The 56,272-nt window shown below is 69.2% G+C and carries 53 protein-coding genes (1 of these 53 cut by a window edge); 27 read left to right on the plus strand and 26 right to left on the minus strand.

What is annotated here, in order from left to right:
- On the minus strand, positions 1-587 hold a 587-nt coding region (locus AB0J16_RS47170; protein WP_358552447.1), incomplete at its 3' end, for a transposase.
- Positions 588-756: 169 nt separating this feature from the next.
- Here AB0J16_RS47170 and AB0J16_RS47175 point away from each other — a divergent pair.
- Positions 757-1,389, plus strand: coding sequence for a TetR family transcriptional regulator (locus AB0J16_RS47175; protein WP_358552449.1), 633 nt, complete (start codon positions 757-759; stop codon positions 1,387-1,389).
- 12 nt (positions 1,390-1,401) lie between these two features.
- Here AB0J16_RS47175 and AB0J16_RS47180 read toward each other — a convergent pair whose 3' ends face one another.
- Together AB0J16_RS47180 and AB0J16_RS47185 are read right to left on the minus strand one after the other, a co-directional pair.
- Positions 1,402-1,935, minus strand: coding sequence for an SRPBCC family protein (locus AB0J16_RS47180; RefSeq protein WP_358552451.1), 534 nt, complete (start codon positions 1,933-1,935; stop codon positions 1,402-1,404).
- A gap of 21 nt (positions 1,936-1,956) precedes the next feature.
- The gene (locus tag AB0J16_RS47185) at positions 1,957-2,358 is read right to left on the minus strand and encodes a hypothetical protein (protein ID WP_358552453.1); all 402 of its coding nucleotides are present in this window, start codon (positions 2,356-2,358) and stop codon (positions 1,957-1,959) included.
- Between the two features lie 96 nt (positions 2,359-2,454).
- Here AB0J16_RS47185 and AB0J16_RS47190 point away from each other — a divergent pair, with 96 nt between their 5' ends.
- Positions 2,455-3,090, plus strand: coding sequence for a TetR/AcrR family transcriptional regulator (locus AB0J16_RS47190; protein WP_358552455.1), 636 nt, complete (start codon positions 2,455-2,457; stop codon positions 3,088-3,090).
- 666 nt (positions 3,091-3,756) lie between these two features.
- Here the strand turns inward: AB0J16_RS47190 and AB0J16_RS47195 are convergent.
- Entirely contained in the window at positions 3,757-4,320 is a 564-nt protein-coding gene (locus AB0J16_RS47195) for a TetR/AcrR family transcriptional regulator (RefSeq protein WP_358552457.1), read from the minus strand.
- Between the two features lie 98 nt (positions 4,321-4,418).
- On the opposite strand from AB0J16_RS47195, the gene AB0J16_RS47200 reads away from it, so the two are divergent.
- Entirely contained in the window at positions 4,419-5,105 is a 687-nt protein-coding gene (locus tag AB0J16_RS47200) for an SDR family oxidoreductase (RefSeq protein WP_358552459.1), read from the plus strand.
- 1 nt (position 5,106) lies between these two features.
- Here the strand turns inward: AB0J16_RS47200 and AB0J16_RS47205 are convergent, their stop codons facing one another.
- A complete protein-coding gene (locus AB0J16_RS47205; RefSeq protein ID WP_358552461.1) occupies positions 5,107-5,604 on the minus strand; it encodes a hypothetical protein in 498 nt (165 codons plus the stop codon).
- A 316-nt stretch (positions 5,605-5,920) separates the two neighbouring features.
- Between AB0J16_RS47205 and AB0J16_RS47210 the strand changes: the two genes are divergently transcribed.
- Positions 5,921-7,471, plus strand: coding sequence for a carbohydrate-binding protein (locus tag AB0J16_RS47210; protein ID WP_358552463.1), 1,551 nt, complete (start codon positions 5,921-5,923; stop codon positions 7,469-7,471).
- A gap of 87 nt (positions 7,472-7,558) precedes the next feature.
- Here AB0J16_RS47210 and AB0J16_RS47215 read toward each other — a convergent pair whose 3' ends face one another.
- From AB0J16_RS47215 to AB0J16_RS47240, 6 genes are all read right to left on the minus strand, one after another.
- Positions 7,559-9,472 carry a PIG-L family deacetylase gene (locus tag AB0J16_RS47215; protein ID WP_358552465.1) on the minus strand — a complete coding sequence of 638 codons (1,914 nt, stop codon included), beginning with the start codon at positions 9,470-9,472 and terminating at the stop codon, positions 7,559-7,561.
- Between the two features lie 610 nt (positions 9,473-10,082).
- On the minus strand, positions 10,083-11,156 hold the full coding sequence (locus AB0J16_RS47220) for a hypothetical protein (protein WP_358552467.1): 1,074 nt from the start codon (positions 11,154-11,156) through the stop codon (positions 10,083-10,085).
- Positions 11,153-12,202 (minus strand): polyamine ABC transporter substrate-binding protein, encoded by a 1,050-nt coding sequence (locus AB0J16_RS47225; RefSeq protein ID WP_358552469.1) that lies wholly within the window; start codon positions 12,200-12,202, stop codon positions 11,153-11,155. Before AB0J16_RS47225 ends, AB0J16_RS47220 begins: the two co-directional genes overlap by 4 nt.
- A gap of 13 nt (positions 12,203-12,215) precedes the next feature.
- Positions 12,216-13,193 (minus strand): ABC transporter ATP-binding protein, encoded by a 978-nt coding sequence (locus AB0J16_RS47230; RefSeq protein WP_358552471.1) that lies wholly within the window; start codon positions 13,191-13,193, stop codon positions 12,216-12,218.
- Entirely contained in the window at positions 13,190-13,981 is a 792-nt protein-coding gene (locus tag AB0J16_RS47235; protein ID WP_358552473.1) for an ABC transporter permease, read from the minus strand. The genes AB0J16_RS47230 and AB0J16_RS47235 overlap by 4 nt, the downstream gene beginning before the upstream one ends.
- Entirely contained in the window at positions 13,978-14,769 is a 792-nt protein-coding gene (locus AB0J16_RS47240) for an ABC transporter permease (protein ID WP_358552475.1), read from the minus strand. Before AB0J16_RS47240 ends, AB0J16_RS47235 begins: the two co-directional genes overlap by 4 nt.
- A gap of 164 nt (positions 14,770-14,933) precedes the next feature.
- Between AB0J16_RS47240 and AB0J16_RS47245 the strand changes: the two genes are divergently transcribed.
- Positions 14,934-15,875: a LacI family DNA-binding transcriptional regulator gene (locus AB0J16_RS47245; RefSeq protein WP_358552477.1), complete on the plus strand. Its 942-nt coding sequence runs from the start codon at positions 14,934-14,936 to the stop codon at positions 15,873-15,875.
- Between the two features lie 93 nt (positions 15,876-15,968).
- Entirely contained in the window at positions 15,969-16,250 is a 282-nt protein-coding gene (locus AB0J16_RS47250) for a substrate-binding domain-containing protein (RefSeq protein WP_358552479.1), read from the plus strand.
- A gap of 36 nt (positions 16,251-16,286) precedes the next feature.
- Here AB0J16_RS47250 and AB0J16_RS47255 read toward each other — a convergent pair whose 3' ends face one another.
- From AB0J16_RS47255 to AB0J16_RS47270, 4 genes are all read right to left on the minus strand, one after another.
- Complete coding sequence (locus AB0J16_RS47255; RefSeq protein ID WP_358552481.1) at positions 16,287-16,721, minus strand: VOC family protein; 435 nt, start codon at positions 16,719-16,721, stop codon at positions 16,287-16,289.
- Positions 16,722-16,761: 40 nt separating this feature from the next.
- Entirely contained in the window at positions 16,762-17,451 is a 690-nt protein-coding gene (locus tag AB0J16_RS47260; protein ID WP_358552483.1) for a type 1 glutamine amidotransferase domain-containing protein, read from the minus strand.
- A 131-nt stretch (positions 17,452-17,582) separates the two neighbouring features.
- Positions 17,583-20,732 carry a BTAD domain-containing putative transcriptional regulator gene (locus AB0J16_RS47265; RefSeq protein WP_358552485.1) on the minus strand — a complete coding sequence of 1,050 codons (3,150 nt, stop codon included), beginning with the start codon at positions 20,730-20,732 and terminating at the stop codon, positions 17,583-17,585.
- Between the two features lie 243 nt (positions 20,733-20,975).
- Positions 20,976-21,935, minus strand: a complete 960-nt coding sequence (locus AB0J16_RS47270) for an AraC family transcriptional regulator (RefSeq protein ID WP_358552487.1) — start codon at positions 21,933-21,935, stop codon at positions 20,976-20,978.
- Between the two features lie 346 nt (positions 21,936-22,281).
- On the opposite strand from AB0J16_RS47270, the gene AB0J16_RS47275 reads away from it, so the two are divergent.
- Both AB0J16_RS47275 and AB0J16_RS47280 read left to right on the plus strand, forming a co-directional pair.
- On the plus strand, positions 22,282-23,268 hold the full coding sequence (locus AB0J16_RS47275) for an NAD-dependent epimerase/dehydratase family protein (protein WP_358552668.1): 987 nt from the start codon (positions 22,282-22,284) through the stop codon (positions 23,266-23,268).
- Between the two features lie 17 nt (positions 23,269-23,285).
- The gene (locus AB0J16_RS47280) at positions 23,286-23,945 is read left to right on the plus strand and encodes a glycosyltransferase family 2 protein (RefSeq protein ID WP_358552489.1); all 660 of its coding nucleotides are present in this window, start codon (positions 23,286-23,288) and stop codon (positions 23,943-23,945) included.
- Here AB0J16_RS47280 and AB0J16_RS47285 read toward each other — a convergent pair.
- From AB0J16_RS47285 to AB0J16_RS47295, 3 genes are read right to left on the minus strand one after another with little or no spacing between them, the layout of a single operon-like run.
- Positions 23,878-24,285, minus strand: a complete 408-nt coding sequence (locus tag AB0J16_RS47285) for a hypothetical protein (RefSeq protein WP_358552491.1) — start codon at positions 24,283-24,285, stop codon at positions 23,878-23,880. The genes AB0J16_RS47280 and AB0J16_RS47285 overlap by 68 nt on opposite strands.
- Positions 24,282-25,394: a molybdopterin-dependent oxidoreductase gene (locus AB0J16_RS47290; RefSeq protein WP_358552493.1), complete on the minus strand. Its 1,113-nt coding sequence runs from the start codon at positions 25,392-25,394 to the stop codon at positions 24,282-24,284. Before AB0J16_RS47290 ends, AB0J16_RS47285 begins: the two co-directional genes overlap by 4 nt.
- Positions 25,391-26,698 (minus strand): hypothetical protein, encoded by a 1,308-nt coding sequence (locus tag AB0J16_RS47295; protein ID WP_358552495.1) that lies wholly within the window; start codon positions 26,696-26,698, stop codon positions 25,391-25,393. The genes AB0J16_RS47290 and AB0J16_RS47295 overlap by 4 nt, the downstream gene beginning before the upstream one ends.
- A gap of 141 nt (positions 26,699-26,839) precedes the next feature.
- On the opposite strand from AB0J16_RS47295, the gene AB0J16_RS47300 reads away from it, so the two are divergent.
- Both AB0J16_RS47300 and AB0J16_RS47305 read left to right on the plus strand, forming a co-directional pair.
- Positions 26,840-27,583, plus strand: a complete 744-nt coding sequence (locus tag AB0J16_RS47300; RefSeq protein ID WP_358552497.1) for a TIGR04282 family arsenosugar biosynthesis glycosyltransferase — start codon at positions 26,840-26,842, stop codon at positions 27,581-27,583.
- Positions 27,580-28,206 (plus strand): methyltransferase domain-containing protein, encoded by a 627-nt coding sequence (locus AB0J16_RS47305; protein ID WP_358552499.1) that lies wholly within the window; start codon positions 27,580-27,582, stop codon positions 28,204-28,206. Before AB0J16_RS47300 ends, AB0J16_RS47305 begins: the two co-directional genes overlap by 4 nt.
- Positions 28,207-28,229: 23 nt before the next feature.
- Here AB0J16_RS47305 and AB0J16_RS47310 read toward each other — a convergent pair whose 3' ends face one another.
- Complete coding sequence (locus tag AB0J16_RS47310; protein WP_358552501.1) at positions 28,230-29,210, minus strand: YafY family protein; 981 nt, start codon at positions 29,208-29,210, stop codon at positions 28,230-28,232.
- Positions 29,211-29,295: 85 nt separating this feature from the next.
- On the opposite strand from AB0J16_RS47310, the gene AB0J16_RS47315 reads away from it, so the two are divergent.
- A complete protein-coding gene (locus AB0J16_RS47315) occupies positions 29,296-29,703 on the plus strand; it encodes a VOC family protein (RefSeq protein ID WP_358552503.1) in 408 nt (135 codons plus the stop codon).
- Here AB0J16_RS47315 and AB0J16_RS47320 read toward each other — a convergent pair.
- Entirely contained in the window at positions 29,691-31,976 is a 2,286-nt protein-coding gene (locus AB0J16_RS47320) for a M20/M25/M40 family metallo-hydrolase (RefSeq protein WP_358552505.1), read from the minus strand. The two genes, AB0J16_RS47315 and AB0J16_RS47320, sit on opposite strands and share 13 nt — an antisense overlap.
- A 136-nt stretch (positions 31,977-32,112) precedes the next feature.
- On the opposite strand from AB0J16_RS47320, the gene AB0J16_RS47325 reads away from it, so the two are divergent.
- Positions 32,113-32,682 carry a helix-turn-helix domain-containing protein gene (locus AB0J16_RS47325; RefSeq protein ID WP_358552507.1) on the plus strand — a complete coding sequence of 190 codons (570 nt, stop codon included), beginning with the start codon at positions 32,113-32,115 and terminating at the stop codon, positions 32,680-32,682.
- A gap of 17 nt (positions 32,683-32,699) precedes the next feature.
- Here the strand turns inward: AB0J16_RS47325 and AB0J16_RS47330 are convergent, their stop codons facing one another.
- Positions 32,700-33,743: a LacI family DNA-binding transcriptional regulator gene (locus AB0J16_RS47330; protein WP_358552509.1), complete on the minus strand. Its 1,044-nt coding sequence runs from the start codon at positions 33,741-33,743 to the stop codon at positions 32,700-32,702.
- Positions 33,743-34,729 carry a hydroxyacid dehydrogenase gene (locus AB0J16_RS47335; RefSeq protein WP_358552511.1) on the minus strand — a complete coding sequence of 329 codons (987 nt, stop codon included), beginning with the start codon at positions 34,727-34,729 and terminating at the stop codon, positions 33,743-33,745. The genes AB0J16_RS47330 and AB0J16_RS47335 overlap by 1 nt, the downstream gene beginning before the upstream one ends.
- Before the next feature lie 214 nt (positions 34,730-34,943).
- On the opposite strand from AB0J16_RS47335, the gene AB0J16_RS47340 reads away from it, so the two are divergent.
- Genes AB0J16_RS47340 through AB0J16_RS47360 form a run of 5 tightly spaced genes read left to right on the plus strand, consistent with a single transcriptional unit; the run spans position 34,944 to position 40,659 of the window.
- Positions 34,944-35,936 carry an ABC transporter permease subunit gene (locus AB0J16_RS47340; RefSeq protein WP_358552513.1) on the plus strand — a complete coding sequence of 331 codons (993 nt, stop codon included), beginning with the start codon at positions 34,944-34,946 and terminating at the stop codon, positions 35,934-35,936.
- Positions 35,933-36,796: a carbohydrate ABC transporter permease gene (locus AB0J16_RS47345; RefSeq protein ID WP_358552515.1), complete on the plus strand. Its 864-nt coding sequence runs from the start codon at positions 35,933-35,935 to the stop codon at positions 36,794-36,796. Before AB0J16_RS47340 ends, AB0J16_RS47345 begins: the two co-directional genes overlap by 4 nt.
- Before the next feature lie 23 nt (positions 36,797-36,819).
- On the plus strand, positions 36,820-38,379 hold the full coding sequence (locus tag AB0J16_RS47350; RefSeq protein WP_358552517.1) for a DUF3502 domain-containing protein: 1,560 nt from the start codon (positions 36,820-36,822) through the stop codon (positions 38,377-38,379).
- Positions 38,380-38,419: 40 nt separating this feature from the next.
- Complete coding sequence (locus AB0J16_RS47355) at positions 38,420-39,898, plus strand: glycoside hydrolase family 43 protein (RefSeq protein WP_358552519.1); 1,479 nt, start codon at positions 38,420-38,422, stop codon at positions 39,896-39,898.
- A 47-nt stretch (positions 39,899-39,945) separates the two neighbouring features.
- The gene (locus AB0J16_RS47360) at positions 39,946-40,659 is read left to right on the plus strand and encodes an alpha/beta hydrolase (protein WP_358552521.1); all 714 of its coding nucleotides are present in this window, start codon (positions 39,946-39,948) and stop codon (positions 40,657-40,659) included.
- 236 nt (positions 40,660-40,895) lie between these two features.
- On the opposite strand, the gene AB0J16_RS47365 is transcribed toward AB0J16_RS47360, so the two are convergent.
- Positions 40,896-41,915 carry a LacI family DNA-binding transcriptional regulator gene (locus tag AB0J16_RS47365; RefSeq protein ID WP_358552523.1) on the minus strand — a complete coding sequence of 340 codons (1,020 nt, stop codon included), beginning with the start codon at positions 41,913-41,915 and terminating at the stop codon, positions 40,896-40,898.
- A 396-nt stretch (positions 41,916-42,311) separates the two neighbouring features.
- On the opposite strand from AB0J16_RS47365, the gene AB0J16_RS47370 reads away from it, so the two are divergent.
- The 5 genes from AB0J16_RS47370 to AB0J16_RS47390 all read left to right on the plus strand — a co-directional run bounded on the left by AB0J16_RS47370 (position 42,312) and on the right by AB0J16_RS47390 (position 47,966).
- Entirely contained in the window at positions 42,312-43,646 is a 1,335-nt protein-coding gene (locus AB0J16_RS47370; protein WP_358552525.1) for an extracellular solute-binding protein, read from the plus strand.
- 103 nt (positions 43,647-43,749) lie between these two features.
- A complete protein-coding gene (locus AB0J16_RS47375) occupies positions 43,750-44,715 on the plus strand; it encodes a sugar ABC transporter permease (protein ID WP_358552527.1) in 966 nt (321 codons plus the stop codon).
- Positions 44,712-45,617 (plus strand): carbohydrate ABC transporter permease, encoded by a 906-nt coding sequence (locus AB0J16_RS47380; protein ID WP_358552529.1) that lies wholly within the window; start codon positions 44,712-44,714, stop codon positions 45,615-45,617. Before AB0J16_RS47375 ends, AB0J16_RS47380 begins: the two co-directional genes overlap by 4 nt.
- A 53-nt stretch (positions 45,618-45,670) precedes the next feature.
- Positions 45,671-47,179, plus strand: coding sequence for an alpha-N-arabinofuranosidase (locus AB0J16_RS47385; RefSeq protein ID WP_358552531.1), 1,509 nt, complete (start codon positions 45,671-45,673; stop codon positions 47,177-47,179).
- Positions 47,180-47,648: 469 nt separating this feature from the next.
- Positions 47,649-47,966, plus strand: coding sequence for a hemerythrin domain-containing protein (locus tag AB0J16_RS47390; RefSeq protein ID WP_358552533.1), 318 nt, complete (start codon positions 47,649-47,651; stop codon positions 47,964-47,966).
- A gap of 43 nt (positions 47,967-48,009) precedes the next feature.
- Here the strand turns inward: AB0J16_RS47390 and AB0J16_RS47395 are convergent, their stop codons facing one another.
- Both AB0J16_RS47395 and AB0J16_RS47400 read right to left on the minus strand, forming a co-directional pair.
- On the minus strand, positions 48,010-49,545 hold the full coding sequence (locus tag AB0J16_RS47395; RefSeq protein WP_358552535.1) for an AAA family ATPase: 1,536 nt from the start codon (positions 49,543-49,545) through the stop codon (positions 48,010-48,012).
- A gap of 262 nt (positions 49,546-49,807) precedes the next feature.
- On the minus strand, positions 49,808-50,662 hold the full coding sequence (locus AB0J16_RS47400) for an NAD(P)H-binding protein (RefSeq protein WP_358552537.1): 855 nt from the start codon (positions 50,660-50,662) through the stop codon (positions 49,808-49,810).
- Positions 50,663-50,762: 100 nt separating this feature from the next.
- On the opposite strand from AB0J16_RS47400, the gene AB0J16_RS47405 reads away from it, so the two are divergent.
- Both AB0J16_RS47405 and AB0J16_RS47410 read left to right on the plus strand, forming a co-directional pair.
- Positions 50,763-51,218, plus strand: a complete 456-nt coding sequence (locus AB0J16_RS47405) for a MarR family winged helix-turn-helix transcriptional regulator (RefSeq protein ID WP_358552539.1) — start codon at positions 50,763-50,765, stop codon at positions 51,216-51,218.
- Positions 51,219-51,278: 60 nt separating this feature from the next.
- A complete protein-coding gene (locus AB0J16_RS47410) occupies positions 51,279-51,800 on the plus strand; it encodes an NUDIX domain-containing protein (RefSeq protein ID WP_358552541.1) in 522 nt (173 codons plus the stop codon).
- A 30-nt stretch (positions 51,801-51,830) separates the two neighbouring features.
- Here the strand turns inward: AB0J16_RS47410 and AB0J16_RS47415 are convergent, their stop codons facing one another.
- Positions 51,831-53,036 carry an MFS transporter gene (locus AB0J16_RS47415; protein WP_358552543.1) on the minus strand — a complete coding sequence of 402 codons (1,206 nt, stop codon included), beginning with the start codon at positions 53,034-53,036 and terminating at the stop codon, positions 51,831-51,833.
- Between the two features lie 59 nt (positions 53,037-53,095).
- Between AB0J16_RS47415 and AB0J16_RS47420 the strand changes: the two genes are divergently transcribed.
- The 3 genes from AB0J16_RS47420 to AB0J16_RS47430 all read left to right on the plus strand — a co-directional run.
- Entirely contained in the window at positions 53,096-54,115 is a 1,020-nt protein-coding gene (locus tag AB0J16_RS47420) for a winged helix-turn-helix domain-containing protein (RefSeq protein ID WP_358552545.1), read from the plus strand.
- A gap of 56 nt (positions 54,116-54,171) precedes the next feature.
- Positions 54,172-54,954, plus strand: a complete 783-nt coding sequence (locus AB0J16_RS47425; protein WP_358552547.1) for a phosphotransferase — start codon at positions 54,172-54,174, stop codon at positions 54,952-54,954.
- 169 nt (positions 54,955-55,123) lie between these two features.
- Positions 55,124-56,272, plus strand: the 5' portion of a protein-coding gene (locus tag AB0J16_RS47430; protein WP_358552549.1) for an aminoglycoside phosphotransferase family protein. Its footprint extends 51 nt past the window's final position; only the first 1,149 of its 1,200 coding nucleotides appear in the window; its start codon is at positions 55,124-55,126; its stop codon lies off the right edge, out of view.

Genomic DNA, 56,272 nt, shown 5'->3' on the forward strand with positions numbered 1-56,272 from the left:
CCCTGGAGGTCTTCCAGGGCGATGCCTTGGCCGGTGCGTTCTGCCTCGGTCACGATCTGCTTGGCGATGACATGATTGGTGTCGGCGGCGAACCGCGCTTCTTTGCGGCGGCGCAGCTTGAGCAACCGCTTGGCGGACTTGGTGCCCTTGGCCTGCAACCGGCGGCGCAACTCCCGGTGGCGGTGCCTGACCGCGTTCAAGGCCTTGCCCGAGCGGCGGATGCCGTCGCTGGTGGCGGCGATGTTGACGATGCCCAGATCCACACCCACAAATCCGTCCGGGACGCGCACGGGCCGGTCGGGGAGATCGCAGGTGGCGATCAGGAACCACATGCCGTCCCGGTAGAGCAGATCGGACTCGCCCTTGCGGTGTGCCGACAGGGTCTTGAGCTGTTCGGCGGACGCGGTGAACCTCAAATTCTTCAGCCTGCCGGCCACCGACCAGATCGACACCGTCCGTGCGTCGATCTGCCAGGACAGGCAGCGGTCGTCGAACGGCTGGGCGGCATCAGCGCGGAAGGTGAGGACCACCTTGCCGCGTACGTGTCCCGACTCGACCGCCTCGCAGGCCGCCGCCGTCCGCTCCATCGGTGTCCACGAGTTCCTGGATGTCGGTGCCGCCGTAGGTGTTGAAGACGATGGCCTTGCTCATCGGGTGATCCTTTCGTTCGCGCGGGCCCGTTGTGGCATGGGACAAAGACTCACTCATTTAGATGAATTTTGTCAATTGAATGATTGAATCGCTAGGATGGCGGCCATGACAACGCGGCGACGTGCGGTGACCGAGGACGAGCGAGGGACCGCCGCGGAGCGGACCCGGGAGCGGATCCTGCGGGCGGCGCTGGAGGAGTTCGGGGCCAAGGGCTACTCGGGAGCCCGTACGGCGGCCATCGCGGCCAGGGCCGGGGTCAACCAGCAGCTCATCAGCTACCACTTCGGTGGCAAGCAGGGCCTGCTGACGGAGCTGCGCAGACGGTGGACCGAGACCGGGGCCGGGCTGCCGCCGCCGGAGTCCTCCTTCGCCGACTCCTTCGCCGCCGTCCTCGACACCACGCTCGAACGGCCCCAATGGGCGCGCATGGTGCTCTGGCAGGCACTCGGCGACGATCCCGGCGAGGGCGGCGGCATGTCCGATGCCCAGCGCGAGCAGCTGCGCGACGGCATCGAGCGACTGCGCCGGCGGCAGCGCGACGGGGAGATCAGCGACGCGCCGACACCGGAGTTCGTGATGCTGCTCGCGTACGCGCTGACCTTCGCGCCCCTCGCGCTGCCCGACCACGTCGAGGCGATCCTCGGCGTCGACCCGTTGTCGGAGGACTACCGCCGCATCGCGCACGACCAGCTCATGACCCTGCTGCGCGGCCCCGCGCCGGATGATGCCCGCCGGTAGCCGAGCTGGATTTCACTGTGGGTCGACCGGGGCGAGCCGAGGGCCGCGGCTACGCGCCTCGGCGACCCGTTTGATACCGGCGGCCCACTCGTCCAGCGCGGCCTGGAGCTTGCGGCCGTTCATGAACAGCCCCAGCAGCGGCCCGGCCATGGACTCGGCGACCATCAGTTCGGTGGAGCCGTCCTCGAGCGGGGTCAACACGTGCCGGTGCACGGCCTTGGCGCCGAAGGACAGCCCGGTCCAGGTCAGCTGCCGGCCGGGGACGGCCACGGCGAACCTGGAGGCGATCGCCGCCTTGCCGTTGCGCCAGGTGAAGGCCGCGTCCACGGCGACCCCGGCCGTCAGGCGCACGTCGCCGATGGCCGGATCGATCCGCGACCAGCCCTCCGGGTCGGCCAGCACGCTCCACACGACCTCTGGGCCCCTGTCGACGATCACCCGGGTGACCGCCCGGACAGGGGCGGTGGCATCGATGCGGTCATTCTTGGCGTACTGCTCATGCAGGACCTCCAGCGGAGGACCGGAATAGAGCAAAGATCTCAGCACGGGGACTCCCGGACGGAACGGTTATTGGGCAGGTGCTCTGTGCCGCAGGTGCGGCCGTACCTCGGCCCAGATCGCCGCAGGCTCGAAGCCGGCGGCGTTCCAGGTGGTGGACGTCAGCCGTCCCCGGCCGCGGTAGCGCCGCACGATCGCGACGTGCTCCGGCCAGCCCACGAACCGCCGCAGGGCCTGCTCGTCCTGCCAGATCGACACCGAGCCGCACCTGAGCTCCAGCGGTCGCGTCCACAGCCACATCCCGACCGCGCCCTCCAGCTGGGGCCAGGCTCGGCGCAGCGCGATCCCGGACCGGTAGATACCGGGCAGGTCGCGCGCCTTGTCGGCCTGGTACGCGGTAACCGCGACCAGCACGGGCCCGGCGATGTCCACGGCCGGCCCCGAGGTCCAACGGCTTCTCAGCATGCTCATGACACCTCCTTTTTCAGCACGAACGTTCGTGCTTGGATGGGACGGTATCACGGTGCGACATAATTGACCGAACGTTCGTGCGCGAAAGGAGCGGCAATGGCGGGCCGGCCACGAGACGAGGGGACACGGAACGCGATCCTGCGCCGAGCGGCGGACATCGCCTCCAAGGACGGGCTGGAGGGCCTGTCGATCGGGCGACTTGCCGCCGACCTCGGCGTGAGCAAGAGCGGGCTCTTCGGCTACTTCGGCTCCAAGGAAGAGCTCCAGCTCGCCACGATCCGGGCCGCGACGGGTGTCTACCTCGGCGAGGTCGTCCACCCCGCCCTGACGGTGCCGCCGGGCCTGGGGCGGTTGTGGCAGTTGTGCGAGCGCTGGCTGAGCTACTCGGAGCGGCGGGTCTTCCCCGGAGGGTGCTTCTTCTTCACGGTCACCGCCGAGTTCGACGCCCGCCCCGGCCGCGTACGGGACACCGTCGCCGCGGCGGGCCGCGAGTGGAACCTCCTGGTCGCGAGCGCCGTCGGCGACGCGCGCGGGCTCGGAGAGCTCACCGCGGACACCGAACCCGATCAGCTCGCCTTCGAACTGATCGCGTTCATGGAGACCGCCAACGCCGTCTCACTGTTGCACGACGATCCCGTCGCCTACCGGCGGGCCAGGAGCGCCATCCAGAGACGCCTGCGCGCGTCCGCCACCGATGCGGCGTCGCCGCCCTGGCTCTCAGGCCAGGGCTGAAGGCGAGCAGCGGTCAGGCGTCTTCGACCGGTATGGGGATCCGGGCCTCGACCTTGAACGACGCCCGGTCCGCGCGGTACACGTCGCGGGCGAACTCGACGCAGCGCCCATCGGCGGTGTAGGTGCGGCGGGTCAGTTGTTGGATTTCTTCGGCTCGCTCGGGTGCGACGGATGGTAATCGTGCGGTAATTTTCTGTCACAGCCAGGTGCCTGACTGGCGCTCGGTCCCCGCCCCCGTGGGTGTCCGCATCAACGGGACAGCGTCCGGCGGGGCGGTGGCCCAAGAGGCGCACTTCCTCCAGAGGTGCGCAGTCAGGCCCTGACAACGCGGTTCTCAACCACGGTCCGCCCGGCTTGCCGGACGGACGCGGCTTCGGCTTCCACCGGATCGCTTCCCGGCCCCGGTTGGGTGCGACGAGACTACGCCGATGTCCGCTTTACCTAGGTAAACACAGGGAACCGAAGACGCTCCTGCTGTGGTCCGAGGCCTTCCGGACGTTTCCCCGGATCGTCGCGACCCAGGACGGGCACCTCCTCGGCTGTACCCGCCTGCCATGGCCCGCCGCCCCGGGCCGGGTCTTCCGCGCACCCTTCACCCTCGCGGCGCACGCCGATCCGGCAGGCGGCTCCGTACGACTCGCACTGGAATGACTGCCCAGCGCCTGATCACGGTGTGGCTGTCAGGGCGGTGCGCGCGGCGGCGAGGATCTCCTCGGACAGGGGGGAGTCCTTGGTGGCGCGGGCCAGGACGAGTGCGCCGAGCATGGTGCACAGCCGGATGATGCCGTCCTGGTCGGGGGTCGCGAGCGCGTCGGCGAAGTCGCTGACTCCCTGGGTGTAGACGCGGTGGGCCTCGTGGTTGCCGGGTTCGCGCGCCATGTCGCCGGCCAGCGCGGCGACGGGGCAACCGTCCGAGGGATTGTCACGGTGCTCGACGGAGAGATAGGCGTCGATCAGCGCCTGCTGGGCGGCGGTGTCGGATTGTCCGGTGCGCTGTTCGAGCGCGGTGGTGTGGTGTTGGGCGAGTTCGGCGAAAGCATGCCTGGTGGCCTCGTCGATGAGCGCCTCCTTGGAGGCGAACTGCTTGTAGAAGCCGCCATGAGTCAGGCCGGCCGCCTTCATGAGGTCGGCGACGCTGACGTGTGTGCCCTGCTCGCGGAACAGCCGAGAGGCGGTTTCCACGATCCGCCTGCGGTTCTCCTGCGCCTGCGCCTGTGACACGCGGCCCATCGGCCACCTCCTCATTTGGATGTCGGCTGTCATCTATCCTATGCTCCAGCTTAGATTACAAACGTAATCTAAATGGACTCGCAACGCTGGGAGCGGACATGGAACTGAAGAACGCGGTCGCCGTGGTCACGGGCGCCAACCGAGGACTGGGCCGCCATCTGGCCGTCCAGCTTCTGGAGCGCGGCGCGAAGGTGTACGCGGCGGCGCGCCGCCCGGAGAGCGTGGACGTGGCCGGCGCCATCCCGCTGCGCCTGGACGTGACCGACGAGGAGTCCATCCGGGCCGCGGCCCGCCTCGCCTCGGACGCGACCCTGCTGGTGAACAACGCCGGGATCTCCACCGGCACCCCGCTGATCGCCAGCGACCTCGAAGCGGTGCGGCTGGAGATGGAGACGAACTACTTCGGTCCGCTCGCCGTGACGCGGACCTTCGCCCCGGTCATCGAGGGCAACGGCGGCGGCGCCGTGGTCAACGTCCTGTCCGTGCTGTCCTGGTGGCACCCGGCCGGCACCGGTGCCTACGCGGCGGCCAAGGCCGCCGCGTGGGCGCAGACCAACGCGGTCCGCGAGGAACTGGCGCCGCGCGGCATCACCGTCTCGGCGCTGCACGTCGGGTACATGGACACCGACATGGCCGCCGGCGTTCCCGCCGACCAGAAGGCCGACCCCGCCGACGTCGCGGCCCAGGTCCTGTACGGCATCGAGAACGGCCTGCCCGAAATCCTCGCCGACGACGTCACCCGGAACATCAAGCAGAGCCTGTCCACCACGCTGAACCCAGCCTGACTTACGGGATGACGTCCGCCACGATCCTGGCGGCGGCCTTCTGGCACGAGGAGAGCCGCCCGCTCATGTTCGCCTGAGCGGCCGAGTTGCTGGCGCACCGCCACCCACCGACGGTCGCCACCCCGGCGCTGCCCTGCTTGGGGGTGTCCGGCTGGTAGTAGGTCCGGAAGACCTTCAGTGCCGTACGGCAATCGGCCCGCCCCGCGGACACGGCGACCGCGGCCATGGGCCCGCCGCCGGGCGGCTGAAGCTCACCGCACACGGTCCCGGGCCCGGCGAGCTTCCGCGAGGGCGAGGGTGAGGGCGAGGGCGAGGGCGAGGGCCGAGCCGTCGGCGGCGCCGTCTCCGGTGCTTTCGTCTTGGGGGATTCCGGTGCCGGTGTGGTGGGCGTCGCCAGGGCGGAGGACGGTGCCGGGGCAGAGGACGGTGCCAGGGTGGCGGACGGTGCCGTCTCCGGCTCGGCTTTCTCCCCGCAGGCGCTCAGGAAGAGCAACAGCACCGGAACACAGGCAATGACTCGTGACCGCACGAAACAGAACTCCACAACTCGACGTCAAGGTCGGCGTAGTCTCTCACGCCCAGCGCGTCGCTCCGCCGTGCCGACGATCTGTCGTCGTCGCTGAAACTTTCACCGCCGCGCGGTATGAGGATGAGGCTCTCCCCATGCTTTCCACCGCCCGTGACCTCGGTTGACGTGCCGTCTCCGGGTTGAGGCCGCCGGGGCGTCCGCGTACGTGAGACCTTTCCAGGCTCAGCGGTGCGTGCTTTGCTTCGCTCATTCACCGGAAAGCGCTTACCAAGCTTGGAGACGAAGGATGCGCCTAAAAGCCGTCATGGCGTGCGCCGGCCTGCTGGCCGGCGTGCTCGTCGCACTGTCACCAGCCATCGCGAATGCCGCGACCACCCGGTACGAGGCCGAGACCTCGCCGGCGGTCTGCACCGGGACGATCGACTCCAACTGGGCGGGCTACTCCGGCAGCGGCTTCTGCAACGGCACCAACGCCGCGAACGCCTACGCCCAGTTCACGGTGAACGCCTCGGCGGCGGGTACGGCGACGCTCGGGGTGCGGTTCGCCAACGGCACCACCACCAGCCGCCCCACCAGCCTGATCATCAACGGTACGACCGTGCAGTCGGTGTCGTTCGAGGGCACGGGTACATGGGACGCCTGGACCACCAAGACGCTGACCGTCAACCTGGCCTCGGGCAGCAACACCATCCGGCTCAACCCCACGGGCAGCACCGGCCTGGCGAACATCGACTACCTCGAGGTCACGACGGGAAGCACGCCGCCACCCACCGGCACGCTGTACGCCTCGCCGAACGGCAGCGCGAGCGCGCCCGGAACGGAGTCGGCCCCGACGACGCTCGCCTCGGCGATCACCCGCGTCACGGCGGGCGGGGTGATCTACGCGCGCGGCGGGACGTACAGCCTCTCGCAGACGCTGACCATCGCGGCGGGTAACAACGGCACCTCGAGCGCCCGCAAGAAACTGTCCGCCTATCCGGGGGAGACCCCGGTGCTGAACTTCTCGGCCATGAGCGAGGACTCGGCCAACCGCGGGCTTGCCCTGAACGGGTCGTACTGGCACCTCTACGGCCTCGTCGTCGAGCGGGCCGGTGACAACGGGATCTTCGTCGGCGGCAGCGACAACATCATCGAGCGTACGGTGACGCGCTTCAACCGTGACTCGGGGCTGCAGATCTCACGGATCGCCTCTGACACCCCCCAGAGTCAGTGGCCGGCCAACAACCTCGTCCTGAGCTCGGAGTCGCACGACAACGCCGACTCCGACGGCGAGGACGCCGACGGCTTCGCCGCGAAGCTCACCTCCGGCCCCGGCAACGTCTTCCGCTACGCGGTGTCTCACAACAACATCGACGACGGCTGGGACCTCTACACCAAGACGGACACCGGAGCCATCGGCCCGGTCACCATCGAGGACTCCCTCTCCTACAACAACGGCACTCTCAGCGACGGCAGCCAGGCCGGCAACGGTGACCGCAACGGCTACAAGCTCGGTGGCGAGGACATCGCGGTCAATCACGTGATCCGGCGCAGCATCGCCTACCGCAACGGCAAGCACGGGTTCACCTACAACCGCAACCCCGGCACGATGTCGATCTCGGACAACGTCAGCATCGACAACACCGAGCGCAACTACTCCTTCGACGCCGGCACCTCGGTGTTCCGCAACAACGTCTCGTGCCGCAGCGGCAGCGGGACCAACGACAGGATCGTGGGTAACGCCGACAGCTCCAACCAGTTCTGGTCCGGTTCGAACGGGTCCCGATGCTCCTCCTACTCGGGTGCCCTGCACTGGTCCTTCGCCGCGGATGGCCGTCTCGTGGTCACCTTCGGCTAGCCGGCGACGCCATGACCCATCCGGTCGCAGCCCATGATCCATGGGCTGCGACCCCACGCGACGTCAGCAGATCTGCGGTGGGCCCGCTCAGGGCAGAGCTTCCCAGTCCCCGAACGGACTGTCGGCTCCCGGAGCCGATTGCCTGCGGGCATGGACGACGCCGTCGGTCCCCACGGCGAACATCACGGCGGCCCCGTTCGCGTCAAGGGTGGCCGCCGGGTAATCGACGATGGTCCCGCTGAGGTCGGCCCACGTGCCGTAACCGCTGCCGTTCGCGATCAACTGCTTGGTCATGCTGACCCCGGTCGTGGCGTTGCGCTCGAACATCAGGATCCGCGAGTCCAGGCCGGCCGGCGTGGTGACGAGTGCGGGCTCACCGACCCCCGCGTGTCCCCCGATCACGGCAGGCGTGGTGCTCCAGGCGAGGCCGGCCACGAGCTGGTAGCTGACGACCATCGCGGCGGTGCCGGCGCGGCGGTAGGCCACGTGGAGGCGCCCGTCCTGGGACAGAGCGAGCGAGGGTGGGCTGGCCGGGGTCATCGACGGGACGGTGGTGTCGCGGGTGAAAGTGCCGTTGGGGGTGGACTGATACCAGCGCAGCAGCCGGGTCCTGGAACTGGCGAACAGTTCGATGCGGCCCAGTGGCGTGGTGATGGCGCTGAGGCCGTCCTGCACGTCGGTGCCGCCCTGGTTCTGCCACGTGCCCCAGCCGCCGTTGGCCGCGGTCTGGACGCGGCTGCTGACCCCGCCATTGCCGTTCTTGACGAACATCTGCATGCGGCCGTTGGCGTTGGAGGCGACAACGGGCAGGCCGATCTGTTCCTGGACTTCCCAGTTCGTGTGGGGATTGCCAAGGTCGGTCCAGCTCCCTGTCCAGGCGCCATTGGCCGCGGTCTGGGACATGGTGACGATGTGGTGGTCGGTCATGCGCCTGGCGAAAATCGCCAAGCGGCCGTCGGCCTGCTTGCCCACGCTGATCGCGGGCGCCAAAGCGCCGCCCGCGCCGGCCAGCGTGTGCGGGCCTTCCCACGCTCCGGCCGGGGTCTGCCCGTAGGTGGTGACCACACCGTTTCGGACCACGAAGATCTGGGGTCTGCCGTCAGCGTTCCGGCCCGCCCAATGGGTTCCCCTGGCCCAGCGGTAGTACATCCGCGTCGGCCACACGTTCGGGTCGAACGCGTGGTCGTACTGGATGTAGTGATCGATGATCGAGCTCTTGCGGGCGCTGATCGCGGTCGTCAGGTTCATGGGGGCGTCGGCGATGTTGTAGTCGCGGTAGTTCACCAGCAGAATCGGTAAGCCCGACGCCTCGGCGGCGTCCCCGGCCAGCCGTCCCGCGGCCACGTGGTCGCCGTGGCCCGGGTCGTAGCGGCTGTCGACGATGGGGTCCTGGGCGCGGAGCACGTTGGGCTGGTAGTGGTTCATCAACCCCGCGAGTACGGCGATCACGTCAGCGCGCTCGTACGTGTACGACTCGCTCACCAGGCCGTTCTCAGGGATGATCGTGTGATCGACGAAGTCGTCCACGACGTTGAACCAGCCGATCTCGTTGTCCCGCATGTTCATGAACACCAGCTGGATCTGCGGATGGCTCGTGAGCGTGTATCGCTCGACCTGCCGATCCGCGATCGTCCAGGCCACCCCGGTCCACTCCTCCTGGGCGGCCGGATCCACATCCGGCGCTTCCGCCATCCGGGCGTAGGCGTCCAGCATGCCGCGCTGCCGATTGCGGGCCCGCTGCTCGTCGGTATCACCGTCTCCGGTGACCTGCCCCGCGGTGATGAAGACCGTCACGTTCGCCGCCCCCGACTGGATCGAGTCGTCGATGTCGGGGTTCATGAACAGGATGTCGTCGTCCTCATGCGCCACGATCTGCATGAACGCGCCGGGTGCGATGGTGGGCGTGGCGACGGCCACCCCGCCCATCGGCACCAACACGACGAGCGTCGCGAGCACGGCTAACAGCCGCACCCAGAACGAGGTGGTTCTGCCTCCGCGCATGTTGTTCCCCCCACGCAGGCCGTACCGAACAAAAGGTTCTAGGGTCCAGGGTCGAATAGTGAATAGTTATCGAGCCGAGGGCAAGGGGAAGCTTGATAACAACTGCGTAACGCGCTGCGAATTTCTCGGGAAAGTGGCTCTGGCCTGGAAGGACGCGCTGGGGTGGTTGCGGACCTGGCGCTCCGACCGCCTTCGATGTGAACGAATGGGCGCGCCTGGCGCTCACTTTTGCGATCGACCGAGCCGCCGATATAAATTCATTATAAAATCCATGAGGAAAGGAATTTGGCGAAGGATTTCAAGCCTTGTCGCTGTTCATTTAAATTTGACGGCCGGTCAGAATTCGACGAAATGCCCTGCCGGGCTCAATGGAGGAGTCGGATCGGTGCCGCGGTGTCGTGCGAGGTCGTGCCGGTTCTCAGGCCGAGTTCCCGGATTCCGCCTTCGGCGCTGATCTCGGTCAGCTTGGAGTATTACCCGGTGCCGCTACGGTCCGCAGGCAGAGATCATCACGAATGCGGACAAGGGCGACTGCCGACGCCGCCAGAGTGGAGATCGCTCCCACGACCTCCACCAAAGGAAAGGCGTATGTCGCCAATGAACGGTCCGATCACTCCAGGTTCGCGAGCTCGCTCTCGAAGCGCCTGCGCAGCGCGTCCTTCTCCGGCTCCGGCAGCCAGCACGCCTCCACCCCGGCCAGCGCCATCGCCCGCAACCGCTCATCCGGTACGCCAAGCTGATCGGACAGGATCCGATACTCCTGAGCCAGCGACGTCGGGAACATCCCCGGGTCGTCGGAAGCCGGAATGACGTTGAGCCCGGCCTCCAGCATCGCCGCGATCGACGCCCGCCGCCACGGCCGCCACGAGCGCCGCGAGGTGGTCGAGATGACCGTGAACGGGACCTGCTCGTCCCTGACCCTGGCGACGACCTCGTCGTCCTCGAGGACGAAATAGCCGTGGTCGATCCGGTCGCACCCGAGCAGGTCGAGGCAGGTGACCGTGTTGACGGCGACGGGCGCGTGCTCGGAGGAGTGAGCGGTACGGCGGAGCCCGGCCGCACCGGCGAGCCGGAAGGCGGCCTCGAACCGCTCGGGCGGGCCGACGGTCTCCAGGTTGTCCAGCCCGATCCCGGCCACGTAGTCGTGGGGGTTGTCCACCACCGTACGGATCCAGGAGAGCGCCTCCTCGCCCGACGTGCTCCGGTCTACGGCCGCGATGAGCCGGCCCGACATGCCGAAGTCGCGTTCGGCCATCCTGATGCCCTCGGCGTACGCCTCGACGACCGTGGCGTAGCCGAGCTTCTCCTGGTGTTCGGTCAGGGCGTCGAAGGAGACTTCGAGATGCCTGGTCGCGCTGGTCCGGTGGGCGTCCTCGAACGCCTCATAGGTGATCCTGGTGAGATCGTCGGGGTCGCGCAGGAGCTGGAGAACCCACGAGGAGACCTGGAACAGCGAGTAGGAGACCGCGGGCTCGTCCGCGCTCCTGTCCTGCGGAACCGGGATCCGGGTGTTCAGGTAGAGCGCCGGGTCCGGCGGGAGCGAGTTCACGTCCGCGTAGATTCGCTCGGGCGTGTCGGGCAGGTCGAGCCCCTCGCGCCTGGCCAGTTCGGCGAAGGTCGAGGCGCGCACGGTGCCGATGAGGTGGCAGTGCAGATCGACCTTGGGCATCAGGTCGAGGTTCACTTGCCGGCCACCTCGCGGGTGAAGCGGTCGACCCAGGTGGTGCGGGTGTCGACGAGCTGGGCGGGGTCGAGGGTCTTGAACCCGGCGGCCACGGGGTCCTTCGCCGCCTCGCCCGTCACCTTGGCGACGTCGGCCGGGATCTCGGCCTTCGGGTTCGTGGGCAGGTCACCGGCGGCCTTCGCCATGGCGCTCTGCGCCTCGGCCGACAGCATGTAGTCGATGAACTTCGCCGCGCCCTGCTGGTTCTGCGCGCCCTTGGGGATCATCGCCCGGTTGGTGGCCATGTAGCGGCCCTTGGCGGGAGCGGTCCAGGCGATCGGCTCGCCCGAGGTGACCAGCTTGGTGGCGAAGCCGCTCAGCGCGTCGGCGGCGACGATCTCGCCTTGGGTCAGCAGGTTCGTGACCTCGGTCGAGGAGGTGTAGAACTGCAGGACGTTCGGCGCCCAGCCGGCCAGGGTCTTCAACGAGGTGTCGATGTCGTAGGGGCCCTTGCCGTACGACTCACCCACCCCCGAAATCATGAGTTGTCCGGCGGTCACCGAAATATCGGGTAGAGCGACCTTGCCCTTGTTGGCCGCGTCCGCGAACAGCGCCCAGTCGGCGGCCTGCTTCTGGCTCAGCTTTCCGGTGTTGTAGATGATCCCGTTGAGCTGGTGGGTGTAGGCCGGTCCCTCGAAGGTGCCCTCGGTCGCGAACGGCGCGAGCTCCTTGATGTTGGGCACGTCCACCTTCTGGAAGAGGCCGTCCTTCTGCCCGAGCGCGGCGAAGTAGTCGGAGATCAGCACCACGTCCGCCTCCGGCTTGCCCTTGGCCAGCCGCAGCTTCGACAGCCGGTCGGAGTTGGACCCGGTGTCCAGCTCGACCTTGATCCCCGTCTGCTTGGTGAATGGGGCGACGACCGCCTGCTCGAACTCCTTCACCCCGAAGGGGAAGGTGCTGACGACGATGGTGTTCTGCTTTTCGGCGGAGCCGGCGCCGGAGCCGGAGCATCCGGCCGCGGCGAGCAGCGTCAGGGCAGCGGCCAGTACGGCACGGCGCGTTGGCATGGAGTTCCTTCTTTCAGCGGGGGAGGGAGACCAGATGGTCGTCCGGCGCGATGACCGAGACGCTCGATCCGGGAGTCAGGGGCGTGCCGCTGCGTACGTCGGCGAGCAACCTGACGCTCGCGCCCGACGGGTCGACCACGTCGAGCGAGACCAGCAGGTCGACGCCGCGGAAGGCCACGTCGACCACCTTGGCGTCAAGGCCCTGACCTTGCTCGGCGAGGCGCAGATGCTCGGGCCGGATGGTCAGCGGGGTGCCGTCGGCCGAGGTGAGGAAGTTCTCGTAGCCGAGGAACTCGGCGACGAAGCGGTCGGCCGGACGGGGGAAGATCTGTTGCGGAGAGCCCTGCTGCACGATCCGGCCCTCGTTCATGATGACCATCTCGTCGGACATCTCCAGCGCCTCGTCCTGGTCATGGGTGACGAGGATGACGGTCAGCTTGGTCTCCGCCTGGATGCGCCGGATCTCGGCCCGCATCTGGACGCGCAGGCGGGCGTCGAGGTTGGACAGCGGCTCGTCGAGCAGCAGGAGCTTGGGCCTGATCGCGATCGCTCTGGCCAGTGCCACGCGCTGCTGCTGACCGCCGGAGAGCTTCTTCGGCTTGCGGTCGGCCAGGTGCGCGAGCCCGACGAGCTCGAGCGTCTCCATGACCCGTGACCGCCTTTCGGTGGCGGGCACCTTGCGCAGCTTGAGCCCGTAGCCGACGTTGTCGGCCACCGTCATGTGCGGGAACAGCGCGTACGACTGGAAGACCATCCCCAGATTCCGCTTCTCCGGCGGCGTCCGCGTGCTGTCGACCCCGTCGATGCGGATCGTCCCCGACGTCGGCGCCGAGTAGCCCGCGATCATCCTCAGCGTGGTGGTCTTGCCGCAGCCGCTCGGGCCCAGCAGCGTCGTCAGCTGCCCTGACGGCACGGTGAGGTCGATGGCATCGACGGCGGTGAAGGAGCCGAACCTCTGGGTGACTGCGATCAACTCGGCGGCGGCGGTCATTGGTTGATCCCTCCGAAGATCTTGGCGAATCCGACCGTGCGCTCGGCGATCACCGCGATGACGACGGTGGCGGCCAGGACGAGGGTGGAAGCGGCGGCGACCATCGGGTCGTAGGACTGCTGGACGTAGTCGAGCATCGTCACCGGCAACGTACGGAAGTCGCGTCCCTGCAGCAGGAGCGACAGCGGCACGTTGTTGAAGGAGGTGACCACGCTGAGCAACCCGGCGGAGAAGATTCCCGGCCGCAGGATGGGCAGCGTCACGTTGAAGAACGCGCGCAGCGGCGAGGCGCCGAGCCCGCGGGCGGCCTCCTCCAGCCCCGGGTCGGCCAGCGCGAGGGAGGCGCCGGTCACGCGTACGGCATAAGGCAGCATCAGCGCCGTGTGCCCGACCAGCAGGGTGCTGAAGTTGTCCAGGTCCAGGCCGACCATCAGCTGCTGGAACAGCGCGAGCCCGACGACCAGCTCGGGGACGATGAGCGGCGACAGGAACAACCCCTCGACCAGCCCCTTGCCAGGAAGCTTCCCCCGGTGGACGGCGAGCGTGACAGGCACGCCGACCAGCAGCGCGAGCGCGGTGGCGAGTACGGCGAGCTCCAGGCTGGAGATCGCGGCCCCGATGAACGGCTCGTAGCCGAGTGCCTCGTCGAACCAGCGCAGCGAGATCCCGTCGGGCGGGAACCTCAGGGTGCTGCCCGCCGTGAAGGCGGTGGCGACCACGAAGATGATCGGCACGATCATGATGACGTAGCCGATGACCGCGAGCGCCGCGGTGATGGGCCGCTTCATGAGGTGGCCCCCTTCCGCCCGATCAGCGAGGACAGCCCGGAGACCAGGAAGACCAGCACCGTCATGATGAGCGCCGTCGCCGAGGCGGAGGCCCAGTCGACCGTGGTGCTCGCGTAGTTGAACAGCTGCGTCGAGAGCATCCGCTGGCTGGACCCGCCGAGCAGATAGGGCGTGGTGTAGGCCGTGACGGACCCCGCGAACACCAGGGTGGCGGCCACCACGATGCCCGGCATGGTCAGCGGGATGACGACGCTCCACATCGTACGGATCCTGCTCCCGCCGAGCCCGCGCGAGGCGTCGTCCAGGCCGGGATCGACCTGGACGACGGCCGAGTAGCAGGAGATGATCGCCAGCGGCAGGAACAGCTGCGTGAGGCCGAGGATGATCGCCAGCTTGGTGTAGAGCAGCTGCGGCGCCACCTCGACGATGCCGAGCTGGACGAGCAGCTGGCCGAGTGCCCCCTTGGAGCCGAGGATCACCAGCCAGCCGAAGGTCCGCACCACATTGCTCAGCATCAATGGGAAGATCGCCACAGCCAGGAAGACTCCGCTCCAGCGTGACGGCGAGCGGGCGAGCCAGTAAGCGATGGGGAAGCCGAGGACGACGCAGATGATCGTGACAGCCAGCGCCAACCCGACCGTGCGCCCGATCACCTCAAGGTCGTAGGGATCCGTGAGCATCTCGCCCAGGCGCGCGAAGATCTCGCTGGTCGCCACGTCCGGCGGCGCGAAGAGCATCGCGGCGGAGGGGATGAGGAAGCCTGCGACGAGAAGGACGAGACCAGGCACCAGTAGAAAGGCCGATGTGCGGGAGATGTCGGCGTCCTTTCTCAGTGGCGTACGCTTGCTTGGAACCGGTTGCGGAACCGGTTCCAGGAGCCTGACCATAAGTTATGAGCGGCCTCGCGCACAAACCCCTGTGTGAAATTCAGGTAACGAATCTAGGAGGATGAGTGCCGACACTCGCGGACGTCGCCGCGCTGGCCGGGGTTTCGAAGGCGACGGCCTCCCGCGCGCTGGGCCGGCCGGACCAGGCCGCCCCGGAGACGGTGGCCCGCGTCCGCGCGGCCGCCGAGCAGCTCGGCTTCGTCCCCAACCGGGCGGCCACCCAGCTGGCCCGCGGGCGGACCGGGGTGGTCGCCGTAGTGGTGCCCACGCTCGACAATACCTTCTTCACCCCGATCATCGGCGGGGCCCAGGCGCGCGCGGCCGACTCGGGGATGCAGCTGACCATCTCGGTGCACTCTCTGGAGCACAAGGCCCAGATCGCCGCGATCGAGCAGCTCGCGCACCAGGTCGACGGCTTCCTGCTCACCGCGCCCCGAGGTTCGGACGAGATCGTCCGCGCCGCCGCGTCGTTCAAGCCGACCGTGCTCATCGACCGCGAGATCGAGGGCATGACCTCGGCGGTCGCCGACACGGCCAGCGCCTTTGGCGCGCTCGTCTCCTGGTTCGTCGAGAAGGGTCACGAGCGCATCGTCTACATCGGCGGCCCGTCGGGCTCCTGGCAGGATCGCCAGCGCCAGGCCGCCGTCCGCGCCGCGACCGAGTCGAGCGGCGCGACGCTGACCATGCTCGGCCCGTACCCCTCGACGTTCGCCGCCGGAGTGGGGACGGCGGAGGCCGTGGTGGCCGCCCGCGCCACCGCCGTGGTCCCCTACGCCACCTCGATCGGCCTCGGTCTCATGTTCGCCCTGATCAGCCGGGGAATCCGTGATGTCGTGGTCAGCTCGGAGCGCATGATCGTCGAGAGCCTCGGCCTGGACGACGTCCCCGCGATCGACGTGGACGGCGAGAAACTCGGCGAGGTGGCCATGGACCAGCTCATGACCCTTCTCGGCGAGCGCAAGGAGCCACCGCCCACCAGACGCCGCCTCACGGTCCCGATCAGCTAGGGCGTTGCCCGATATCCAGTCCGCTGCAATCCAATTGCATCGCCGGTCCAAAATACTCCCGAACGTCAGCGGCGACAGAGGGGGATACGGCGGATGCGGTTCGCGGTGCTGGCGCTCGGCGTCTACCAGGCCGTGCGGGCGCTGGGGCTGCGGATCCCGGCGGACCTGAGCGTGGTGGGCTTCGATGACCTGCCCGTCGCCGCCCTGGTCGATCCTCCGCTGACCACCGTTCACCAGCCACTGACCGAGATGGCCGCGGCCGCCACCGAACTCGCCCTCGCCTTGGGCCGCGGAGAGGAGACACCGCGGGTCGGCCTCGAACTGGCCACCACCCTCACGATCCGGCAGAGCACCGCTCCACCGGCAGGCGGCTGACCGGGTCTCAGCCGAGCCGCCTGGGGGAGGACCGCGTCAGACGTCGACGGCCATGACCTCGAGCTGAATGTTGTCGATGTCCCGGAAGATGACTACCGAGTAGACGAAGGGCTCCTTCACGCTCTGGATGCCGGAGTGCGCGACGCCGAGCCTGTCGAGCCAGTCCGACCAGGCGAGCAGTCCTTCGCGGCCGTCCACTTTCAGGGAGATGTGGTCGAGGCCGGTGCGGACCTCGTCGAACTCCTCGCCCTGGTTGGCCACGTTGTGGTGCAGGCCGATGGCCAGACCGGTGCGGGGCTCGATGACGAGCTCCGCGTATCCGGTCCACTCGCGGCCGTAGTGGGGAAGCTTGCCGTTCACGAGTTCGGCCTGGAAGACCTTCTGGTACCACGCCACGCTGGCCTCGAGATCCCTGACGGTGAAGGCGAAATGGGCCAGGCCGGCGAAGGGGGGTGCGGTGGCATCGCTCATCTGTGGTTCCTCATCCGTGAGTCATGAGTTGAAAGGAGGGCTAGGCCGCGCTCTTGCCGACCAGTGCGATCAGCTCGAGTGCGGCGGGTCCGGAGGAGGCGGGGTTCTGTCCGGTGATGAGCAGTCCGTCGGTCACCACGTACGACTCGAAGTCGCCGGCCTTGGAGAAGTCGGCGCCCTTGGCGATGAGCTCGTCCTCCACCAGGAAGGGCACGACCTTGGTCAGGCCCATGGCTTCTTCCTCGCTGTCGGTGAAGCCGGTCAGCCTGCGGCCGGCCACCAGCGGGGTGCCGTCCGGCTTCTTGGCGTGACGCAGCGCGCCCGGCGCGTGGCACACCATCGACAGAGGCTTGCCGGTGTCGACGATCCGTTCGATCAGCCTGATCGACGCCTCGTCCTCGGCCAGGTCCCATAGCGGGCCATGCCCGCCCGGGTAGAAGACCGTGTCGAAGTCGTCGGCTGACACCGACTCCAGCCGCACCGTCTGGTCCAGCTGGGCCTCGGCGTCGGCGTCGGCCTCGAACCGGCGGGTCTGGTCGGTCTTGAACTGTTCCTCGTTGCTCTTCGGGTCCAAAGGCGCTCGCCCGCCCTTCGGTGAGGCCAGCGTGATCTCCCATCCGGCGTCCTTGAAGTGGTAGTACGGCGCGGCAAGCTCCTCCAGCCAGAACCCGGTCTTGCGCCCGGTGTCACCCAGCTGGTCATGCGAGGTCAGCACGATCAAAACCTTCACGGTTCCCGCTCCTCGTGTTGTTCGTCGGCTACGCCCGAAACATACGAGGTACGTGCTTGACAGCTACTGGACGGCAAGTGGAACCCGCGCGCGCACCCTTGTTGATGACAAGTGAAGACGCACTGGACTCATCACTGGGCGCGATCAGCGCCGAGGTCCGCCAGGAACTTCTCGGCGCGGCGGGCGAACAGGTGGGCCCCACGTTCGGCGGACAACGCCCGGGCCTTCTCGGCGGCGGCCCGGACGACCGCGACGGGCTCGCCGAGTGCCCGCAGCAGCCGCGCTCGCAGCAGCAGGATCAGCCCTTCCGAGTAGCGCTGGCCGTAGGCGTCGAGGTAGTAGTCGGCCCGGTCCAGCGCCGCGGCGGCCTCGGCCGGCATCCCGGCGGCGAGCCGCATCTCGCCGAGCAGCCCGTACCACGTGGCGACGCACGAGAGCGGCGGGTCGACGAGGTGCGCGTCGATGATCCGCTCGGCCGCCGCCGCGGCGCCGGCCGGGTCCTCGCCGGTCATGGCCTGCGCCCAGCACCGGGCCAGCCGCTGGTAGGTGCCGAGGAAGACGAAGGAGAACTCGGGGTCCACGGCGATCCCCCGCTCCGCCGCGCGCGACGCCTCGGCCGGGTCGCCGATGATCGCGGCCATCCGCACGGCGATGGCGGACCAGATCGTGACCGCGTAAGTGGCCTCGCCCGTCTCGGTCTCCAGCGTGTCGAGCAGCGCCCGCCCTGTTTCGACGTCACCGTGGAGCGCGGTAATCTCCGCGAGCATTCCGGCCATCAACAGCTGCAGGTCGTGCCGGACCGGGTTCTCCTCGCGCCTGGCGAGGCCGTTCAGCATGATCTGGTGGGATTTGTTGAGGAAGTGGAAAGCCTCCCCGATGTTGCCCACGTCCCACTGGTGAAGGCCCCAGGCTTCCAGGCCGTACGCGTACACGATCGGGTCGCTGGACGCCTGGCCGTGATCGAGCAACTGGCGCGCCAGCGTGCCGCTGCGGTCGAGCTGGATGCCCTGAGCGTGCACGACCCAGCGGGAGAAGAGGAAGTCGGTGGCCTCCAGTTCCCGGCCGAGGTCACGGGCCAGGTGCTCGGCGCGTTCCAGCAGTTCGAGTGCCGCGGCTCCGTACATCGAACGCATCCCGACGACCGCGGTGAGCTGCGACAGCGCGGACAACTCCAGTTCGGCCAGGCCCGCCGTCCGCGCGACCTGCGCGGCCATCCGCAGCTGCCGCTCGGCGGCCTCGAACGCGGACTTGGCCGCCGCGCGGCGGCCCGCGCGCACCAGGGCCCCCGCGGTCCGGGCCGGGTCCGCCAGCGGGCCGGCCGCCCACAGGTGGTAGGCCAGGCGCTCGGCGACGGCCTCGCCCTCGGAGCCGATGCCCTCCAGCGCGTCCGCGACGCTCAGGTGCAGCCGGGGCGTGCGCCGCCGCGGCGTGGTCCCGGCGACCGACTCGCGGACCAGGTCGTGCGCGAAACGCAACGAGTACGGGTCATCGAGGGCCGGCCCGAGCAGGCCGAGCGCCTCCAGCGGTTCGAGGCGGTCCAGGCAGGTCGGGATGTCGAGGCCGGCGGTGCGGGTGAGCAGGCGGAGGTCGACGTCCCGGCCGATGAGCGCGGCGACCTGGAGCAGGCCCCGGGCATCGTCGTCGAGATCGGCCATCCGGTCGCGTACGACGTCACGCACGGTGGACGGCACTCCTGCCCGGGCCACAGCGTCCGCGGTCAGCACGCCGCCGTCGGCGAGCAGCCGGGACAGTTCCCGGACGAAGAACGGGTTGCCGGCGGTACGGGCGTGGATGCCGCTGGCGGCGTCCGGGCCGGGAAGGTGGCCGATCTCGCCACGGACGATCTCGGTCACCTCGGCCAGGTTGAGCGGGCCGAGGTGGACGCGGCGCTGGCCGGACACCCGGCTCGCCGCGGCGAGCATCCGCGACAGCTCCGTGCCGGGCACGGGCGCGCGGTCGCGGAGCGCCCCGATGATCACGGCGCCACCCGGCAGCCGGGCCGCCAGATGGCTGAACAGATGCAGCGAGGCGACGTCGGCCCACTGCAGGTCGTCGATGACGAGCAGCACCGGCCGCCGCGCCGAGAGCTCGCCGATGGCGGCCACGACCCGTTCGAACAGGCGGAACTGGGCGCCGCCTTCCGACAACGTCGGCGCGTCGATGCCGTGCTCGCGCGGGTCGACGAGCCGGCCGAGCGCGCCGGAGAGCCACTTCGCCCGCGCCGCCGTGGGCAGCGCCTCCAGGACCGTACCGACCACCTGCACCCACGGCCACATCGACGGCGTTCCCTCGCCCTCCAGGCACCGGCCCCAGACGACGAGCGCGCCACGCCGATCCGCCTCGGCGGCGATCTCCTCCAGCAGGCGGGTCTTGCCCACCCCCGGCTCGCCATCGACGACGACGAGCCCCCTGCCTCCGGCCATCGCCGACTCCGCCGCCTGCCGGAGCACCGCGAGTTCCTCGGCCCGGCCGACCAGGCCACCAGCGGGCTGTGTCTCGGCTGCCGCGGCCGTGTGCCCCGTTGTCAACGGCAGCTGCCCATCGGCCATCGTCGAAGTCTCGCTCAGCACCCGCCGGTGCGCGGCCCGCAACGCCGGGCCGGGATCGATGCCGAGCTCCTCGACCAGACGCGTACGGACCGTCCGGTATACCGCCAGCGCCTGAGCCTGTTGTCCGGCGGCGCCCAGGGTGGAGATGAGGCTCGCCTGCACGGGCTCGTGCAGCGGCGCCATCGAGGCGGCCAGTTGCACGTGGGGCAGCACGCGCTCCGGGCGGCCCAGCGACATCGCGAGCTCGGCGGCCGCCCAGCACGCGGCGAAGAACTCGTCATCCAGCCCCGCGAAGATCGACATGGCGGCCGGTCCGTAGGCCAGCCCCTCGCCCGCGGAGCCCTGCCAGAGCTCCAACGCCGCCACGTATGAGTCCAGCGCCGCCTCGTGCCGCTGCTCCGCGAGTGCCGCGCCGGCGGCCTGGACGCGCTGCCGGAAGACGACCAGGTCCAGCATGCCGGTCCCGGCGACGAACAGATACCCGTTACCCTTCCGCCGCAGGTACGAGCCGGTCCCGCGGATCGGGAGCGCGGGCTCGAGTAATCGCCGCAGCGCGCCGACATACTTGTGGATGACGTTGACGGCACTGGCGGGATCGCCGCCGTCCCAGATCAGCTCGACCAGCTCGCTCGTGCTGATCAGCCGGCCCTCACGGGCCAGGAGCAGCGCGAGCAGGTAGGCCTGCTGCCGGGGGCCGGAATCCAGCTCGACACCATCACGCCAAAGTCGCAACGGACCGAGAATCTGCAGACGCACCCCGGAGGCCGGCCCGGCCTCGCCGCCCCCCGGACGAACTGGCACAGCCACGCCTGCCAACCCCCTGGATTGATATGACGGATCGCCGACTGTGCGGGCCACGGTCGCACGTACCCACCCTGCGCGGGATGAGTTTATGACGCTGAACCCGTATAGGAAATCCGTGACTCTAGGCAGTCAGTGCGGCCGGTCCGCGCCGCCGCGGGCGGGGATCCGGCGCTACTCAACGTCTGAGCGCATCCTGCGCAGCTCTGCCTCCAGGTTGTGCGCGTCGACGTAGGCCGCCGGTGTATCGCCGAAGCGGTTGCGGAATTCCTTGATGAAGTGCGAAACGCTCGCGTAGCCCACGTGGCGGGACACTTCGGAGACCGTCATCCGGCGGTCGACAAGCAGCTCGCGCGCCCGGTCGAGCCGATAGTCCTTGAGAAACCGATACGGCGTGCGGCCGGTGGCCTCGCGGAACAAGGCCGAGAACGCGGACGGGCTCAAGGCCACCTGCTTGGCCAGGTCATTGACCGTCAACGGCTCCGCGTAGTGCGCTCGGGCGAACGTGAGCGCGGCGGAGATCGGGGTGCGCGAGGCTTGCCTGGCCGCGAGGTGCAGCATCCGGGAGAACTGCTCGCGGCGTAACACGCGATAGACCATCTCCTCCACGCACATCGGCGCCAGCACCCGTCGATCGGCGCCGCTGTCGAGCGAGCGCAGAAACCGCAGGACCGCCGCCATGAGCTCCGGATCGAGGGGGGAGACGACGCACCGGTCGGCCTCGCCCTGTTCCGAAGCCGCGCCGAACGCGCTGGAACGTCGGCCGAGCATGCCGGTGGAGACCTTTCGCACCAGCGCCGGGTCGATCTCCAGCACGAAGGACAGGAACGGCTCGCGGGGGCTGGCCTGCAGGATCTCGGCCTGGAAGTGCAGGTTGCCGCCGAGCACAAGGTAATGGAGCGGGTCATAGACGTAGCGACTGCCATCCACGATCACCGCCTTGCTGCCCTGCGAAACGATCCCGAGCGACAGTGACTGGATCTCCTCCCAGGCGGGAGCCACCGGCTCGGTGAAGCGGTAAAGAGTCAGACCGGGCCAGCCGCCGTCGTTGCCGCCGGTCTTGGGCGTGCGCGCGTCCAGCACCGAGATGAGGTCCGCCGAACTCTCGCGGTGCTCGATCTCCGAGGTCGTCATGGTGAACCTTCCTGCGGCACGAATGTGGAAAGCACATCTTGCGTCCCGATCCCGACTCCAGCACGTGTTGTCAGGTCAGCGCAACGCATGGCGAAAGCGGGAGACGCGGATGGCGGTGCCCGCGTGGAGCCCGCGTGGAGCTTGCCGGAGTCCCGGTGGGGATGACCAGGTAATTTTCCACATCCCAAGGAACCTGGGTTTCATCGCCGACGCCCGTCCGTGCGCTCCTTCTCCTCGGTAACGCCACGATCGGCTTTCTCCTCAAGGTTCTTACAGGTTGCGAACGTCAGCCCTCGCCTCCTTCGGCCGGCCGGGTCCGATCATTACTGTCGGTGAGGTGAAGGTGATGGTCACCGGTTCGGCCGGTTTCATTGGAAGTCATGTCGTCGAGTCGTTCGAGGCCGCGGGGCATGAGGTGTCGGGACTCGATCTGCGCGACGGGGCCGATCTTCGCGACCGGGACACCCTGGACCGACTGCTGCCCGAGGTGGATCTGGTGGTGCATCAGGCGGCGAAGGTCGGGCTCGGCGTGAACGTGGCCGACCTGCCGGACTACGCCTCGGTCAACGTGTACGGCACCGCCGTGCTGCTGGCCGCGATGGCCACACATCACGTCGGGCGGCTGGTGATGGCCTCCTCGATGGTGGTCTACGGCGAAGGCGCCTACGACTGCGCCGAACACGGCCGGGTCAGGCCTGGCCCGCGCTCGGCGGCCGACCTGGAGCGGGGGCGGTTCGACCCGTCCTGCCCTGTCTGCGGCGAGGCGGTGCGCTCGGCCGTGATCGGGGAGGACGCGCCGATGGACCCGCGCAACGCCTACGCCACGACCAAGCTGGCCCAGGAACACCTGGCCGCGAACTGGGCGAGGGAGACCGGCGGGAGCGCGGTGGCGCTGAGATACCACAACGTGTACGGGCCGCGGATGCCGCGCGACACGCCCTACGCGGGTGTCGCCGCCATCTTCAGGTCGGCGCTGGAAGCCGGACGGGCGCCCCGGGTGTTCGAGGACGGCTGTCAGATGCGCGACTTCGTGCACGTGCGCGACGTGGCGCGGGCGAACCTGGCGGCCGCCGAGGCCGAGCCGGTCGCGGGTGGCCTGGTCGCGTACAACATCGCCAGCGGCGTCCCGCACTCCGTCGGGCAGATGGCCGCCGCCCTGGCGGCGGAGCGCGGTGGGCCCGAGCCCGTCGTCACCGGCGAGTACCGGCTGGGCGACGTACGGCACATCGTCGCCGCGCCCGGCCGGGCCCGCGCCGAGCTCGGGTTCGAGGCCGAGATCGGCTTCGAGACCGGCATGAAGGAGTTCGCCACCGCCGCTCTGGGGACGCCATGACCCGCTCTGGGGACGCCATGACAACGACCATCGATGTAGTGCTGCCCTGCCTGAACGAGGAAGCCGCCCTCGCCTGGGTGCTCGAACGGATGCCGCCGGGCTACCGCCCGATCGTGGCCGACAACGGCTCCACCGACTCCTCGGCGAAGATCGCCGCGGAGCTGGGCGCGCTGGTGGTGAGCGAGCCGCGGCGCGGGTTCGGGGCGGCCTGCCACGCGGGGCTGCTGGCCGCCACGTCCGAGCTGGTCTGCTTCATGGACGCCGACGCTTCTCTCGATCCGCGGCAGCTGCCCGAGGTCGTCGCCCCGGTCCTGGGCGGGCAGAGCGATCTGGTGCTCGGCAGGAGGGTGCGCCGGCCTGGCGCGTCGTGGCCCTTGCACGCCAGGCTGGGCAACGCGGTGCTGGCCGCGAAGCTGCGCCGCCGTACCGGTGCGGCCCTGCACGACCTGGGGCCGATGCGGGCCTGCCGCCGGGCCGAACTCCTCGCGCTCGGGCTGCGGGACCGGCGGTTCGGCTACCCGCTGGAGATGGTGCTGCGGGCGGCGGGCGCCGGGTGGCGGATCGCCGAGGTCGACATCGGCTACCTGGCCCGTCGCGGGCGGTCGAAGGTCACTGGGACCGTTCGCGGGACCGTTCGGGCGATCTCCGATATGCGAGCCGTCCTGCGAGACGGATGACGGCGGCGACGAGCCCGGTCCCGGCCAGGACGATCAGCAGGTTGAGCGCGTAGTCGTGCGGCAGGATCGACGGGTTGTCCGCCCGCCTGCCCAGCGCCAAGACCGTCGGCAGCGTCGCGAGCGTCGCCATCCCCGCCACGATCAGCCATGCCCTCAGCGCCGCGCCCGCCCTGGCCACGAGTACGCCGGCGAGCAGCACCGCGGGCGCCAGCACGGCGTCGTGCGCGATCAGGACGCCGCCGAACCACAACGCCCAGCCGGGCGGGTCGCTGTCCATGAGCAGCCCGGCGAAGCCGAGCGCCACCAGGGCGCCGCCGAATACGTATCCGAGCCATCTCATGACACCCTCACCCTCGTGACCCATTTGGTCTGCATGACCCCGGGCCGGTTCGGCGCGATCAGCCGGACCGGGTAGCCATGGTCGGCGTCCAGGGACTGGCCGTTGATCTTCAGTGCGAGCAGGGTCAGCGGATCGTTCCAGTGCGGTGGCCGGATCTCGCTGCTGCGGTAGTAGCCGTTCTGTTCGAGCGACTCGACCGTCAGGTACGCCTCGGGGGAGCCGCCTGCCTGGGCGATCAGGTCGCGCAGCCGGATTCCGGTCCATTCGCACTCCACGCTCCAGCCCTCCACGCACGAGATGGGCAGGCTGACCGTGTGCTGCGGCAGTCGTACCAGATCGGCGTAGGTGAGGGAGAGCGGCGTGCGGACGGCGCCCATCACGACCAGCCGGTAGCCCGGGTCGCCGATCGCCCCGGTGATGCCGGCGGCGAGCGCGGACCTGTTCACGGGCACACCCTGGGAGCCGATGCGCGGGTTGCGCGGCGCCAGTACGGCCAGCCGCCCCAGCGGGGCGACGGTCTCGCCCGCGGTGACCAGAGCGGCCACGCCGCAGGCGGCGGCGATCGTGTACAGGAAGCGACGGCGGTCAGGGTCCTGAACCCTGGTCCACAGGTGTCGCCGGAGCTTGGCCCACTCGTTGACGACGTGGACGACGAGCGCGCCGTAGACGATGAAACCCGTCCAGTAGTGCGCCTGGATGAATCCGAACGGCCAGGCGTAGTCGTAGGCGATGTTCATCAGCCCGGTGACGAGCTGGAACAGCGCCCCCGCCACGAGGAGCAGGACGAACAGCCGCTCGGCCGCGTGGCCCACCGAGCGCAGCGGCGGCCACTGCCACAACTTCGGGTAGACGGCCCACAGTTTCGCCAGGAGCAGCGGCACCGTGGCGATGCCGCCGATGACGTGCAGGCCCTGCGTGACGCGGTACAGGTTGACCGGCCGCGACGGCCACAGCAGCCAGGGGGGCGGATGCTGGGTGAAGTGGCTGAACAGCCCCGTCGCGAAGGCGAGCGTGAAGCTGATCCCCAGCCACATGCCCAGCCTGGCCGACACCTGCTCCGACCTCAGGCGGCTGGTGAACCTGGCCGAGAGCGTCTGGATGAACATCATCGTGCTCCTGCCTCCTCGAGGGTGCCGGCCGCACGCCTCTGTCGTACGGCCCAGCCCGCGACGACCCCCACCGTGGCCAGCGCATAGGCCAGGGTGGACGGCCCGAACAGGTAGGCGACCGCGCCGGCCAGCGCCACGCCCAGCCACTCCCATCGCCCGTCCATGGCGGCCAGCGCGACGACCAGGAGCGCGTACCAGGAGTAGGCCGGGGTGAGCAGGAGCAGGAGCGATCCGCTGACCAGCAGCGCCCCCGCCCATGGGCGGTCCGGGTCACCGTGGCGTAGCACGAGCCAGATCACCAGACCCAGGACGGCGATGGCGGCGAACGGCGTCCAGGAATCCGGCATGACCAGCCGCAACACCCCGTATCGCTGTCTCGCCGACGGCGCCTCGTAGCCCTCCTCCTGGAGGTAGCCGAACAGGTAGCCCAGCACGGAAGCCCGCGAGGCGAGCACGTACGGCAGATAGCTCAGCACGACGACGGCCCCGGCGGGCAGCACGACGGCCAGGACACGCCGCCAGGCGACCCCGTCGCGCAACACCCCGGACAGCGCGCCGGGAAGCGTGACGGCCGGCAGCAGCTTGGCCGCGATCCCGGCGCCGAGCAGCGCTCCTCTGCCCCGGACCACGCAGAAGGCGAGCACCACCAGCAGGACGCCCAGCATGTCGACGTGGGCGTTGTTGACCGCCTCAGCGGGCACGGCCGGGCACCACGCCCAGCACGCGGCCTGTCTGACGCCGATCCATCGCAGCAGTGCCAGCAGCACCGCGATCGCCATCAGCGCGCCACCCACCTGGTACGGCTTGTGCCGCGCCCCATCGGGCGACAACCAGTGCACCAGCCGGAAATAGCCCTCGGCCAGCGGCGGATAGATGGTGTGCACGAGCGGCCTGTTGATGCGCGTGCAGACTCCCTCCGCCAGGTGGGCGAGGCCGGGCGCGGCGCAGTCATCGGGGAAGAGCCAGTCATCGCGCAGCGGGCCGAGCGCCGGATCGGCGGGCGCGTAGTCGTACGGCGAGTGCCCGGCCGCCTGCACCCGGCCGTCCCACGCGTACCGGAAGGAGTCGGTGCTCGTGCTCGGCGGCGCGACCAGGCCGGTGGCGGTCACCACCATTCCGCCCGCCACGACCAGCAGGGTCAGCTCCCGCTTCGGCACCTTGCGCGCCCCCCAGAAGGCGGCCGCGAACAGCCCCCATGCCAGCAGGTACCAGTTGAGCAGGCCGGGCCCGCCCAACGCCATCCTGATCAGGACGAGCACCAGGGCGACAAGCGTCGCGCCGGCGAACACCGTGTATCTGCTCACGAACCGAGCGTGTCACCCTCTGGCCGCTTGCGACCGCCGCCACGGCCGCCCGTAACAACCCCGTAAGAGACTGCGTAAGAGACGGCCACCCGTAACAATCCCGTAAGAGTCGCCCCAGGTCACCGGCCCTACTGTCGGACCATGAAGATCACTCCAGGGGCGGCGCAGCTCGTGGTCATCGCCAAGGAACCTGTCGCGGGCCGCGTCAAGACCCGCCTGACGCCACCGTTCACGCCGAGCCAGGCGGCCCGCCTGGCCGAGGCATCACTGGAAGACAGCCTGACCACCGTGGCACGGGCGCCCGCCACCCAACGCGTCCTGGCCCTGGACGGACTGCCCGGCAGCTGGCTGCCCGACGGCTTCGTGGTCATCCCGCAGCGCGGGAACGGCCTGGACGAGCGCCTGGCCGCCGCCTTCGCCGATGCCTACCGGCTGCGTCCCGAGCCGGTCGTGCTCATCGGCATGGACACCCCGCAGGTCAGCCCCGCCCTGCTGGACGCTGCCACCAGCGCCCTGGTCGAGCACGACGCGGTCTACGGCCCGGCGGCCGACGGCGGCTTCTGGCTGCTCGGCCTGCGGCGGCCCGATCCGCGCCTGCTCCTCGGGGTGCCCATGTCCCAGGCGTACACCGGCCGCGCCCAGCTCGAGCGGCTCGCGGAAGCCGGCCTGAGCGTTCGGCACCTGCCCGAGCTGACCGACATCGACACCGCGGCCGACGCTTTCCACGTCGCCGCCGAAGCTCCCGGCTCCCGCTTCGCGGCGACACTGGCCGAGGTGGCGCCGCCTTCGGCGCAGGTGACACCGCTGGCTGGGGTGGCGCCATCGGCCCAGCTGACACCGCCGGCCAGCGTGACGCTGCCGACCGAGGCGGGTGCGCGCCGATGATAGGCGAGATCTACGCGGAGGCATTGTCCGGCGCCACCGTCGAGATCGAGCACGCCGACGGGACCCGTCGGCCGCTGAACGTGGCCAGCTGGTTCGAGCCGATCGACGGTGACGAGGCGATGCTGAGCCGGTGCGCGGGCCCCACGCTCGACATCGGATCGGGTCCCGGCCGGCTGACCGTCGCGTTGAACCATCGGGGCGTGCACGCTCTCGGCATCGACATCGCGCCGCGCGCCGTGCACCTGACCCGGCGAGCGGGCGGGTACGCGCTGCTCCGGAGCGTCTTCGACGTGATCCCCCGGACGGGAAGCTGGCAGACCGCGTTGCTCGCCGACGGCAACATCGGCATCGGCGGACATCCACGTGTCCTGCTGCGCCGGGTCCGCGAGCTGGTACGGCCAGGCGGCGAGGTCGTCGCCGAGGTCGAACCCCCGGGCGTGACCAGCAGGGTCGACCGGGTCCGGCTGCGCCGTGCCGACATCGCGGGCGACTGGTTCGCCTGGGCCGTGGTGTCGGCCGACGACATCGGCCGGCTCGCCGAATCCAGCGGCTTCGACCTCGCCGAGAGCTGGCAGGAGCAGGGCCGCTGGTTCGCGGCCCTGCACCCTGGGGTGACCAGCTGAACCGATCGGCACCTGGAGGGCTGTCAGGTTCGGCGGGCGTGGGAGGCTAGCCGGTCGGCGAGCGCGACGACGAGGTCGCGTAGTTCGTCGGGACGCTCGATGACGAACGGCCGGTCGAGCGTGGCGAGCAGCGCGGGCAGCCAGTCGAGCCGTTCGGCCCGTAGCTCGACGCGTTGCCACTGCTCGGCCGCCGGATCCTGGTCCGCGGTGGGGGAGATCTCCGCCAGGCTCGCGGGAAGGCGGGCGCGGATCTGCTCGACCGTCCCGTGTATCCGCAAGGTCACCTCGTATCGGTACGAGGCCGTGGCGAACCCGGACAGGACACGCTGCGCCGGGTCCGGTCCGGCGGGTACCTCGAAGGAGCCGGGCAGGGTTCTGGCGTCTGTGACGCGGTCGAGGCGGAAGGTCCGGTTCTCGCCGATCGAGGGGTCCGCGCCCGTGACGTACCAGCGGCCCGAGTGGTTGACGATTCCGTACGGGTGCAGCGTGCGGTCGCTGCGCCGGCCGTCCCGATCGGTGTACCTGAGCGAGACAGGACGGTGGTGGCGTACCGCGTCGGCGATGGTGAGCAGGGTCCCGGCGTCCGGCGTGACCGGCTCGCCGGCCGGCTTGGTGAAGGCGAGGGATTCCAGGACCGTGTCGAGCCCGCGGGTGAGACGTTCGGGAAGCACCCGCCGGATCTTGGCCGCCGCCGTCTCGCTCGCGGTGTCGTCGGCCGTCGCCAACCCCGTACGCCGACCGGCGATCAGGCCGAGCAGCACGGCCAGCGCCTCGTCGTCGTCGAGCATGAGCGGCGGCAGACGGTAGCCGCGGCCGAGACGGTACCCGCCGTAACGGCCACGCACCGCCTCGATGGGTATGTCGAGGTCGATGAGCTGGTCGACGTACCGCCGCACGGTGCGGCCGTCGACGCCGAGCCGGTCGGCGAGTTCGGCCATCGTCCGGGTGCCGCCCGACTGCAGCAGTTCCAGGAGGGTGAGTACGCGGCCGGTAGGACGGGACATGTCTGCGAGCTTACGGCCAATAGTGGACCGATTCTGTCCAGTATTGCGGCTAACGTACGAAACACAACCATTCAGGAGGAACGCCATGAACTTCGTTTCAATCCGCATCATCACCGGCGATGTCGCCCGCCTCGTCGAGTTCTACGAGAAGGTCACCGGGGTGGAGGCGGTCTGGTCCACCGAGGACTTCGCCGAGCTGAAGACCTCCAGCGCCACGCTGGCGATCGCCGGCACCCGCACGGTGCCGCTGTTCGCTCCCGGGTCCGCCCGCCCGGCCGACAACCACAGCGTGATCACCGAGTTCCTCGTTGACGACGTGGACCGCGTGTACCAGAACCTGACCGGATTCGTCACCGACGTCGTCGCCGAGCCCACCACGATGCCCTGGGGCAACCGGTCGCTGCTGTTCCGCGACCCCGACGGCAACCTCGTCAACTTCTTCACCCCGGTCACCGACGCCGCCATCGCCAGGTCGGGTCGTCACATGGGGTAGGCCTTGGTGACGGAGATCCTGGTGTCGCCGAGGAACAGCCAGTCCGGTGGGGCGATGAAGCCGGGAAGCGCGGACATCTCACTGGGATTCCGGCTCGTATCGGTGACCCGCAGCCGGACTTTGTCGCCGGGAGCCTTTATGGTGAGCGACGCCTCGACTCCCGCCGGTCCCGGGGCGTGGAAGACGAAGCCCGCCGGATCGGGCGTTATGGAGCGGTCCTCGACGGTCAGCGTCGCGGTGTCCCCGTACACCCGCAGGCCGATCATGTCCGCTCCGCGCTCGGAGCGGATCCGGACGCGCAGGGTTCGCACGCCCTGCCGGGTCGTGTCCGCGAGCACCCGCAGCGAGGGCGCCGGTAGCGCGGCGGTCTTCGCCTGGCTGAGGAGCTTGGACCCGCCGCCCCACAGCTCCGCGAGCGGCCGGCCGGTCGCGTCGGCGCCGCCATAGCGGCGGGCCCATTGGTCGGGCGCCTTCGAGGTCAGCCACACGGCCTTGCCGGTGTCCGCGTCGAGGCCGTACGCCAGGCTGGTTCGCCGCGGGTGCTCCTTGTCGATCGGCTCGACCAGCAGGCCCGCCGCCACCAGGGCGATGGAGACGACCAGCGCGGTCAGCGGGATCAGCGGGGTACGCCTGCGCGGCCAGACCACCTCGATCAGCGGCAGCAGGAGGCCGCCGAACAGGATCATCAGCGGCATGGGGGCGTAGCCCGCGTACTGCAGGCCCGTCGGCAGGCTGTTCCACGCGCTGGGCAGCAGGATCAGGGCGCCCGGTACGAGAGCGGCGGCGAGAACGAGGACGCGCCACCGCGGCGGGCAGCGGAGTGCGGCCAGCCCGCCCAGCGCCGCACCCAAGGCGGGCCAGGCGGCGAGGTGCGACGCTCCGGGCGACACGATGCCGAGCCCGAGACCGATCAGGGCCACGCAGGTCAGCATGCCCAGCGCCACTTCGGCGGGGCCGACGCGACGGCGCAGCAGCGTGTACCAGGCGATGAGGATCGTGCCCGCGAGCGTCAGCACGGCGAGCCAGAGCAGCTCCGGCCGGTACGGCGTCGTGGTGGCGGTTCCGCTGAGTTCGGGCCGGATCGCCTTGAGCAGGTCCCAGAAGTAGATCCCGACAGCCACCCCGAGTCCGATCGGGATCAGGGCGAGCGCGGTGCCGAGGAGCGTACGCCGCAGGGTGACCACGCCCCGGCGGCGGGCCAGGAGGATCAGCGCCAGTGCCGCCAGCGGGGCGACGGCGCCCAGCAGGGTGGCCGCCCAGGTCGGATAGCGAACCAGCAGGCCGGGCGGGAGGTTGAAGTAGACCAGGTCGTTCCCGGTGGTCAGCCGCGCCAGGTCGGTGCCGCCGAACGCGCGCACGAGCGCCAGCGTGTTGTCTCCCATCTGTTGCAGTGCCGCCAGATCGACGTGCGCGGGGTCGTCGAGAACGCTGTGGTACAGGGTGCCGGCGTTGGCGTAGGCGGAGTCCAGCACGGCCATCCCGCCGGGTTTGAAGGCGGTGAAGTCGGTGTCGTTGTTGAGCAGTTTCATGAGCTCGGCGTACACGGAGTCGGCCACGGGCATCGGCGCCGCCGATCCGAACATGGAGATCAGGCCGGAGTTCGACTCCGTGCTCCGGAACATCAGCACCGGCCCCTTGGCCCCGCGCGCCTCGTTGTTGAGCACCACGCTCCGCCCCCGTGCGAGCGGGTGGTCTTTGACGAACGCCTCCGAACCCAGGAGCCCGGCCTCCTCGGCGTCGGTGATGAGGAACACGATGTCGTTGCGCAGCCGTTCACCGTCCGCGACCAGCGCTCTGGCCGTCTCGATCGCGCTCGCCGTACCGGCCCCGTCGTCGTTGGCACCCGGTCCCTCGGGGACCGAGTCGTAGTGAGCGGTGACGAAGACCCGGCCCGTGGGAGCGGTCCCGGGTATCACGGTGACGATGTTGAAGACGCGCCCGGCGGTGATGGGGTCGCCCCGCTCGTCGATGGGTGAGACGCCCACCGCCTCCTGCACCTCGGGCCGCAGGCCCAGCCGCCGCAACTCGCCGACCAGGTATTCGCGGACCCGGGTGTGCTCGGCCGTGCCGACGGGGTGGGGTTTGACGGCGAAGCGCTCGACCTGGGTAAAGGCCCGCTGCGCGCTGAATTCCCGGTCGGGGGCGGTGGCCGGGCTCACCGCGACGGGGGTGGTGTCCCTGATCGCGCCGACGGCGATCAGCAGGAGCACACCCAGGGCCAGAAGCCCGGCGGCGAGTGAGCGCCGTCTCGATACGTGCTCGTCTGATGTCATCCTCGGTCACTCCTCGGGCTCGTGTCCTGTGCGTCCCCTTGTCGCGGCATCGGGGGTCACGGCGACGAAGTATTGCAGAAGAAATGCTGCAGCGAAAATTCTGCAATGTGAAGGCAGGGCGCGGTAGGCTCACAGCGTGGCGAACAGACCGTCGATCCGGCAGCTCAGTGATCCAGGTGCGCACAAGGCGCTCGGCCATCCGCTACGACAGCGGATCTTGCGGCATCTCGGCATCAACGGCCCGGCCACATCCACCACGCTCGGCCGGGCGCTCGGCGAGAACACCGGGACGCTCAGCTATCACCTGCGCCAGCTTGAGCGCAACGGGTTCATCGAGGAGATCCCCGAGCGGTCGACCGGAAAGGAGCGCTGGTGGCGCCAGATCAGCGCCGATCTGAGGTGGCCCCCGCCGGGTGAGATGGACGAGGAGTCGCAGAAGCTCCTAGACGAGATCACCGAGTTCAAGGTCGAGCAGGAGCTGGAACTCGCCCGGCGCTTCTTCCGAGACCATCGGCGATACGGCGAGTGGGCGAAGGCGTCCCGCGGGCTCACTCACCTGACCCGGGAAGAACTCGACGAGTTCTTCGAGGCGTACATGGAACTGCTGTCCAGATTCGGCCGCGCGCAGGAGGACGCGTCACCGGGAGCGCGGCCGGTGTTCCTGAGATTCTTCACGATGCCCGCCTCCGAGGACCCGCCGTCCTGACGACGGGTCTTGTACGGTCAGCGTGGGGTGGCGGGGCCGACCGAGCCTCGGACCACGATGTGAGTGCCCAGGACGACGTGCTGGGGTTGCCGGCGGTCGAGCGCGAGCCTGACCGCGGTCCTGCCCAGCTCTTCGGTGGGGATGCGTACGGTGGTGAGGCCGGGGGAGAGATCGGCGGCGAACGGGATGTCGTCGTAGCCGGCCAGCGACACGTCTTCGGGCACGCGTAGTCCGGCCTCGCGCAGTGCGGCGAGCACGCCGATGGCGACCATGTCGGTGGCGGCGAAGACGGCGGTGAACCGGGCGCCGAGGGCGATCAGCCGGCGGGCGGCGGTCTGTCCGTCGGCACGGTCGAAGCCCGCCGGGACGATCAGGTCCGGGTCGTACGGCACCCCGAACGACTCGTGGGCCCGGACGAACCCGCGCACCCGGTCGAGCTTGGTCGTGCTCGCCTGGCCGGGGTGGTCGGCGCCGATCAGGGCGATGTGCCGGTGTCCCTGGGAGAGCAGGTGGCTGGTCATGGCGTAGGCGCCGCCCTCGTTGTCGTACTCGACCACGGTGGTGGGCACGTCATCGCCCAGCGGCGGACGGCCGCACAGCACGAGCCGGGAGCCGGCCTTGTCCAAGGCGTGGGCGAAGTGGGACATGCGTTCGCGGTAGGCGTCGTCCAGCGCGCCGCCGCCGACCAGGATGACCGCGTCGGCGCGCTGCTCGCGCATGGCCTCGACCACGGCCAGCTCCCGGGCGGGGTCGCCGTTCGTGGCGCACACCATGCACAGGCGTCCTTCGGCGGTGGCCTGCTGCTCCACGCCCTTGGCGACGTAGGCGAAGGACGGGCCGGTGACGTCGTCCAGCACGAACGCCACCATCTTGGTGCTGGCGCCGGACAGGGCGCGGGCGTGCACGTTGAGCACGTAGTCCAGCTCTCGCATGGCCCGCAGCACCCGTGTCTTGGTGGACTGGGCGACCGGGTAGTCCCCCTTGATCACCCGGGACACCGTGGAGGGGGAGACTCCGGCCCGGGCGGCCACATCGCGGACGGTGGCACGATCGTCGTTCATCAAGCCACCCGGTCCAGGTCGTCATCGGTCACCCGGTGCGCCAGAGGCTGCCCAGCGGTCAGGCGTTCCAACTCGTCCAGGACCAAGGTCCCCATCCGGGCCACCTCGTTGCCGTGCGAGCCGGCGATGTGTGGGGTGAGAAAGGCGTTGGGCAGGTCGTACAGGGGCGAGCCCGACGGGAGTGGCTCGGGCTCGGTGACGTCGAGGATCGCCGACAGCCGCCCGGACTTCAGCTCGGCGACCAGCGCGTCGGTGTCGACCAGCGAGCCACGGGCGGTGTTGATCAGCACCGCGCCGTCCGGCATCAGCGCCAGCCGGGTGCGATCCAGCATGTGCCGGGTCTCCGGGATGGCGGGCGCGTGCAGGCTGACGATGTCGCTGCTGCGCAGCAGCTCCTCAAGGGAGGCTCGCCGCACTCCGGGAACCCGCGTGTACGGGTCGTACAGGCACATGTCTAGATCGTACGGCGCCAGCAGCTCGATCACCCGGCGTCCGATTCGCGAGGCACCCACGATGCCGACCCGGCGGCCGTTGTTGCCGATAAGGGGCTCGATCTTGGCCAGGGTGAAGCCGCGTTCGCGCCGGTAGCGCTCGCCCAGAGCGAAGACCCCCTTGCCGGCCAGCAGGATGGTGCCGACGGTGTACTCCGCCACCGGGACGGCGTTGGCCGCGGCCGCCGAGGAGACCAGCAGGCCGCGTTCCCAGCAAGCGGGGGTGACCAGGCCCTTCACCGAGCCGGCGGCGTGCAGCACGGCCCGCAGGCGGGGGGCGGCGGCCAGCACCGCCTCGTCCACAGGCGGACAGCCCCAGCCGGTGATGAGGATCTCGGTGTCGGTCAGGTCCAGCCGCGGATCGTCGAAGCGCTCGGCGACCAGTGTCACGTCGATGTCGGCCAGCGTGTCCAGCCGCCGCAGCAAGGGCGCGGGGAAGAGCAGTGCGAGGTGTTCCTCGCGCATGGCGAACAGCGCCTTCGGGCGTGGGGACACGGGGGAAGCCCTCCATTCGGTAGACATCGGTTTCTACGCTAGAGGCGCGGCCACTTCCGGTCAACGGATGACATCGCAGCAGGACATACACCCATATGTAACGTATTCGTAACGCGACCTTGTAGGCAGGCGTCACTCAGTCGTAGCGTTCGCAGCGACCGGTTTCTATCGAACTTCGAGAGTCAGCTGCTGCCCCTCAGACGGGACCTAGGTGATGAGCACGCTACAGACGAGGCATGAGCCTCAGACGAGTCCGCCTTCCGGACCGTCCGCACGCGGACGCCGTACACGTGGCAAGGCGGCGGCCCGTACGGGTTGGTCGGTCGGGCTGCTCGCGCTGCCGGCGGTCGCCTTCTTCCTGGTCTTCAACTACCTGCCGATGGCCGGGCTGGTGGTGGCGTTCAAGGAGTTCGACGTCAACCTGGGGATCTTCGGCAGTCCGTGGAACGGGCTGGCGAACTTCGCCTACTTCCTGGAATCCGGGGACGCGGCGCGGATCCTGTTCAACACGCTCTTCCTCAACGTGCTGTTCCTGGGCGCGACGCTCGCCGCCGGGATTCTTCTGGCGATCATGCTGAACGAGATCCGCGGCACCTTCTTCAAGCGGGCCTCCCAGTCCGTGGTCTTCTTCCCCTACTTCGTCTCCCCGGTCGTGATCAGCATCATCCTGCAGGTCCTGCTCGCCGGGGCCTCCGGCGGGGGAGGAGCGGTCAACGACGCCATGACCGGCCTCGGACTGCCCACGGTGGACTGGTACAACGAGCCGGGACCGTGGCCGTGGATCCTCACCGTGGTGAAGGTCTGGCAGCTCGGCGGCTACCTCAGCGTCATCTTCCTGGCCGCGATCACCGGCATCCCCGAGGAGGTCTACGAGGCCGGGATGATCGACGGAGCCTCGCGGGCCCAGATGGCCTGGCGCATCACCCTGCCGCTGCTCAAGCCCACCGCCGCGGTGCTGCTGGTCCTGGGGGTCGGCCGGATCTTCTACGGCGACTTCGGCACCATCTACGCGATCATCGGCGACAACGGCACCCTGTTCGAGAACACCGACGTCATCGACACCTACGTCTTCCGCGCCCTGCGCCAGCTCGGCGACTTCGGCACCACCGGTGCGATCGGCCTGTTCCAGTCGGTCGTCGGCTTCATCCTCGTGGTGATCGCGGTGCTGATCCAGCGCAAGTACTCCAAGGAGACCAGCATCCTATGAGCGGCAGAAAGCTGGAACCGTTCACCGTCTTCAGCATCATCGGTGTTGGCCTGGCCGTGCTGGCCTGCGCCGTCCCCTTCTGGATGATCATCTCGGGCTCGTTCACCAGCGAGTCCGTGCTGGCCACGACCGGATACAGTCTTTTCCCGGATTTCGACCTCACCGCCTACAAAATGATCTTCACGGGTCCCGCGGTGCTGGACGCCTACCTTGCCAGTGTCTTCATCACCGTTGTGGGCACGGCGCTGTCCCTGGCGGTGACCTCGGGCCTGAGCTGGGTGATCGCCCGCCGGGTGCCCGGCATCAGCCGGCCGCTGACCGTCTTCTCCTACCTGCCGATGCTGTTCTCCGGCGGTCTCGTCCCCTTGTACCTACTGGTCACGCAGTATCTGCACCTGCAGAACAGCTACTTCTCGGTCATCCTGCCGCTGCTGGTCATGCCCTTCCTGGTCTTCGTCCAGGTCAGCGCCTTCCGTCAGCTGCCGGAGTCGATCTTCGAATCGGCCAAGATCGACGGCGCGGGCGAGCTGCGCATGTTCTTCACGATCGCGTTGCCGCTGTCCAAGCCGATCCTGGCCGTCGTGGGCCTGTTCTACGCCGTGCACTACTGGAACGACTGGTTCATGGCGCTGCTGTTCATCGACGATGTGCACAAGTTCCCGCTCCCGCTGGTGCTGCAGAACCTGATCTCCAACATCTCCTTCACGCAGATGCTGCCGCAGCTGGCCGAGACGGCCACTCCCGTCTACCAGCTCCGCCTGGCCCTGACCACCGTCGCCATCGGGCCGATCCTGCTCGCCTACCCCTTCGCCCAGCGCTACTTCGTCAAGGGCATCACCCTCGGCGCCACCAAAGGCTGATCCCCCCACCTTCTGGAGTTACCGTGTCCAACCCCACCATGTCCCGGCGCGGCCTGCTGGCCGCCGGCGGCGGCCTGTCCGTAGCCGCTTTCCTCGCCGCCTGCTCCTCCCAGCCGAAGGCCGCCGGCAATCAGGCCGGCGGCGCGCTCGCGTTGAGCCTCCTGCTGCCCGGCGACGTGCCGGCCGGCTGGGACGCCGTACTGGCCGAGGTCAATAAGAAGCTCCAGGCCGACCTGGGCTTCAGCATCAAACCGCAGTTCATCCCGTGGACCAGCTACGGTCAGCAGGCGCTGCTGAAGTTCACCGCGGGGGAGAAGTTCGACACCGCGCTGCAGGCACGCTGGCTCAACATGACCCAGCTGGCGGCGAGCGGCTCGATCGTCGAGCTGAGCAGCCTGCTGTCCAGCGGCAAGTACCCCAACCTGACCGCCACGATCGACCCGAAGATCATCGAGTTGAACCGGTGGAGCGGCAAACTCTACGGCCTGCCCCAGATCAACTCGGTCGCTCGTTTCCACCACTTCAGCATCCGCCAGGACCTGGCCGACAAGTACGGCATGAGCGACATCACGGATTTCGCGGGGCTGGAGAAGTTCTGGTACGACGTCAAGCAGAAGAACAAGGACATCACCCCGATCGGGCTGAACTCCCGGCTGCCCAAGCTGCTGGTGGCGTGGAACCCGGTCGGCTGGCTCAACCCCTACATGTGGGAGAACCCCAACATGAGCCTCGCCTCCTTCACCGGCGAGTCGCTCAACTTCGTGCTGGCCGCTGACGGCAAGCAGACCGGCTCGTCCCACCCGATCCCGTTCTGGGAGGCTCCGGGGATGATGGACGCGCTGCGCCTGGTGCGGAAGTACTACCAGGACGGGCTGTTCAACAAGAACGCGCTCACCCTCGACTCCAAGGCGCTGGACTCCCAGTTCAAGGCCGGCCGCGTCGCCACCGCCTGGGCCATGACCGACGGCCTGTCCTCCGCGGCCCTGCCCGAGCTGACCAAGAACGTCCCCGGCGCGATGATCGCGAACGTGATGCCGCTCAAGGGCGGCGAGAACGCCAAGCCGTACCAGACCTTCCAGAGCGACAACTTCGTCGTGCTCAACGCCAAGGGCCAGAGCAACGAGAAGGCCATGCAACTGCAGGACTGGGCGTCGATCAAGGAGAACCACGACCTGCTCAACTACGGCCTCCCCGGCAAGGACTGGAAGCCCGTCGGCGACGACAAGTACGAGAAGGTGTCCACCTACACCTTCCCCGGCTTCGCCCTCGCCTGGCGGGCCAAGCTGGAGCGCCGGATCAAGGAGATGACCGAGTCCGAGGCGAAGTGGTTCGATTGGGCGCAGGACATCAACAACTTCACCATCGACCCGTACGCCAGCTTCGTCCCTGACCCTGAGCCGGTGAAGCGGGAGAACGCGCAGGTCACCGCCGCCATGACGCAGTTCGCCAACCCGCTGTTCATCGGCGCGGTGGACGTCGACCAGGGCCTGGACAAGCTGAAGAAGGCGCTGGACCGGGCGGGCCTGGCCAAGCTCCAGGCGGAGATGGCCAAGCAGGCCGACGCGTATCTCAAGGGTCAGTGAACAGCGAGGTAGCACTCGTGCTTTTCTCGGAGGAATGAGCTTGATCCGCAATCCCGTCCTACCCGGCTTCCACCCCGACCCGTCGATCGTGCGGGTGGGGGAGGACTACTACCTGGCCACCTCGACCTTCGAGTGGTATCCCGGCGTACGCGTCCACCACTCCCGCGACCTGGTGAACTGGCGCCCGCTCGGCGGCATCTTGACCGAGCGCGGGCACCTCGACCTGTCCGGCGTGCCGGACTCCGGCGGCGTCTGGGCGCCTGACCTCACCTACCACGACGGGCTGTTCCACCTGGTCTACGGCGTGATGGACAACTACGCCCTCGGCTACAAGGACATCGCCAACTACCTGGTCACCGCGCCCTCGATCGAGGGGCCGTGGTCCGACCCGGTCCGGCTGCCCGGCCGCGGCTTCGACGCCTCCCTCTACCACGAGGACGGGCAGAGCTGGTTGCTCAACATGGTCTTCGACTCCCGCCCCGGACGCGGGTTCGCCGGGATCGAGCTGCAGCCCCTCGAAGGCGGCAAACCCGAGCTGATGCTGCCCAACCGCAACATCACCGAAGGGCCGCACCTGTACAAGATCGACGGCTGGTACTACCTGATGGTGGCCGAGGGCGGCACGGGGTACGAGCACGGGGTCACGGTGCTGCGTTCCCGTTCGATGGCGGGGCCGTACGAGGAGGATCCGGCCGGGCCGATGCTCACCTCGCGCCACGACCCGAGCCTGGAGCTGCAGAAGGCGGGCCACGGCTGCCTCGTCGAGACGCCGGCGGGGGAGTGGTACGTCGCCCACCTCGTGGCCCGGCCCTACCACAACCGCACCTGCGTACTCGGCCGCGAGAGCGCGCTGCAGCGGGTGGAGTGGGTGGACGGCTGGCCGCGCGTGGCGGGCGGCGTGCCCGCCGTGGAGGTGGCCGCGCCCGCGCTGCCCGCCCACCCGTGGCCGGCGGCCGACGGCTGGAACGGGCTGGAGCAGGACTGGAGCACGCTGCGCCGGCCCCCCTCGCCGGACTGGCTGACCGCCGACCACGGCGGCCTCACCGTGCACGGCGGTCAGTCGCCGTACGGACTGCGCAGCCCGAGCCTGGTCGCCCACCGAGTCACCGCTCAGAAGTGCTCGCTGGAGGCGGTCATGCGGTTCGATCCCGGCACCGTCCATCAGTCCGCCGGCATCACCGCGTACTACAACTCGCGTAACTGGTTCTATCTCGCGGTGACCACCGAGGGGCTCGTGCTGACCAGCAGTGACCGGGGAGCCCGCACCGAACACCTGCTCGGCCCCGCGGCGGGCGAGGTCAGGCTGCGCGTGGAGTTCGACGGGCCGGTGGTGCGCTTCAACCACGGTCCTGAGCTGGACGCGACGATCCTGTCGGACGAGCATGCCGACGAGCGCATCGACGGCCAGATGCGCGCTTTCGGCTTCACCGGCGCGTTCGCCGGGTTCTGGGTGCAGGACCTGGCGGGCGAGGGCTGCACGGCGCGCTTCGAGCGGATTCGATATGAAGCCGCACGTTGAGACCCGGACCACTTCGGTTGAAGCCTTGAGATCCGGGCCACTTCGGTATGAAGCCGTACGTTGAGATCCGGGGCCACGACGGGCCTGCGCTGCTGCTGGTGCATGGCTGGGGCGGAGACCACCGGACGTGGCGCGCCCTGGACTTCGGCGAGCGCCGGGTGATCGCCCCCGACCTGCGTGGCCACGGCAGGTCCCCGGTGCCCGCCCGTGGATACCGGCCCGTCGACCTGGCCGGCGACCTCGTACCGCTGCTGGACGGGCCGGTGGTGGCCATCGGGCACTCCATGGGCGCCCAGGTGGTCACCGCTCTGGCGGTCGAGCATCCGGAGTTGGTCAGTGCGCTGGTGGTCGTCGCTCCCGCGTATGGCGCGGATGAGGCGGAGGAGCGGCTCATCCCGGGGCGGTTGACGGCGTTGCGCGCCGAGGGCGCGGAGGCGGCGTCGCGGCAGCTCGGGCCGCTGCCGGGGCCGATCGCCGAGCAACTGGCCGCCACGCCGGGCCATGTGCTGGCCGAGTGCTACGCCGGGATGTACACGGTGCCCGGCGCGTTCGGGGTGCGCAGGGAGTCGGAGCGCTACCTGGCCAGGCGCGACTGCCCGGTGCTCGCCGTCCACAACGTGCCGGAGGCCGCGCGGTGGGAGGCGAGCCTGCCCGCACACCCTCGCTCGGCGACCGTGGTGTGGCCGGAGGCGGGGCATTTCCTGCACCTGGAACAGCCGGAGAGGTTCGTCGAGGTCGTGCTGTCCGAGTGGGGCCGCTGACAGGATCGATATCCGGTCGGCGGGTGAGTCGTTCGGGCGGCCGTCACACCCGCAGAAGGGTGATCTGGCGCCCGGACGGCGTGGTCGCCTGCTGGTGAACAAGGCGTTCAGTCCCTCGGCCATGGTCGGCGACGCGACCGTTCGGCGCGTCCTGCGCTCGCGCCGCTTCGGCCCGGCGCCCCGGCATCTCGACACGTCCTGCCGGATCTTCTGGCGCTCTCGAGGCATGGGCTTTCCTAGCTGCGTCCGAGGGTGCTCTGGCGGGGGATCAGCCGGTGCTTGGCGAGCAGCTCGATGCCGGCAACCGGCTGGGGGCCGCTGATCCGCATGATCAGTCGCTCGACCGCCAGTTGGGCGATGGCGGTTTTGTCGGGGGAGATCGTGCTGATCGTGGGGTGGCTGTAGCGGCCGTCCTCGATGTCGTCGTAGCCGATGATGGCGATGTCCTCGGGAACGCGCAGCCCGCGCTCCAGGATGGTGTGGATGGCGCCGGAGGCAACCAGGTCGCTGTAGCAGAACACCGCGTCGGGAGGGTCATCGCGGTCAAGGAGCGCGGCCATCGCGGTCGCGCCGTCGGCCCGGTTGAACCGGGGGGTTCTGATGATCAGTGACTCGTCGACCGGCAACTCGGCTGCGGCGTGCGCGTTGTGAAAGCCGCGCGTGCGCAACTGGGCTGCTTCGCCGGTCGCGTACGGCTGGTCGCCGATGGCCGCGATGCGTTTGCGGCCGAGTGAGATCAGATGTGAGACGGCATCCTGCGAGGCGGCGACGTCGTCGATTCCGATGTGGTCGAACGTGCCGTCGCAGACCCGTTCGCCGAGCACGACCAGGGGCAATGACAGGTCGCGCACGGACAGGTCCTGCTGGGACAGGCCGAGCGGGCTGATGATCATGCCGTCGAACAGGAAGCCTCGGGAGCCGCGCCTGATGAGCTCGCCCTCGTGCTGCCGGTCGCCGTCCGTCTGGTCGATGAGGACGTTGTAGCCGCTCTTGCGCGCGGCCGGAATGATGGCCTGTAAGAGTTCGGCGAAGTACGGGGTGTCCAGGTACGGCACGACGACCGCGATCTGACCTGAGCGGCCGTTGGCGAGGTTGCGGGCGAGTACGTTCGGCCGATAGCCGAGCTCGGCGATGGCGCGCTCGACCTTCTCCCGGGTGGCCGCCGTCACGTGGGCGTAGCCGTTGACCACGTTCGAGACCGTGCGGGGCGAGACCCCGGCGAGCTCGGCAACGTCACGCAGCGTGGCGTCCCGCACGAGGTTCCTCCTGAGTGTAGGGGGCACTCATGTGCCCTGATGTAACGATCATATTTCGGAGATATTGCCTCTTGCCAGAGCCGGAGGGTCAGTGCATAGTCCTTTGCAGCGCTGCAAATGCCAACATACAACACACCTTGCCCAGCGTGGGAGCTTCCCCTCCCCGCGTCATCCGCCGCGCGAGCGCGACATTGCATGCTCCATCCGCCGAGAACCTGTCCGGTGGCATCGACGGCCACGGTCCTCCGGATTGTTCCCGACCGAGTGCGCCCGTAGGCGAGCGTGCAGGGATCGTGTGCGCACCGCCGCGCGGATCGCAGGCCGGCAAGTTGACCCAGGAAGGTCGGAACATTGAGCTTTAGGAACAAGATGGCGCTTCGACGTCTTGTGGTCACGATGTCCATCTCGTCCATCGCCCTTGGCGCGGCCGCCTGCGGAAGCGGTGGAGACGGCGGTGGCACCGCCGCCAAGGCCAAGCCGACGAACTGCACCAACAAGATCGTCCGCCCGGATGCCGCCCGCGTCACGGTCTGGGCCTGGTACCCGAACATGGCCAAGGTCGTCGACAACTTCAACAACGCGCACACCGACGTGCAGGTTTGCTGGACGAACGCTGGTCAGGGCGCCGCCCAGTACGCCAAGTTCCAGACGGCGATCGCGGCGAAGAAGGGCGCGCCCGACGTCATCATGCTGGAGAGCGACCAGTTGGTCGGCTTCGAGATCCAGGACGCCCTGGTCGACATAAGCGCCTATGGCGCCAACGAGGTGAAGGCCAACTTCAGCGACGGCGCCTGGAAGGACGTCTCGCAGGGCCAAGCCGTGTACGCGATACCGGTCGACGGCGGCCCGATGGCGATGATCTACCGCACGGATGTCTTCGAGAAGTACGGGATCAAGACGCCGCCGAAGACCTGGGCCGACTACGCCGAGGCCGCCGCGAAGGTGAAGGCCGCGGGCGGCCCGCTCTTCGGCGATCTCGGCAGCAACGTGCCGGCCGTGGTGACCGCCCTGATGATCCAGAAGGGCGCCAAGCCGTTCACCTACGACCTGGCGAACAAGCAGAACATCACCATCAAGCTCGACGACCAGGCCACCAAGGACGTGCTGAACTACTGGGCCGACCTGGTCGGCAAGAAGCTGGTCGGCACTGCGGACCAGTTCACCACCGACTACATCGCCGGTGTCGTCAACGGCAAGTACGCGACATACGTCTCCGCGGCCTGGGCCCCCGGATACCTGACCGGAGCCGGCGTGGGCAGCGGCGCGTCGAAGGGCAAGTTCGCCGTGGCGCGGCTGCCTCAGTGGGATGTCAACGCGCCGGTCTCGGTGAACTGGGGCGGCTCCGCCTTCGCGGTGACCTCGCAGGCCGCGGACAAGAAGGCCGCGGCCAAGGTCGCGACGGGCCTCTACGCCGATGACGCGTCGCTGACCGACGGCTGGAAGACGCAGACCATCTTCCCACTGAACCAGAGCGTGCTGAAGTCCGACGCTTTCATCAACAACAAGGTCGAGTTCTTCAACGGCCAGACGGCGAACAGGGACATCTATCTCCCCGCGGGGGACGCCTACCAGGGCGCCACGTACAGCCCCTTCACGGTCTACTACTACGCCCAGCTCCAGGCGCAGATCGTGAAGATCAACAGCGGCAAGACCACCGGCGACCAGGCGGCTACCGATCTCCAGGACATCATGGTCAAGTACGCCAAGAGCCAGGGCTTCATCGTTCAGTGATCCGCCGACCGGACGGGCGCCCGCTGCTCTGCTCCGCGCAGTCGGCGGTCGCCCGACCCTCGCTCGTGACACGACGACGCCGCAAAGGGAGACGCGAACCGCCATGGCCCTCACCCGATCGACACCACCCACACCGCTACGCGCAAGCACCGGCACGCGGGACCGAGCCGCCTCGGCGCCACCAGGCCGCCGACTGGCGCGGCGTGGCGCCGTCGGCTGGCTGTTCATCCTGCCGTTCCTGGTGGTGTTCCTGGTCTTCCTGATAGCGCCGCTGCTCTACGCGGGCTACCTGAGTCTTTACACCAAGGGACTCGCGACCGGGACCACCTTCGCGGGCATCGACAACTACATCCGCGCGTTCACCGACCCGTCCTTCCTCACGGGACTGTGGCTGGTGCTGCGGTTCAGCCTCGTGGTCATCCCGCTGCAAATGATCGTCGCGCTGGTGGCGGCACTCCTCTTCGACGAAATCACCGGCCGGCTCGCCCGCTTCTCCCGCCTGATGATCTTCCTGCCGTACGCGGTGCCCGTGGTGATCGGCGCACTGATGTGGGGCTTCCTCTACAGCCCGAGCTTCGGGCCGCTCGAGCAGATCTTCTCGCTGTTCAACACCCAGGCGCCGTTCATGCTCAGCCAGGGCAACATCTTCTACGGTCTGCTCAACGTCGTCACCTGGCAGTGGTCCGGCTATTACATGGTCATCATCTACGCCGCCTTGAAGGGCATCGACTCCTCGATCTACGAGGCGGCCCGGCTCGATGGCGCCACCAGCCTGCAGATCGCGCTGCGCATCAAGGTCCCGATGGTGTCGTCGGCGTTCGCGCTCATCCTGATCTTCTCGCTGATCGGCACCCTGCAGTTCTTCACCGAGCCTCAAGCGCTCGGGCCGATCGCCAACGGCTCGGTGACGCCGGACTACACACCCAACATCTACGCCTTCAATCTGGCCTTTACCTACGCCCAGTTCAACTATGCCTCGGCGATCTCCTTCGCGTTGGGATTCGTCGTCTTCGTGGCGGTCGCGATCTTCATGTTCTTCACCCGCAAGCGAGGGAGCATCTTCACGTGAGCACCGCATCCACCACGAGCGGGTCGAGTCCCCGCCATGTGTCCACCGGGCGCGGGCGGCGTCCCCGCCACGTCTTGGCGAAGCTGCTCATGCTTGCCCTGGTCTGCTACTTTCTCGTCCCGGTCTGGTGGCTCATCGTCGCCAGCACCAAGAACGCCGAAGGGCTGTTCTCCGGTACGGGCGCCCTGTGGTTCAACGGCTTCCACCTGTTCGACAACCTGCGGGACCTGTTCACCTTCAACAACGGCGAATACCTGCGCTGGCTGGGCAACTCGGTGCTGTACGCGCTGGCCGGCGGGATCGGTGCGACGATCATCTCGGTGCTGGGCGGATACGGATTCGCGAAGTACAGGTTCCGTGGGCGCAACGTCGTCTTCGCGCTGGTGCTCGGCTCGGTCATGGTGCCGCTGACCGCCCTGGTGATCCCGACGTTCGTCATGATGTCCAACGCCGGGCTGACCGACACGGTGTGGGCGGTCATTCTGCCCTCGCTGCTCAGCCCGTTCGGCGTCTACCTCATGCGCGTCTACACCGCGGCGTCCGTGCCCGACGACCTGCTCGACGCGGCCCACATCGACGGTGCCGGGGAACTGCGTACCTTCTTCCAGGTGGCGCTGCCGCTGATGCGGCCCGCGGTCGTGACCGTGCTGCTGCTGTCGGTCGTCTCCACCTGGAACAACTACTTCCTGCCGCTGACGATGCTGTCCGACGCGAAGCTGTACCCGCTCACCGTGGGCATCGGCCTGTGGTCGCAGCTGGCCAGCTCGAACAACGGCGGCGGTCAGTCGCTCTGGAGCCTGATCATCGTCGGCTCCCTGGTGTCCGTCATCCCGCTCGTCATCACCTTTCTCACCCTGCAGAAGTACTGGCAGGGCGGGCTGACCGTGGGCAGCCTCAAGTGAACCTCCCGCCCGACGCCACTCATGACCACATCCCCTCGATCTCTGGGAGATCCGTGCTTTCCGCGACCCTCACCCTCAACCCCGCCTTCACCATCGCACCGGTTTCCCGCCGCACCTTCGGCTCCTTCGTCGAGCACATGGGCAGATGCGTTTACACCGGCATCTACGAACCTTCACACCCCACCGCGGACGCCGACGGCTTCCGTGCTGACGTGCTCGCACTGACCCGCGAACTCGGCGTCTCGCTCGTGCGCTATCCCGGCGGCAACTTCGTCTCGGGCTACCGCTGGGAAGACGGCGTCGGCCCGGTCGCGGACCGGCCCGTGCGGCGCGACCTGGCCTGGCACAGCCTGGAGACGAACGAGGTCGGCATCGACGAGTTCATGCGCTGGGCGCGCAAGGCCGACGTCGAGGTCATGTACGCGGTCAACCTCGGTACCCGCGGCGTGCAGGAGGCCCTGGACGTACAGGAATATCTCAACCATCCCGACCGGACCCGCTTGGCGCTCATGCGCCAGGCCAACGGATCCGCGGAACCGTACGGTGTGACCATGTTCTGCCTCGGCAACGAACTCGACGGCCCCTGGCAGACCGGGCACAAGACCGCCCGAGAGTACGGTCGGCTCGCCATGGAGACGGCCCGGGCACTGCGCAGCGCCGAGCCGTGGCTGGAACTGGTGGCCTGCGGCAGTTCCAGCTCCTCGATGCCGACCTTCGCCGCCTGGGAGGCAGAGGTCCTCGAGCTGACCTACGACGCGGTCGACTACATCTCGGCGCACGCCTACTACGAACCGATCGACGGTGACCTGGGCAGTTTTCTCGCCTCGGCGGTCGACATGGACCACTTCATCAACAGCGTCGCCGCCACTGCCGACAGCGTCGGCGCCAAGCTGAAGAGCCCCAAGCAGCTCAAGATCTCCTTCGACGAATGGAACGTCTGGTACCAAAGCGCCTTCCAAGCCACGCAGGAGACCGACTGGCAGGTCGCCCCCCGGGTCATCGAGGACTGCTACAACGTTGTCGACGCCGTGGTGGTGGGCAACCTGCTGATCTCACTGCTGCGGCACAGCGATCGGGTGACCGCCGCCTGCCAGGCTCAGCTGGTCAACGTCATCGCCCCGATCCGCACCGAGCCCGGCGGTCCCACGTGGCGGCAGACGATCTTCCACCCGTTCGCGCTGACCTCCCGCCTCGCCCGCGGCGAGGTGCTGCGTGTAGAGACACAGGCGCCCAGCTACCCGACCGCGCGGTACGGTTCGGTGCCCGTCCTCGACGCCGTGGCCACCCACGACGCCGAGACCGGCGACGTCACGGTCTTCGTCGTGAACCGGCACCTCACCGACGGCATCGACCTGGCGGTCTCACTGGCCGGCTTCCGCCCGGGCTTGCGGGTGTCGGAGTCGTACACCCTCGCCGACGAGGACCTGTATGCCACGAACACCATGGACGACCCCGACCGCGTCGTCCCCAGCGCAGCGAAGGACGCGGACGTCACCGACGGCATCTTGCGGGCAAGCTTGCCGCCAGTGTCCTGGACCGCGATCCGGCTGTCCGTCGACTGACCCGCACGGCCGAGGACGGACACGACGGCTGCGACCGGCGGGGCGTTCTGGAGCACCGTCGTCCAGCCAGGCGACTGGTGCCAGCGACGCCCCGGTCGGTCCGGGCACCGGGCATGCCGATGAGCGTGTGCCCTGTCCGGGTCTGTCAGTGCAGCGGGTGAACCGCGACCGCGCCGTACCACCCGCTTCCCCATTTCCGCACCGACACATTCAGTAGTTGCGTCCGGGTCATGGATTCACCGCAGACTGGTCGTCGAGTCCAGGACGACGCGGCCCGGGAGATCGGCCGGGCGACGGCCCTGGACGGCTGGCGCGGCAGCGAGGTGCTGCCCGGCACCGACGAGCGGGAGCGCCGACGGTTCGGACCGCCCCTTCACGGCCGGTGCATACATTCGGCATACGATCTGTGGCCGGCGGATGCCCATCGTTTGTAGACGCGACCATCTCCCGCCGCTCCTACGCTCCCGGCATGCCGACCAACACTGAGGCCGTGGCCGTCACCGAGACCCGCCTCATCCACGAATTCCACCGCCGCGCCACGACCTTGCTGTCCGAAGCCGCGCTCCGGCCCTCCGTTCCCCTCGCGGCGCTGGCCGAGCTGCGCGAGTTCCTGGTCAAGAACCTGCGCCACCATCACGAGACCGAGGACCACCAGCTGTGGCCGATGATCGAGCCTGCCCGCACACCCTCGCTCGGCGACCGTGGTGTGGCCGGAGGCGGGGCATTTCCTGCACTGGAACAGCCGGAGAGGTTCGTCGAGGTCGTGCTGTCCGAGTGGGGCTGCTGACAGGATCGATATCCGGTCGGCGGGTGAGTCGTTCGGGCGGCCGTCACACACGCAGAAGGGTGATCTGGCGCCCGGACGGCGTGGTCGCCTGCTCGAAAGCGCCTCGTTCCTTCCAGGATGGGGCTTCGGGTCGCCGGTCGAAGACCACCAGCACGCCGGTGGTGAGGGTGAGCCGGTCCAGGTAGCGGTCGAGCTGGGCGAGGCCGTCGGGCTTAGGGTCGTCTCCCTTCGCGCGCCAGACCTTGAGCTCCATGGCTTCCCGTTGCACCAGTCGTTCGCCTTCGGGGCCGGTGTAGGGCCAGCGGACCAGTACGTCCAGGCGCTTGGTGCCGGCGGCGTACTCCCGGTCGAGTTGGCCTCCGCCGTTGACCAGCCGGTGCAGGAAGGCCATGAGGATGATCTGGCAGGCGGCTTCGTGGTATCCCTCCTGCTGGATGAGCACTTCGCCGTGTTCGCGCCAGAACACGACGAACTCCTCCAGCAGGCGCGGCAGGTCGAAACGGCCGTCCGGCAGCACGAAGCTGTGCGGATCGGCCTTCACGAACCGCTCCGTGCGATCGCCCAGAACCCGTAGCAGGACTTCTCGATAAATCGGGTTGGCGATCTCCAGGTCCCTGGTCCCTCGGATGAGGCCCAGATCATGAACGTAGGAGACGTCATCATCAAAGGAAGTGTCCGTGCCTGGCCACGTTCCCGCCACGATCGGTTCGATCACCCGCTCCACCCGGGGTTCGTGCAGCCGGGCCACGAGTGTGTCCAGATGGGTGGCGCGTGCTCGGATCAGCCGCTCCTTGGCCTCGTCGACCTGGGCGGTGGTGATGGCGCCGCGCATCTCCATCTCAATGGAGACCTCATTGGCGAGGGCGTTGACCAGCCACGGTTGTCCCTGGGTCAGCTCGAAGACCCGGTCCACCGCGTCCTTGGTGAACTCCTGGCCGGTCGCCCGCGTGTGCTGGCCGTACAGCTCGGCGATCTGATCGGCGGTGAAGTCGCCCAGGCGCAGCGACTTGGCGACGATGTTGAACGGGCTGGCAGGGTTGGACCGGCTGGGTTCGCCGCCTGAGGCGACCTTGTAGTCCCGCAGGTCGCGCAGCCCGCACAGCGCCACGGACGTGGGGAACGGCTGGCCCTCTGGCCGTGCGTTGTGACCGTCGCGGAGCTGGCTGAGGATGCTGACCAGGCTGTTGCCCTGCAGGGCGTCGATCTCGTCGAGGAACAGCACCACCCGGCGCGGGCAGCGGCGGCACCACTCGCTCAGCGCCGAACCGAAGCGGGTGCCCGCTGGGGCCTGCGGCCACGGATCCGGAGGCAGCAGCTCCTCTGGCCACCGCGAACGCGCGGCGGCTTCGCGGAGGGACTTCAGCAGGATCGTCTCCGCGGCGGCGTAGTCGTCACCGGCCGACTTGGCGCGCTCGCAGGAGAGCATCAGGGCGGCGGTGTCGCCTTCGGCGGTCAGCTCGGCCGCCAGGGTGCGTAGCGCGGTCGTCTTGCCGGTCTGGCGAGGCGCGTGCAGCACGAAATAACGGTCCATCTCGATGAGCTCGCGCGCCTCTGGGAGTCGCTCCGCAGGGGGCAGCATGTGGTGGCGCTGAGGGTCGCACGGACCGGTGGTGTTAAAGAATCTCGCTCGGGGTGGCCGCATGGTCACATTCTGCCATCACCTTGCCGTTCGCGTCCGGCCAGTCGGAACCACGCCGATGCGCTGTTCTCGTCGTGTTCGAATTCCCATGCGTCGGCGAGCATGTCCACCGTTGATCAGCAGGCCGCGCCCATCGGCGCCGAGCCGGAGAGACGCCGTCCCAGTGACGGTGTCTCCCCGGACTACTGCGGCTTCATGCGGATCAGGTGGTCCGGAAGGCGTCGGCATTGCGTGCGCACCAGTCGGCAAAGGTGCGGGGTTTGCGTCCGAGCAGGCGTTCCACGGTGTCGGTGCGGAATCCGGCGGTGTCGGCGCGCATGAGGTGGAACCCCTCGGTGACGGCCTCGGCCAGCGCCGGAGGTGCCCCGTTGGGGAATCGGGAGGCTACGGCCTCCTCCGCGGTGGTCACCGGCCGGATCGTGATGTCCCGGCCGGCCGCCGCGGCCAGGATCTTGACCTGTTCGGCGATGGTGAACAGTTCCTCGCCGGTGATGACATATTCCTGGCCTTGGTGGCCGTCGCCGGTCAGGGCCAGGGCGGCTACGGCGGCGATGTCGGCGGGGTCGATCGGCGCGTATCGGCCGGGGCCGACCGGATCGAGGACATAGCCCGCCTGGTGGATGGTGGGCAGCCAGTCGAAAGCGTTGGTCATGAAGCCGCCGGGCCGCAGGAACGTGGCCGGGATGCCGGAGGCCCGGATGGCTTGCTCGCGTTCGTGGTGCCAGCGGCCCATCGCGGGCATCGGGTCGCCGAGCACGTTGAACGAGGACAGGTGCACGATATGGCGCACTCCCACGGCTTGGGCAGCGGCGACGGCGTGCCTGGTGTGGTCGAGGCCGATGCCGGGGGTGAGCAGGAACAGCCGGTCGACTCCGGCGAAGGCGGGCGGCAGCGTCGCCGGGTCGCTCAGGTCGGCCACGACCCGTTCGGCCCGCTCGGGCAGCGTGGCGGCGCGGGCCGGGTCGCGGACCAGGACGCGGAACGGCGCGCCGAGTTCGTCGAGTTGGCGGACGAGCTCGCGGCCGATGTTCCCGGTCGCACCGGTGACCAGTATCATGAGGACTCCTAGATCGTGTACCGGTTAATGATTCGGCAGAACGTTAACCGGTACATGATCTGGCTGTCAATCGCGCCGCGACATCACCGGAGGCCTCGCCGTGCCCGAGTTCCTGGACCTGCACAGCAAGATGTCGAAGGCGCTGCGGGCAGCGGCCGAGACGGCCGTGCGGCGCCACGGACTGCACCTGGGGCAAGATCACCTGCTTGCGGTGCTGTGGCGGCAGGACGGCCGCACCCCGGGCGAGGTCGCCGCCGCGCTGAACGTCACCACCCCCAACGTGGTCAAGGCGGCCACCCGGATGACCACGGCCGGCCTGCTCACCCGGCGCCGCGACGACCGCGACAACCGGCTGGTCCGGCTGTGGCTCACCGACGCCGGGCGTGCCCTGCAGGCTCCCATCGAGAGGGAACGTCGGCTGCTCGAAGAGCAGGTCACCGCCGACCTCACCGAGGCCGAGCGCGAACATCTGCTCAACGCACTGACGAAGATCCACAGTGCGGCGGCCGCCCTGCTGGACGCCCCCATCGATGACCGCGACTCGGCCACCACCTGACGCTGCGACATACGTCGCTTGTGAGGCCGTGTTGTCAGTGCGGGCTGAGATCGTGCCTCTGTGAGCGAACTGGTTGAGCATGTCGATGAGCATGACCGCGTGCTGGGAGTCGTCGAGCGTGAGGAGGCAGAACGCGAGAACTGGCCGCACCGCATCGCGGTGACGATCTGCCGTGATCGCGAGGGGCGGATCTTGGTGCTGCGACGGGCCCGGACGTTGTCCCGATTCCCGGGCCACTACGACGTGTTGGTCGGCGGTGCCGTGGACGTGGGCGAGTCGTATGAGGAGGCGGCGGTCCGCGAGCTGGCTGAAGAGCTGGGCGTTCGTGTGCGGGTGCGCTTCCTGTTCAAGTTCCTTTGCCGGGAAGGGATCAGCCCAGTCTGGTTCGGGGTGCATGAGGCCGTCGTGCCAGAGGTCCTGGTGCCGGACTCGGGTGAGATCGACTGGCTGGACTGGCTGACAGTGAGCGAACTGCTTGATGTCGTTGATCAATGGTCCTTCGTCCCGGGAGGACGGGAAGCTCTGCGCCGATATCTGCGGTCCGGATTCGGCAGCGGTGCGGGCGAGGTGGGAGCGGGGTGATCGGCGATGCCGTTCGGCACTGGGCCGCGGTCAGGGTCGCTGCCTGGGCGACAGCGTTCGCCAGGACATCAGGGCGGCGATGGCCGAGGCCGCGCCGGCCAGTGCGACGACCAACCCCGGGGCCGCGACTTCGCCCAGCGCGCCGCCGGCCGCGGCGGCCAGGCCCTGCAGCGTCATCGTTCCGGTCAGCAGCAGGCCGAACGCCTGACCGCGGTGCGTCTCGGGCACCGCGTCGAGAAACCTGCGGGCCAGCCCGAGCTGGTAGGCGACGCCGAAACCGGACACTGTCATCAGGATGGCGGCGTATCCCGGCGCGGGGTGCAGCGCGAACCCCAGCAGCGGCAATCCGAGCGCCAGCGCGAGGGGGCCGGCCAGCCGCTCCCGACCCGCGGGGCGCACCAGGCGGCCGACGACCAGGTTGCCGGCGAACATCCCGGCGGCGACCGCCGCGAACAGCAGACCGGCCGCGTCAGGCGCGCCGGCCCGCGCGGCGTACGGGACCAGCACGCCCTCGGCGCCGACCATCAGCGCCGGTGCCAGCCATTGCGCCAGCAGCAGCGCCCGGACCGCGGGCCGGCGCAGCAGCGCCCGGTTCACCTGCCAGGTCTCGCCGATGCCGGCCGAATTGCCGGTGCGGCGGCGTGGGTGGTCGGCCAGGCGCAGCCGCAGCAGCCCTGCCGAGGCCAGGCAGGTCGCGGCGGTGATCCAGAGCGCGCCTGGCGCGCCGACAGCGGCGATCAGCATGCCGCCGGTGGCGAAGCCGAGCACCTGGGTGCCGCCGGCCGCCATGGAGAACACGGCACGGCCGAGCACATAACGGTCGCCGTCCAGCAGATCGGGCAGAAGGGCGGTGCGCGAAGCGGCGGCGCTGGGTATACCCGTGACGAACACGAGCGCCAGCATGGCCGGTACCGGCAGTAGACCGGCGGCCAGCACGGCGCTGACCGCGGTGCGCAGCACCTCGTAGCCGATCATGACGGTGCGCGGCGGCCAGCGGTCGGCGAAGGCCAGCAGCAGCGTGCCGCCCAGGGCATAGGGCAGGAAGCCCGCCGCGTACGCCAGCGCCGACATCAGCGGCGACCCGGTCGCCGCGTAGACGGTCACGGACAGTGCGAGCATCCGCACCGTCTCGCCGACGAGGAAGAGCGTGTAACTGCCGAACAGCACGCGGAACTGGCCCACGGCGAACACCTCGCGGTAGGTGGCCGGGCGTGGCGCGACGGACGTGGTGGTCATGGCCGACAGCATCACGGCGGCCCGGCCATGCTGGCTATGCTTTCGCGTGGAGGCTAAACATGCTGGCCATCGAGGTGGGGCCCGTCGACGTGGCGCGTACCCGCTACGCGATCTCGCCGCTGGGCGAGGCGATGCAGGCGCTGCGCGTCGCGGCCGGCGTGCAGGCCGCCGGCCCGCTCCGGCCGTGGACCGAGCGCATCGCGCCCCGGTACGAGGAGCTGCGCCGGCAGGTGCCCGCGGTCGGGGCGCTGACGGTGCTGTTCCGTCGCGGCGGCTACAACGCCGACTTCATCCATCCGCCGCCGTCGGGCTCCGGTGGCGACTTCGCCGCTGAGCTGGCCGCCGTACGCGCCACGCCGCTGCGCCGCGCACGCCTGGAACTGGCCCGCAACCTGGCGGGACTGCGGACGCCGCCACGTTACGTGCGGCGCGTCCTCGACGCGCCGGACGTGGTCACCCGGCTCGCGGACGCGCTCGAGGCGAGCTGGCAGGCGCTGGTCGAGCCGGACTGGCCGCGGCTGCGGACGGTGCTGGAGCGTGACCTGGTCCGCCGCGCCGGGCACCTGGCCATGTACGGCTGGGCGGCGGCGCTGTCCGATCTCGACCCGCGGGTGAGCTGGCGCTCCGAGGGGCAGGCCGGGACCATCGAGGTGCGTACAGGCTCGCGTACCGAGTGGGACCGGTACCGGCTGGCCGGCAAGGGCCTGCTGCTGATGCCGACGGTGTTCGGCACTTTGATCAGCTATGTTGAGCCGCCATGGCCCTACGCCCTGGTCTATCCCGCCCGGGGCATCGCGGACCTGCTCGGCCCGGTGGCGCCTACACCGGGCGGTGCGGCCCTGAGTCGGCTGGTCGGCCCGCGCCGCGCGGACGTGCTGCGCGCGCTGGACGTACCCGCGACGACGACGCAGCTGGTCGCCCAGCTCGGCCTGAGCCTGGGCACCGTCGGCAGCCATCTGGCGGTGCTGCGCGATGCCGGTCTGGTCACCCGCACCCGCGCCGGCCGGGCCGTCCGCTACGAGCACACGCCGCTGGGCGCGGCCCTGGCGGCCCGCGATCAAGCAGCCGCCCGCGAATAACTCGTGGCGACGTCGGTGGCCATCCCGCGACAATGGTCGACGTTGAGGAGGTCGACATGGAGCAGGTCGACGTAAAACAGGTCGACATAAAAGAAGTCGACGTAAAAGAGGTCGAGGTCGTCGTCGCCCATAACGAGCGCGCGACCCTGCGCGTCGGCGACGTGTTCCTGAAGATCGACGCCGATCAGACGCGCAGCGACGTCGAGGTCGAGGCGATGGCCATGGCACCGATCCCGACTCCGGAGGTCCTGTGGCGCAAACCGCCCGTGATCGCACTCGCCGCCCTCCCAGGGACGGCGCTCGGCCGTCTCGGTGAGCCGTCGGCCGCGTCGTCGGCGGCGTGGGCCGCGGCGGGTGCCGCCGTACGGCTGCTGCACGACGCGCCGCTGCCGCCATGGCCCGGCCAGAGCATCGACGAGATCGCAGCGCGTCTCGACGGCGAATGCGAGCGGCTTGTCTCGAACGGCGTCCTTCCCGCCGACCTGGTCACGCGCAACCGCCGGATCGCCGAGGCCGCGCTCCGGCCGTGGAAGCCGGTGTTCACGCACGGCGACCTGCAGGTGACCCACGTGTTCGTCGATGGTGATGAGATCACCGGCGTGATCGACTGGTCCGAGGCGGCCCAGGGCGACGCCCTGCATGACCTGGCCATCTTGACGTTCGGGCACGAGGAGCGCCTTGGTGACGTCGTCGCCGGCTACGGCACCGACGTCGACCTCGACGTGATCCGCGCGTGGTGGTCGTTGCGCAGCCTGGTGGCGGTCCGCTGGCTGGTCGAGCACGGCTTCGACCCCTTCTTGCCAGGCTGCGAGGTCGACGTGCTGAGATCCCGGATGTGAGGCCGCACAAGCCCGACGGCCACGAGTGCCGTCGCGAGATTCACGTGGTGCGGCCCGGCCGGGCATGAGGTTCACGTGGTGCGGCCCGGCCGGGCATGAGGTTCACGTGGTGCGGCCCGGCCGGATATTCCGTGGCGGACGTCGCGGGGGAGCGATCACACTGGGCGCAATGGACAGGACAGTCAGCGCATGGGTCACATCGGGTGGCGATCGGCTCGGTGTCATCGGCCCGTTCGCAGTGAATGTGCCGTGGTGGGCCGAAGTGGAGCCGGTCGTCGCGCACCTGCGCCAGGCGCTCGGCGTGGACGTCCTGGTGCTGCGCCTGCTGGAGGTGGATGGTGGCGAGGGCGGCCGTGGTGGTCATGTGATCTATCACGTCGAAGCGCTGGAGCGGCCCGCCCCCGGCCGGCTGACGGGTGCGCTGCCCGCCGATCATGCGGTGCTGGACAGGCCCGAGCCGCTGCGGACGCCGTGGGCGCGGATCGACGGGCTGCGGGAGCTGTTCAGCTGGGCGGCGGACGCGCTGAGGGCGGCCGGGCGACCGCTGACGGGGCCGATCCGGCAACGTAAGACCTGGAATCTGGCCGGGCTGTTCCTCCTGCCCACCGCCCAAGGACCGCTATGGCTGAAGGCCACGCCCCACTTCGCCACCGACGAGGCCACCGTCATCGACGCGTTCGCGGCCCTGGATCCGGGCCTGGTTCCCACGGTCGTGGTGTCGGGACCGCGGCGCGTCGTGCTGGAGCACCTTCCCGGCGAGGACTGCTGGGACGCTCCCGTCGAGATCATCGACAGCGCCGTGACGCGACTGGTCGCCGCCCAGGCCGGCTTGGCGGGTGTGATCCTGCCCGGAGTGCCCGACAGGCGCGGAACCGCCGTCGCCGACCGGGTCCGCGACCTGCTAGCCGGTGACGTGGGCCGCGAGCTGACCGCCGAGGAGTTGGCGGGGGCCTACGAGCTGGTCGAACGGTGGCCCTTGCTGGCCGAGTGCGGCCTGCCCGACACGATCGTGCACGGTGACTTCCACCCGGGAAACTGGCGCAGCGACGGCGGCCCGCCGACCGTGGTGGACTTCGCCGACGCGCACCTCGGCAACCCGGCGCTGGACGGAATACGGGCTCGCGACTGGCTTCCTCCCGCCGGCCGGCCCGCCGCCGCCGCGGCCTGGATCGCGGCCTGGACCGCCCACGTGCCCGGTTGCGACGCGGCGCGCGCACTCGCGATCGCCGAACCGCTGTCCCATCTTCACTACGCCGTCCGCTACCAGGAGTTCCTGGACGGCATCGAACCGTCGGAGCGGATCTACCACCTCGACGAC

This window comes from Nonomuraea sp. NPDC049750 (genome assembly GCF_040659625.1).
Lineage (GTDB): Bacteria > Actinomycetota > Actinomycetes > Streptosporangiales > Streptosporangiaceae > Nonomuraea.

Coding starts and splice junctions, on each gene's coding strand:
- AB0J16_RS47230 (WP_358552471.1), bottom strand. CDS start 13,193: ATGACCGCCGCCGCCGAGTTGATCGCAGTCACCCAGAGGTTCGGCTCC.
- AB0J16_RS47195 (WP_358552457.1), bottom strand. CDS start 4,320: ATGGGCCGCGTGTCACAGGCGCAGGCGCAGGAGAACCGCAGGCGGATC.
- AB0J16_RS47200 (WP_358552459.1), top strand. CDS start 4,419: ATGGAACTGAAGAACGCGGTCGCCGTGGTCACGGGCGCCAACCGAGGA.
- AB0J16_RS47250 (WP_358552479.1), top strand. CDS start 15,969: ATGCGGTTCGCGGTGCTGGCGCTCGGCGTCTACCAGGCCGTGCGGGCG.
- AB0J16_RS47315 (WP_358552503.1), top strand. CDS start 29,296: ATGAACTTCGTTTCAATCCGCATCATCACCGGCGATGTCGCCCGCCTC.
- AB0J16_RS47390 (WP_358552533.1), top strand. CDS start 47,649: ATGCCGACCAACACTGAGGCCGTGGCCGTCACCGAGACCCGCCTCATC.
- AB0J16_RS47210 (WP_358552463.1), top strand. CDS start 5,921: ATGCGCCTAAAAGCCGTCATGGCGTGCGCCGGCCTGCTGGCCGGCGTG.
- AB0J16_RS47415 (WP_358552543.1), bottom strand. CDS start 53,036: ATGACCACCACGTCCGTCGCGCCACGCCCGGCCACCTACCGCGAGGTG.
- AB0J16_RS47190 (WP_358552455.1), top strand. CDS start 2,455: ATGGCGGGCCGGCCACGAGACGAGGGGACACGGAACGCGATCCTGCGC.
- AB0J16_RS47225 (WP_358552469.1), bottom strand. CDS start 12,202: ATGCCAACGCGCCGTGCCGTACTGGCCGCTGCCCTGACGCTGCTCGCC.
- AB0J16_RS47305 (WP_358552499.1), top strand. CDS start 27,580: ATGATAGGCGAGATCTACGCGGAGGCATTGTCCGGCGCCACCGTCGAG.
- AB0J16_RS47360 (WP_358552521.1), top strand. CDS start 39,946: ATGAAGCCGTACGTTGAGATCCGGGGCCACGACGGGCCTGCGCTGCTG.
- AB0J16_RS47300 (WP_358552497.1), top strand. CDS start 26,840: ATGAAGATCACTCCAGGGGCGGCGCAGCTCGTGGTCATCGCCAAGGAA.
- AB0J16_RS47175 (WP_358552449.1), top strand. CDS start 757: ATGACAACGCGGCGACGTGCGGTGACCGAGGACGAGCGAGGGACCGCC.
- AB0J16_RS47370 (WP_358552525.1), top strand. CDS start 42,312: ATGTCCATCTCGTCCATCGCCCTTGGCGCGGCCGCCTGCGGAAGCGGT.
- AB0J16_RS47400 (WP_358552537.1), bottom strand. CDS start 50,662: ATGATACTGGTCACCGGTGCGACCGGGAACATCGGCCGCGAGCTCGTC.
- AB0J16_RS47340 (WP_358552513.1), top strand. CDS start 34,944: ATGAGCACGCTACAGACGAGGCATGAGCCTCAGACGAGTCCGCCTTCC.
- AB0J16_RS47330 (WP_358552509.1), bottom strand. CDS start 33,743: ATGAACGACGATCGTGCCACCGTCCGCGATGTGGCCGCCCGGGCCGGA.
- AB0J16_RS47375 (WP_358552527.1), top strand. CDS start 43,750: ATGGCCCTCACCCGATCGACACCACCCACACCGCTACGCGCAAGCACC.
- AB0J16_RS47215 (WP_358552465.1), bottom strand. CDS start 9,472: ATGCGCGGAGGCAGAACCACCTCGTTCTGGGTGCGGCTGTTAGCCGTG.
- AB0J16_RS47285 (WP_358552491.1), bottom strand. CDS start 24,285: ATGAGATGGCTCGGATACGTATTCGGCGGCGCCCTGGTGGCGCTCGGC.
- AB0J16_RS47425 (WP_358552547.1), top strand. CDS start 54,172: ATGGAGCAGGTCGACGTAAAACAGGTCGACATAAAAGAAGTCGACGTA.
- AB0J16_RS47290 (WP_358552493.1), bottom strand. CDS start 25,394: ATGATGTTCATCCAGACGCTCTCGGCCAGGTTCACCAGCCGCCTGAGG.
- AB0J16_RS47310 (WP_358552501.1), bottom strand. CDS start 29,210: ATGTCCCGTCCTACCGGCCGCGTACTCACCCTCCTGGAACTGCTGCAG.
- AB0J16_RS47420 (WP_358552545.1), top strand. CDS start 53,096: ATGCTGGCCATCGAGGTGGGGCCCGTCGACGTGGCGCGTACCCGCTAC.
- AB0J16_RS47280 (WP_358552489.1), top strand. CDS start 23,286: ATGACAACGACCATCGATGTAGTGCTGCCCTGCCTGAACGAGGAAGCC.
- AB0J16_RS47395 (WP_358552535.1), bottom strand. CDS start 49,545: ATGCTGCCCCCTGCGGAGCGACTCCCAGAGGCGCGCGAGCTCATCGAG.
- AB0J16_RS47275 (WP_358552668.1), top strand. CDS start 22,282: ATGGTCACCGGTTCGGCCGGTTTCATTGGAAGTCATGTCGTCGAGTCG.
- AB0J16_RS47320 (WP_358552505.1), bottom strand. CDS start 31,976: ATGACATCAGACGAGCACGTATCGAGACGGCGCTCACTCGCCGCCGGG.
- AB0J16_RS47185 (WP_358552453.1), bottom strand. CDS start 2,358: ATGAGCATGCTGAGAAGCCGTTGGACCTCGGGGCCGGCCGTGGACATC.
- AB0J16_RS47255 (WP_358552481.1), bottom strand. CDS start 16,721: ATGAGCGATGCCACCGCACCCCCCTTCGCCGGCCTGGCCCATTTCGCC.
- AB0J16_RS47270 (WP_358552487.1), bottom strand. CDS start 21,935: ATGACGACCTCGGAGATCGAGCACCGCGAGAGTTCGGCGGACCTCATC.
- AB0J16_RS47345 (WP_358552515.1), top strand. CDS start 35,933: ATGAGCGGCAGAAAGCTGGAACCGTTCACCGTCTTCAGCATCATCGGT.
- AB0J16_RS47235 (WP_358552473.1), bottom strand. CDS start 13,981: ATGAAGCGGCCCATCACCGCGGCGCTCGCGGTCATCGGCTACGTCATC.